The 56,218-nt window shown below is 56.6% G+C and carries 56 protein-coding genes and 1 tRNA gene (2 of these 57 running past the window's edge); 38 read left to right on the plus strand and 19 right to left on the minus strand.

Going from position 1 to position 56,218, the window contains the following annotated elements; all coding sequences use genetic code 11:
• Window positions 1-347 carry the 5' portion of an ABC transporter transmembrane domain-containing protein gene (locus AC5EFR_RS08850; RefSeq protein WP_493575486.1) on the minus strand. The gene continues 1,441 nt to the left of window position 1, outside the view, so 347 of the gene's 1,788 nt are visible here — the first part of the coding sequence; its start codon is at window positions 345-347; the stop codon falls past the left edge of the window.
• A gap of 335 nt (window positions 348-682) precedes the next feature.
• Here AC5EFR_RS08850 and AC5EFR_RS08855 point away from each other — a divergent pair, with 335 nt between their 5' ends.
• On the plus strand, window positions 683-1,774 hold the full coding sequence (locus AC5EFR_RS08855; protein WP_493575487.1) for an alpha/beta hydrolase: 1,092 nt from the start codon (window positions 683-685) through the stop codon (window positions 1,772-1,774).
• Between the two features lie 192 nt (window positions 1,775-1,966).
• On the opposite strand, the gene AC5EFR_RS08860 is transcribed toward AC5EFR_RS08855, so the two are convergent.
• A complete protein-coding gene (locus AC5EFR_RS08860) occupies window positions 1,967-2,545 on the minus strand; it encodes a flavodoxin family protein (RefSeq protein ID WP_493575488.1) in 579 nt (192 codons plus the stop codon).
• 50 nt (window positions 2,546-2,595) lie between these two features.
• Between AC5EFR_RS08860 and AC5EFR_RS08865 the strand changes: the two genes are divergently transcribed.
• From AC5EFR_RS08865 to AC5EFR_RS08875, 3 genes are all read left to right on the plus strand, one after another.
• Complete coding sequence (locus tag AC5EFR_RS08865) at window positions 2,596-3,798, plus strand: class I SAM-dependent methyltransferase (protein WP_493575489.1); 1,203 nt, start codon at window positions 2,596-2,598, stop codon at window positions 3,796-3,798.
• Window positions 3,799-3,802: 4 nt separating this feature from the next.
• Window positions 3,803-4,468: an SOS response-associated peptidase gene (locus AC5EFR_RS08870; RefSeq protein ID WP_299936630.1), complete on the plus strand. Its 666-nt coding sequence runs from the start codon at window positions 3,803-3,805 to the stop codon at window positions 4,466-4,468.
• 43 nt (window positions 4,469-4,511) lie between these two features.
• Window positions 4,512-4,585, plus strand: a tRNA-Gly gene (locus tag AC5EFR_RS08875).
• A 145-nt stretch (window positions 4,586-4,730) separates the two neighbouring features.
• Here AC5EFR_RS08875 and tcuB read toward each other — a convergent pair.
• Window positions 4,731-5,801 (minus strand): tricarballylate utilization 4Fe-4S protein TcuB, encoded by a 1,071-nt coding sequence (gene tcuB, locus AC5EFR_RS08880; protein WP_493575490.1) that lies wholly within the window; start codon window positions 5,799-5,801, stop codon window positions 4,731-4,733.
• The gene (tcuA, locus tag AC5EFR_RS08885; protein WP_493575491.1) at window positions 5,791-7,173 is read right to left on the minus strand and encodes an FAD-dependent tricarballylate dehydrogenase TcuA; all 1,383 of its coding nucleotides are present in this window, start codon (window positions 7,171-7,173) and stop codon (window positions 5,791-5,793) included. Before tcuA ends, tcuB begins: the two co-directional genes overlap by 11 nt.
• An 81-nt stretch (window positions 7,174-7,254) precedes the next feature.
• On the opposite strand from tcuA, the gene AC5EFR_RS08890 reads away from it, so the two are divergent.
• A complete protein-coding gene (locus AC5EFR_RS08890; RefSeq protein ID WP_493575492.1) occupies window positions 7,255-8,142 on the plus strand; it encodes a LysR family transcriptional regulator in 888 nt (295 codons plus the stop codon).
• Here AC5EFR_RS08890 and AC5EFR_RS08895 read toward each other — a convergent pair whose 3' ends face one another.
• From AC5EFR_RS08895 to AC5EFR_RS08915, 5 genes are all read right to left on the minus strand, one after another.
• Window positions 8,143-9,123, minus strand: coding sequence for a D-2-hydroxyacid dehydrogenase family protein (locus AC5EFR_RS08895; protein ID WP_493575493.1), 981 nt, complete (start codon window positions 9,121-9,123; stop codon window positions 8,143-8,145).
• Window positions 9,124-9,147: 24 nt separating this feature from the next.
• Window positions 9,148-9,969, minus strand: coding sequence for a universal stress protein (locus AC5EFR_RS08900; protein ID WP_493575494.1), 822 nt, complete (start codon window positions 9,967-9,969; stop codon window positions 9,148-9,150).
• A complete protein-coding gene (locus AC5EFR_RS08905) occupies window positions 9,966-11,090 on the minus strand; it encodes a 4-oxalomesaconate tautomerase (RefSeq protein WP_493575495.1) in 1,125 nt (374 codons plus the stop codon). Before AC5EFR_RS08905 ends, AC5EFR_RS08900 begins: the two co-directional genes overlap by 4 nt.
• Window positions 11,087-13,117, minus strand: coding sequence for a tripartite tricarboxylate transporter permease (locus tag AC5EFR_RS08910; protein WP_493575496.1), 2,031 nt, complete (start codon window positions 13,115-13,117; stop codon window positions 11,087-11,089). Before AC5EFR_RS08910 ends, AC5EFR_RS08905 begins: the two co-directional genes overlap by 4 nt.
• Before the next feature lie 78 nt (window positions 13,118-13,195).
• Complete coding sequence (locus AC5EFR_RS08915) at window positions 13,196-14,284, minus strand: tricarboxylate transporter (RefSeq protein WP_493575497.1); 1,089 nt, start codon at window positions 14,282-14,284, stop codon at window positions 13,196-13,198.
• A 148-nt stretch (window positions 14,285-14,432) separates the two neighbouring features.
• On the opposite strand from AC5EFR_RS08915, the gene AC5EFR_RS08920 reads away from it, so the two are divergent.
• Together AC5EFR_RS08920 and AC5EFR_RS08925 are read left to right on the plus strand one after the other, a co-directional pair.
• On the plus strand, window positions 14,433-15,101 hold the full coding sequence (locus AC5EFR_RS08920) for a response regulator transcription factor (RefSeq protein ID WP_493575498.1): 669 nt from the start codon (window positions 14,433-14,435) through the stop codon (window positions 15,099-15,101).
• Entirely contained in the window at window positions 15,101-16,492 is a 1,392-nt protein-coding gene (locus AC5EFR_RS08925; protein WP_493575499.1) for a sensor histidine kinase, read from the plus strand. Before AC5EFR_RS08920 ends, AC5EFR_RS08925 begins: the two co-directional genes overlap by 1 nt.
• Window positions 16,493-16,768: 276 nt before the next feature.
• Here AC5EFR_RS08925 and AC5EFR_RS08930 read toward each other — a convergent pair whose 3' ends face one another.
• On the minus strand, window positions 16,769-17,224 hold the full coding sequence (locus AC5EFR_RS08930) for a methylated-DNA--[protein]-cysteine S-methyltransferase (RefSeq protein ID WP_493575500.1): 456 nt from the start codon (window positions 17,222-17,224) through the stop codon (window positions 16,769-16,771).
• A 107-nt stretch (window positions 17,225-17,331) separates the two neighbouring features.
• Here AC5EFR_RS08930 and AC5EFR_RS08935 point away from each other — a divergent pair, with 107 nt between their 5' ends.
• From AC5EFR_RS08935 to AC5EFR_RS08945, 3 genes are all read left to right on the plus strand, one after another.
• Window positions 17,332-18,276 (plus strand): NAD(P)-dependent oxidoreductase, encoded by a 945-nt coding sequence (locus tag AC5EFR_RS08935; RefSeq protein WP_493575501.1) that lies wholly within the window; start codon window positions 17,332-17,334, stop codon window positions 18,274-18,276.
• 70 nt (window positions 18,277-18,346) lie between these two features.
• Entirely contained in the window at window positions 18,347-19,591 is a 1,245-nt protein-coding gene (locus tag AC5EFR_RS08940) for a cytochrome P450 (protein ID WP_493575502.1), read from the plus strand.
• A 72-nt stretch (window positions 19,592-19,663) separates the two neighbouring features.
• Entirely contained in the window at window positions 19,664-20,140 is a 477-nt protein-coding gene (locus AC5EFR_RS08945; protein ID WP_493575503.1) for a hypothetical protein, read from the plus strand.
• Between the two features lie 84 nt (window positions 20,141-20,224).
• Here AC5EFR_RS08945 and AC5EFR_RS08950 read toward each other — a convergent pair whose 3' ends face one another.
• Genes AC5EFR_RS08950 through AC5EFR_RS08960 form a run of 3 tightly spaced genes read right to left on the minus strand, consistent with a single transcriptional unit; the run spans window position 20,225 to window position 22,972 of the window.
• Window positions 20,225-20,779 (minus strand): TadE/TadG family type IV pilus assembly protein, encoded by a 555-nt coding sequence (locus AC5EFR_RS08950; RefSeq protein WP_493575504.1) that lies wholly within the window; start codon window positions 20,777-20,779, stop codon window positions 20,225-20,227.
• 13 nt (window positions 20,780-20,792) lie between these two features.
• Complete coding sequence (locus AC5EFR_RS08955; protein WP_493575505.1) at window positions 20,793-21,323, minus strand: TadE/TadG family type IV pilus assembly protein; 531 nt, start codon at window positions 21,321-21,323, stop codon at window positions 20,793-20,795.
• Window positions 21,320-22,972, minus strand: a complete 1,653-nt coding sequence (locus tag AC5EFR_RS08960; RefSeq protein ID WP_493575506.1) for a pilus assembly protein TadG-related protein — start codon at window positions 22,970-22,972, stop codon at window positions 21,320-21,322. Before AC5EFR_RS08960 ends, AC5EFR_RS08955 begins: the two co-directional genes overlap by 4 nt.
• A 230-nt stretch (window positions 22,973-23,202) precedes the next feature.
• Between AC5EFR_RS08960 and AC5EFR_RS08965 the strand changes: the two genes are divergently transcribed.
• The 20 genes from AC5EFR_RS08965 (at window position 23,203) to ribD (ending at window position 43,219) form a co-directional block, all read left to right on the plus strand.
• Window positions 23,203-23,334, plus strand: a complete 132-nt coding sequence (locus tag AC5EFR_RS08965) for a hypothetical protein (RefSeq protein WP_493575556.1) — start codon at window positions 23,203-23,205, stop codon at window positions 23,332-23,334.
• Complete coding sequence (locus tag AC5EFR_RS08970; protein WP_493575507.1) at window positions 23,312-24,748, plus strand: Glu/Leu/Phe/Val family dehydrogenase; 1,437 nt, start codon at window positions 23,312-23,314, stop codon at window positions 24,746-24,748. Before AC5EFR_RS08965 ends, AC5EFR_RS08970 begins: the two co-directional genes overlap by 23 nt.
• A 722-nt stretch (window positions 24,749-25,470) precedes the next feature.
• Window positions 25,471-27,072, plus strand: a complete 1,602-nt coding sequence (locus AC5EFR_RS08975) for a pilus assembly protein TadG-related protein (protein WP_493575508.1) — start codon at window positions 25,471-25,473, stop codon at window positions 27,070-27,072.
• Window positions 27,069-27,608 (plus strand): TadE/TadG family type IV pilus assembly protein, encoded by a 540-nt coding sequence (locus AC5EFR_RS08980; RefSeq protein ID WP_493575509.1) that lies wholly within the window; start codon window positions 27,069-27,071, stop codon window positions 27,606-27,608. Before AC5EFR_RS08975 ends, AC5EFR_RS08980 begins: the two co-directional genes overlap by 4 nt.
• A gap of 5 nt (window positions 27,609-27,613) precedes the next feature.
• A complete protein-coding gene (locus tag AC5EFR_RS08985) occupies window positions 27,614-28,171 on the plus strand; it encodes a TadE/TadG family type IV pilus assembly protein (protein WP_493575510.1) in 558 nt (185 codons plus the stop codon).
• 105 nt (window positions 28,172-28,276) lie between these two features.
• Window positions 28,277-29,530 carry a sarcosine oxidase subunit beta family protein gene (locus AC5EFR_RS08990; RefSeq protein ID WP_493575511.1) on the plus strand — a complete coding sequence of 418 codons (1,254 nt, stop codon included), beginning with the start codon at window positions 28,277-28,279 and terminating at the stop codon, window positions 29,528-29,530.
• A gap of 13 nt (window positions 29,531-29,543) precedes the next feature.
• On the plus strand, window positions 29,544-30,050 hold the full coding sequence (locus AC5EFR_RS08995) for a hypothetical protein (protein WP_493575512.1): 507 nt from the start codon (window positions 29,544-29,546) through the stop codon (window positions 30,048-30,050).
• Window positions 30,051-30,056: 6 nt separating this feature from the next.
• Complete coding sequence (locus AC5EFR_RS09000; RefSeq protein WP_493575513.1) at window positions 30,057-30,323, plus strand: sarcosine oxidase subunit delta; 267 nt, start codon at window positions 30,057-30,059, stop codon at window positions 30,321-30,323.
• Window positions 30,313-33,249, plus strand: a complete 2,937-nt coding sequence (locus AC5EFR_RS09005) for a sarcosine oxidase subunit alpha family protein (RefSeq protein ID WP_493575514.1) — start codon at window positions 30,313-30,315, stop codon at window positions 33,247-33,249. The genes AC5EFR_RS09000 and AC5EFR_RS09005 overlap by 11 nt, the downstream gene beginning before the upstream one ends.
• A complete protein-coding gene (locus tag AC5EFR_RS09010) occupies window positions 33,242-33,796 on the plus strand; it encodes a sarcosine oxidase subunit gamma (RefSeq protein WP_493575515.1) in 555 nt (184 codons plus the stop codon). Before AC5EFR_RS09005 ends, AC5EFR_RS09010 begins: the two co-directional genes overlap by 8 nt.
• A 47-nt stretch (window positions 33,797-33,843) precedes the next feature.
• On the plus strand, window positions 33,844-34,119 hold the full coding sequence (locus AC5EFR_RS09015; RefSeq protein WP_493575516.1) for a hypothetical protein: 276 nt from the start codon (window positions 33,844-33,846) through the stop codon (window positions 34,117-34,119).
• A 152-nt stretch (window positions 34,120-34,271) separates the two neighbouring features.
• Complete coding sequence (dnaG, locus tag AC5EFR_RS09020) at window positions 34,272-36,248, plus strand: DNA primase (RefSeq protein WP_493575517.1); 1,977 nt, start codon at window positions 34,272-34,274, stop codon at window positions 36,246-36,248.
• A 116-nt stretch (window positions 36,249-36,364) separates the two neighbouring features.
• The gene (rpoD, locus tag AC5EFR_RS09025) at window positions 36,365-38,353 is read left to right on the plus strand and encodes an RNA polymerase sigma factor RpoD (RefSeq protein ID WP_493575518.1); all 1,989 of its coding nucleotides are present in this window, start codon (window positions 36,365-36,367) and stop codon (window positions 38,351-38,353) included.
• A 3-nt stretch (window positions 38,354-38,356) separates the two neighbouring features.
• The gene (locus AC5EFR_RS09030; protein ID WP_493575519.1) at window positions 38,357-38,635 is read left to right on the plus strand and encodes an HlyU family transcriptional regulator; all 279 of its coding nucleotides are present in this window, start codon (window positions 38,357-38,359) and stop codon (window positions 38,633-38,635) included.
• Between the two features lie 64 nt (window positions 38,636-38,699).
• Window positions 38,700-39,119, plus strand: coding sequence for a DUF3592 domain-containing protein (locus tag AC5EFR_RS09035; RefSeq protein ID WP_493575520.1), 420 nt, complete (start codon window positions 38,700-38,702; stop codon window positions 39,117-39,119).
• 194 nt (window positions 39,120-39,313) lie between these two features.
• Complete coding sequence (locus AC5EFR_RS09040) at window positions 39,314-39,511, plus strand: hypothetical protein (protein WP_493575521.1); 198 nt, start codon at window positions 39,314-39,316, stop codon at window positions 39,509-39,511.
• A 57-nt stretch (window positions 39,512-39,568) separates the two neighbouring features.
• A complete protein-coding gene (locus tag AC5EFR_RS09045; RefSeq protein ID WP_493575522.1) occupies window positions 39,569-39,973 on the plus strand; it encodes a secondary thiamine-phosphate synthase enzyme YjbQ in 405 nt (134 codons plus the stop codon).
• 77 nt (window positions 39,974-40,050) lie between these two features.
• Window positions 40,051-41,397: a M16 family metallopeptidase gene (locus AC5EFR_RS09050; protein ID WP_493575523.1), complete on the plus strand. Its 1,347-nt coding sequence runs from the start codon at window positions 40,051-40,053 to the stop codon at window positions 41,395-41,397.
• Between the two features lie 254 nt (window positions 41,398-41,651).
• A complete protein-coding gene (gene nrdR / locus AC5EFR_RS09055; RefSeq protein WP_493575524.1) occupies window positions 41,652-42,119 on the plus strand; it encodes a transcriptional regulator NrdR in 468 nt (155 codons plus the stop codon).
• Complete coding sequence (gene ribD, locus AC5EFR_RS09060; RefSeq protein ID WP_493575525.1) at window positions 42,116-43,219, plus strand: bifunctional diaminohydroxyphosphoribosylaminopyrimidine deaminase/5-amino-6-(5-phosphoribosylamino)uracil reductase RibD; 1,104 nt, start codon at window positions 42,116-42,118, stop codon at window positions 43,217-43,219. Before nrdR ends, ribD begins: the two co-directional genes overlap by 4 nt.
• A 127-nt stretch (window positions 43,220-43,346) precedes the next feature.
• Here the strand turns inward: ribD and AC5EFR_RS09065 are convergent, their stop codons facing one another.
• From AC5EFR_RS09065 to AC5EFR_RS09075, 3 genes are all read right to left on the minus strand, one after another.
• The gene (locus tag AC5EFR_RS09065; protein ID WP_493575526.1) at window positions 43,347-45,377 is read right to left on the minus strand and encodes a capsule polysaccharide biogenesis protein; all 2,031 of its coding nucleotides are present in this window, start codon (window positions 45,375-45,377) and stop codon (window positions 43,347-43,349) included.
• Between the two features lie 5 nt (window positions 45,378-45,382).
• On the minus strand, window positions 45,383-46,540 hold the full coding sequence (locus AC5EFR_RS09070) for a polysaccharide biosynthesis/export family protein (protein WP_493575527.1): 1,158 nt from the start codon (window positions 46,538-46,540) through the stop codon (window positions 45,383-45,385).
• A gap of 95 nt (window positions 46,541-46,635) precedes the next feature.
• Window positions 46,636-47,928 carry a capsule polysaccharide biogenesis protein gene (locus tag AC5EFR_RS09075; RefSeq protein ID WP_493575528.1) on the minus strand — a complete coding sequence of 431 codons (1,293 nt, stop codon included), beginning with the start codon at window positions 47,926-47,928 and terminating at the stop codon, window positions 46,636-46,638.
• 112 nt (window positions 47,929-48,040) lie between these two features.
• Here AC5EFR_RS09075 and AC5EFR_RS09080 point away from each other — a divergent pair, with 112 nt between their 5' ends.
• Complete coding sequence (locus AC5EFR_RS09080; RefSeq protein WP_493575529.1) at window positions 48,041-48,628, plus strand: riboflavin synthase; 588 nt, start codon at window positions 48,041-48,043, stop codon at window positions 48,626-48,628.
• 88 nt (window positions 48,629-48,716) lie between these two features.
• Here the strand turns inward: AC5EFR_RS09080 and AC5EFR_RS09085 are convergent, their stop codons facing one another.
• The 3 genes from AC5EFR_RS09085 to AC5EFR_RS09095 form a co-directional block, all read right to left on the minus strand.
• A complete protein-coding gene (locus tag AC5EFR_RS09085) occupies window positions 48,717-49,778 on the minus strand; it encodes a YeeE/YedE family protein (protein ID WP_493575530.1) in 1,062 nt (353 codons plus the stop codon).
• 90 nt (window positions 49,779-49,868) lie between these two features.
• Window positions 49,869-50,207: an ArsR/SmtB family transcription factor gene (locus AC5EFR_RS09090; RefSeq protein ID WP_493575531.1), complete on the minus strand. Its 339-nt coding sequence runs from the start codon at window positions 50,205-50,207 to the stop codon at window positions 49,869-49,871.
• 14 nt (window positions 50,208-50,221) lie between these two features.
• Window positions 50,222-50,584, minus strand: coding sequence for a thioredoxin fold domain-containing protein (locus tag AC5EFR_RS09095; RefSeq protein WP_493575554.1), 363 nt, complete (start codon window positions 50,582-50,584; stop codon window positions 50,222-50,224).
• A 92-nt stretch (window positions 50,585-50,676) separates the two neighbouring features.
• On the opposite strand from AC5EFR_RS09095, the gene AC5EFR_RS09100 reads away from it, so the two are divergent.
• From AC5EFR_RS09100 to soxB, 7 genes are all read left to right on the plus strand, one after another.
• The gene (locus AC5EFR_RS09100; protein ID WP_493575532.1) at window positions 50,677-51,405 is read left to right on the plus strand and encodes a cytochrome c biogenesis CcdA family protein; all 729 of its coding nucleotides are present in this window, start codon (window positions 50,677-50,679) and stop codon (window positions 51,403-51,405) included.
• A 28-nt stretch (window positions 51,406-51,433) separates the two neighbouring features.
• On the plus strand, window positions 51,434-52,009 hold the full coding sequence (locus AC5EFR_RS09105; protein WP_493575533.1) for a thioredoxin family protein: 576 nt from the start codon (window positions 51,434-51,436) through the stop codon (window positions 52,007-52,009).
• Window positions 52,010-52,174: 165 nt separating this feature from the next.
• Window positions 52,175-52,651 carry a sulfur oxidation c-type cytochrome SoxX gene (gene soxX / locus AC5EFR_RS09110; protein ID WP_299936575.1) on the plus strand — a complete coding sequence of 159 codons (477 nt, stop codon included), beginning with the start codon at window positions 52,175-52,177 and terminating at the stop codon, window positions 52,649-52,651.
• Window positions 52,652-52,673: 22 nt separating this feature from the next.
• Window positions 52,674-53,093: a thiosulfate oxidation carrier protein SoxY gene (soxY, locus tag AC5EFR_RS09115; protein WP_299928915.1), complete on the plus strand. Its 420-nt coding sequence runs from the start codon at window positions 52,674-52,676 to the stop codon at window positions 53,091-53,093.
• 81 nt (window positions 53,094-53,174) lie between these two features.
• Window positions 53,175-53,504, plus strand: a complete 330-nt coding sequence (gene soxZ, locus AC5EFR_RS09120; RefSeq protein WP_493575534.1) for a thiosulfate oxidation carrier complex protein SoxZ — start codon at window positions 53,175-53,177, stop codon at window positions 53,502-53,504.
• Window positions 53,505-53,581: 77 nt separating this feature from the next.
• Window positions 53,582-54,439, plus strand: coding sequence for a sulfur oxidation c-type cytochrome SoxA (gene soxA / locus AC5EFR_RS09125; RefSeq protein ID WP_493575535.1), 858 nt, complete (start codon window positions 53,582-53,584; stop codon window positions 54,437-54,439).
• 105 nt (window positions 54,440-54,544) lie between these two features.
• Window positions 54,545-56,218, plus strand: the 5' portion of a protein-coding gene (soxB, locus tag AC5EFR_RS09130) for a thiosulfohydrolase SoxB (protein WP_299928906.1). Its footprint extends 24 nt past the window's final position; the window shows 1,674 of its 1,698 coding nt (coding positions 1-1,674); its start codon is at window positions 54,545-54,547; its stop codon lies beyond the right edge, outside the window.

Below are 56,218 nucleotides of genomic sequence, written 5' to 3' on the forward strand. Positions count from 1 at the left end.
CGGTCAAAAACCGCCTTGCGGATGTCGGCGACAACCCGTTCGCCAAAGCGCGTGACAAGGGCGTAGCGCAATGCGGTCCCCACAGCCAAAGCCGCGGCAATCGCCAGAGCTGCGCCAAAGTAGCGATCCAACAAGGCCCCGTCTTCGACGCTGAAATTGTCGACCACCCGGCGCACCGCCATGGGCAAGATCAACGACAGGGTCGCCGTGGTGATCAACGCCAGCAACGCGGCGAACATCTGACCCCGGTAAGGGCGCATAAACGGCCACAGCGCGCGCAGCGACCCAAGGCTTTTGGACTTTTCGCGATCAGCTTCGGCTGAGGTCATGGTGGTGCCACGGGCCATGGGTTTTCCTTTGCATATTCGTCCAGCGGTTTTGCCATGTGGCGCGCGCGGGTCAAGCGTTGAGTTGACGCGGGTGGGGACATTCCTGACCAATCATGGCCAATGGGCACCGACGCAATGGGTTTTGGTTGCATGTGAGATCGCCGGGGATCGGCGTGGATGATCGTGCGGGCGGAAAAACCGGGCAAGGTGGCTTTGCTTCGTGAACAGGGAGTGCCATTGTCGTCTTGGCGAGGGGCGTTGTGACGGATCATTGCTCCTCACAAGGTATGGGACCACAGGGCAGGGGCCAAATGAGTGTTGACTGGATTCAGAGCAGGGGTTTCACACGGATCGTGGCCCGCCTCGCTATTGTGATGCTGGCGCTGCTTGTTGGTTGTGGCCGTGCGCCTGATCTGATCGGAATCGACAACCCCGATATCCCCGTGGCGTCGGTCACGGACGCTAGGTTGCAAAAGGTCTTCTTGGCCACCACACGCCAACCGACCGAGGTCACCGGGGCGTTCTTCTCTGAAAAACGGGCCCCGGATTTGGGCTTGGCCTCGGTGCAAGTCTCGGTGCCACCCAACCGGATGCCCGGTGAATTACCCCGCCCCAAGGTGCTCCCCCCAGATCCAAACCGGGAATACGCGGTGATTGATCCGGTGCGGTATGATACCGAAGCGGCCTTTGTCAGATCCCTGAACGCCGAATTGGCCAAACGCCCGCCCGGCAAACGCGACATTCTGTTTTTTGTTCATGGCTACAACAACACCACAAGCGATGCGGTACTGCGCTTGGCGCAATTTGTTCAAGATAGCGAATTCGAAGGGGTGCCGGTGCTGTTTGATTGGGCCTCGGCTGCAAGCCTGCTCCGGTATGTGTATGACCTCAATAGCGCCCTGATCGCGCGTCCACAGGTGCGGGAACTGGCGCGTATTCTCGATAAAACCAACGCCGAACGCTATGATGTGTTTGCTCATTCCATGGGGGCGTTTTTGACGATGGAGGCGATGGTCGATCAGGTGCAGCGCGGTCAGTTGAACAAGTCCAACCGACTGCGCAGCATTATCTTGGCATCACCCGATATCGACATGGACCTGTTTCGCAGCCATCTTGCCGAAATTGGACCAGAAGCCAAACGTGTCTTTGTGCTTATGTCACAAGACGATGGTGCCCTTGGATTTTCGCGCCGCATAGCCGGTGGCGTGCCTCGGGTCGGGGCTTCGGATGCCCAAGAGCTTGCGGACCTCGGAGTGGTTGCCATTGATCTGTCCAAAATCGAGGATTCCGCCTCGGGCAATCATTCCAAATTCGCAGGTTCGCCTGAGGTGGTCAAAATCCTTGGTCGCGGCTTGAACCGCTCCCGTAGCTTTGATCGCGCCGAACGCCCAGCGGATCTTGAGGAAAGGCTGCGCGGAATACCGATCACCATTGTGTTTCGATAGTTCGCAAAGACCCGTTCGACCCCGCAAAGACCGGGCGCGGGTGCGCGCCTCCTCTGACCTTTGGATTGTGTTTGAGCGGTGAGACAGGCGCGCGGCGCATAGCCTCACTGTCGGGCGGCTCTATGTTGGGAAAGCACCAATCGGTGCGCCTTCATGCCCATAAACACCGCGCCTAGACACTGGCTTGTTGCATCAAGCGCCGGATTGACCTGCCCCGTTGTGCCAACGGGTTGCGGCACCGGCAAGGCGGGCTCCAAACAGGCGTGCGGTTTGAGAATCCTCTGCGCTGATCGGGGTTTCAGAGTCACCGCCTCCCGTCGCCATAAGGCCAAGCCAACTGCCATCGCGGTTTAGCCCAACGGCCTCGGGAAAGACCGGCGCACCGATGGTGTTTTGCCCGACCCAGATCATCCCCATTTGCGCCGCAAAGACCGACAGACGCATCAGAGCCGACAATTTATCGCCCGAGGGATGCACCGCAACGGTAAACCCGGCGGCCATCTTGTCGCCCCACCCCTGATGCTGCCAACGCTCGGCGGCCTCTTCGATGAACATGTCAAACCGTGCGGCGGTTGACCCCATATAGGTCGGCGTGCCCATGGCAATTAGCGTCGCGGCATCAAGCGCCTCCCAATCCGCGTCCACCATCGCCGTCACATCGACCAACCGGGCACCGCCTGCGCCTTCGGCAATCAAACCGGCCAAAGCGGCGGTATGCCCATCGGCGGAAAAGTAAGGAATACAGATCAGAGGGATATCAGCTTGCGTCATGGGCGCAGGTTGGGCGATTGTCGCGCCAGTCACAAGAGCGAAAGAGCCCCATGGTCTCGGTAAAAGAACAATACGAAGCCTACCCTTATCCTGAACGTGATCCGGCCGATGAGGCCAAACGGATGATCACCGGCTCCCCCTCACATCCGCTTGAAATGGATCACTATTTGTTTGGCGGTACCCGCGACTGGTCCAAACCTTTGCGGGTTCTGGTGGCGGGGGGGGGCACCGGCGACGGGCTGATTCAGCTTGCCCAAACCATGACAAGCGCCAACGCGCCTTATGAGATCACCTATGTCGATCTTTCAACCGCCTCGCGTGGTGTGGCCGAGGCGCGGGTCAAGGCGCGCGGCTTGACCGGCATCCGCTTTGAAACCGGAAGCCTTCTCGACGCGCCCGATTTCGGCGAATTCGACTATATCGACAGTTGCGGCGTGCTTCACCATCTGCCCGATCCGACGGCGGGCTTTGCCGCCCTGCGCGCCGCGCTTGCGCCCGGCGGTGGATTTGGCTTTATGGTCTACGCCCCCTATGGCCGCTCCGGCGTCTACCCCTTGCAAGAGGGGTTTGGGGCCTTGCTAGACGGGCTTTCCCCCCAAGACCGGCTAGAGGCGGCGCAAAAGATTGTTGCCAATCTGCCTGATGGCCACCCATTCAAAACCAACCCAAACCTAAGCGATCATCACGCCAGCGATGCGGGGTTTTACGACCTGCTGCTGCATGGTCAGGACCGTGCCTATCGCGTGCCCGAACTGGTACAAGAGCTAACCGACACCGGTTGGCGGCTGCAAAGCTTTTGCACCCCGGCGCTCTATGATCTGACCCGGATCGCACCACGCCCCGACGGTATGGATGACACCACCGCCATGGGGGTGGCGGAAAAACTCACCGGCACGATCCGCCTGCATGTGGGGTATGCGGTGGCGGCGGATGATCCGCGCAAAATCGCCAAAGGCAGCAACCGCAAACTGGTGCCGCATCTGCGTGGGGTGTCCCCCCAAGCGCTTGCCCAAGCGGTGGCCAAGGGCCGCGCCATCCCAGTAAGCGCCGATGGCCTGCGCGCCAAACTGACCCTGCCCAAATCCGCCGCGCCTCTGATCGCTGGGATCAATGGCAAACGTAGCCTCTCCGAAATCGCCCAAGGCGCGCGCATGGATGCGCTGGGCTTTGGCATGGCTTGGACCCCGGTGGAAAAGGCCCTGTGTGATTGGGGCTTGATGCTCTATTCTGGTTTGCAAAACCACAAAGGGTAACAAAATGTGCGGGCGCTTTGCCGTGACATTGCCAAACGAAGCCATGGCCCAGCTGTTCAACGCTGCGCCTGCCAATGACCTTCCCGACGTGCCCAATTTCAACACCTGCCCCACCACGCAAATTCATGTGGTGGAACCGGGTGCGCGGCGCTTGCTGCGTCCGATGCGCTGGGGCTTTATTCCACAGTGGTATGACAAGCCCAATGGTGGCCCGCTTTTGATCAACGCCCGCGCCGAAACCATCGCCGAAAAACCCGCCTTTCGCGCCGCCTGTCGCGCGCGGCGCTGTTTGATCCCTTGCAACGGGTTTTATGAATGGACCAAGGACCCGGACGGCAATCGGTTGCCGTGGTACATCACCCGGCGCGACGGTGCGATGATGGTCTTTGCCGGGGTGTGGCAGGATTGGGGACCCGATGACAACCGCTTGCGGACCTGCGCCATGGTCACGATCGGGGCCAACACCCCGATGCGCCAAATCCACCACCGTATGCCGGTCATTCTCGAACCGGAAAACTGGGGCAAATGGCTTGGCGAAGAGGGGCATGGCGCGGCCAGTTTGATGCGCCCTTCATCGGATGATGTCTTGCAATTTCATCGGGTCGGCACCTCGGTCAATTCCAACCGCGCTCAAGGTCCCGACCTTATCCAAGAAATTCCCGCAGGTTGAGTGTTGACGCCGCCCCAAGGCTGGCCTAAACCCTGTCTTCGCTGCGGGTATGGTGAAATGGTATCATAAGAGCCTTCCAAGCTTAAGGTGCGGGTTCGATTCCCGCTACCCGCTCCAAAATCTCCCACTATGTCGATGGCGACGCCTATGTGGCTTGTGCTCGTGCCCATTGGGGTTTCGGGTGGCTGGCACTGGACCGAAACTTGGGCCGAAACCGAGCGCAGCCAGGACCGCATTAGGTTGGGTTTAAGGTCATCGTTTCTTATTGTGCCAATCGCTTGCGCTGGGCGTCTTTGATCAGGGCGGCCAAGCGAAAGAACCCATGCGTCATTTTGGTGTAAGGGGTCAGCAAGAAGAAGGCGAGCACAGCCCCAAGATGGAGTGCCAGCATGCTCGGCATAAAAGGCGTGGCCCCAAGCGCGTATAGAACCAAGCCGCTAAACCCGACAAATCCGAGCAACAAAATGAACCCGAAATCGCCCCCCCAAGCCTGAGCATCCCCCAGGGCGCGATCGGATTTGCGCTTGAGAACCACCATGCCCGCGCAGCCCAACGTCAGAAGAGCACCACCCACAAGACCTAAGATTTTTGGGAGCGAAAACAAAGGGTAGGGGGCAGGTAGGTCAAATATATAATGCATCACGGTTGCGACGCTTGTGGCGGCGAAACACAATAAAAACCCATACATGATCGCCTGATGCATATGGCGGCGACCTTGGCTAAAGCGGTCTTCGTCCTCAAAATTGCAGCCCTCACCATGCCCGGCGGCAAGGTCTGTCATGCGCGCGGCGCGGGTCAAGGCATGTCGTATATCGGCCAATGTCACGCGCTCTCCGCCGACGTCGTGCCAATAGCGCCGCACTCCAATCGCAATGCAGATCAGCGGCACGAGGAACGCCGGGGCAAAAATCGCCACCATCGCTGTGTGAGACAACGCGGCATAGAATCCATCGCCCCCCGTCGAACCCATCGCCCGGATCAGCCAAAACACCACCGCAAGCCCAATCAGCAAAGCCAAGGCAATCGCACCGCCATGGGTGTGGAACCGTCGGGCCACCGGTTGCGGCCACGCGTAGGTTTCCCAACTGTCGCGTCGAACCTCTGCCAAGGCCGCCGGAAGGTTCAAATCAAACTCATGCGGCGCAGTGTATTGGCAGGCATAGAAACAGCCCCGGCAGTTGTGGCACAAATTGGCCAATTGGGTGATGTCGCCGTCGCTCAGGGCGCGATTGGCATGCAGCGATGGAAACACTGAACAATAGCCTTCGCAATAGCGGCAGGCGTTACAAATGTCCGCTTGGCGGCGGGCCTCTTGAAGGAGATCATCTTGCATAAGTGGCGGCCTCCCGGCCCGCGATACGTCCAAAGACGGTTCCAATGGTCATGCCGTATCCGGCAAGATAGCCTTGTCCCAAAATGGATCCGGCCATGGTTTCCCCTGCGGCCCAAAGGTTTTTGATCGGGCCGGTGGCGGTGCTGCATTGGGCGTTTTCGTCGACCTTCAATCCAAGGTAGGTAAAGGTCACACCCGTGCGCAGCGAATAGCCGTAATAGGGGGGGGTGTTGATCGGCCGGGCCCAATTGGTTTTGGCCGGCGATATGCCCTTTGTGGCCACGCCATCTAACTCGGTTGGGTGAAACCCCGCCCCATCCCCACACCCGGCGTTAAAGTCTTTGACCGTCGCGCAAAGTTTGCCGCCGTCTATGCCCATCAACTCCGCCAAACCTTCCAACGTGTCGGACTTGAGCGGCGGGAACACCGATGGCATGAACAGGTCGATTGACGTGCTGTCGATCACCACATGCCCGACCTGATCGGGCTGGGCCGCAACAAGGCGGCCCCAAATCGCATAGCGTTTGGGCCAGACATCTTCGCCCTCATCATAAAACCGCACGGCGTTTTTATTCACGACAATCGAAAACGGCACACAATCCAAACGGGTGACAATCCCGCCGTCAAACTTTGGGGCGCGGCCATCAATCGCCACCGCGTGGCATTGGTCGGCGTCGCCAACCTGACACACGCCTTGATCCAACAAATCCGCCAAGACAACGCCGCGATTAAAGGGCGTGCCACGGATCAAAAAGTTCTTGGCCGCCGGTCCCCATGCCCGCGTTAACCAATCCGTATCGGCTTGAAACCCGCCCGAGGCGACAACAACCGCCTTTGGTGAGATGCGATGCGATTGGCCCTCGTGGGTGTAATCCACCCATGCAATGTGATCCCCGTCTCGCTCAAGATGGGTCACCGCCGCTTCGTATAATACATCAACCCCTAGCCTGGCTGCGGTGCGGTAATAGGCGTTCACAAGGCTCTTGCCGCCGCCCATGAAAAACGCATTGGTCCGCGCCAAGGACAAGGTCCCGGATAGGGACGGCTGAAACCGTACCCCATGGTCCTGCATCCAAGGCAAGCAGTCCTGAGAGGCTCTGATCGCCAATCGCGCCAACGTCTCATCGGTCTTGCCCTTGGTGACTTTCATCAGGTCTTCAAAATACTCCTCTTCGGAATAGGTTTCGACCAAAGGGCCCAATGGGCCGCTGTGCATACAGCGAAAGTTGCGCGTGTGGCGTGAATTTCCGCCGCGATAGGCTTTGGGCGCGGTTTCTAAAATCAGAACTTTGGCACCGGCTTCTGCGGCCGTCATAGCGGCACAAAGCGCGGCGTTTCCGCCTCCGATCACGGCAATATCGTATGGGGTCATGGCTGTTTTCCTTGGCTTGCCTCCACTTAACGTGGCCCGCTTTAATTTGACAAATGACGAGTTGTGCAAGATTAATGCGTTATGAGCATTAATTACGATTTTGGAGACCTCGAGGCCTTTCTCGCGGTCAAGGAAACCGGGTCTTTTCACGGCGCAGCCGAGCGCTTGAACCTGTCGCAATCGGCGGTAACGCGGCGGGTGCGCAAGCTCGAGCTGGCCTTGGGAAGCGCCTTGTTTGAACGCACAACCCGCGCGGTCAAGCCGACATTGGCGGCCAAGCGCTTGCAATCACGGGCAGAAGCCATGGTGAGTGATGCGCATGAAACGGCCCGCGCCATGCAGGATGCCAGCGTCGCCTTCGCCCATCAGCGCGACACCTTGGTGACGATTGCCACTGTGCCGACAGTCTTGAAACATTTGCTTATCCCGGCAATCAAGGCCTGCCAAAACGTCGGTTTGCGGGTGCGGATTTTGGATGGGTCTGCAAATGAGGTGGCCGAAGCCGTGGCCCAGGGCGAGGCTGATTTTGGCCTCTGCTCTATCCCAATGCTTGAACCAAGTACCGAGTTTGAGCCGCTGTTCGATGACCCGATTGTTGCGGCTGTTGGTGTGGGCAACCCTCTGAATGGCAAGGAAAACCTACCGTTTCATTCTCTAACTCAAGGGCCGGTGATCCTCCCGGTCAAAGGCACGGGAAATCGGCTTTTGATTGACGAAGCCTTGGCCAAGGCCCGTGTGCAATTGCGGTGGGATTTTGAGGTTGGGCGTACCACCACGGCGCTTGATTTTGTCGCCGAGGGGATGGGCGTGGCCTTGGTGCCGCGCTCGGCGATTGATCCGGCGCGAGTGGGGTTTGCCACGCTGAAACCTCCGGGCATTTCGCGCATGGTCGGGCTATTGTCGCGTCTGGGGCAGGTCGATGCCCCGATGGTCAAGACCCTGAAATCCGCCATATGCGCCGCGGTGTAGTTACGGCTGAAGCCAGACCTCAGCATTGATCATATGGCTGGGGTTGCCCGCAGCGAAATCATTGATTTGGTCATATATATCAGAGAATTGTTTGTCGAATTCATCCTCGGTGACAAATCCGATATGCGGTGTCGCAATGAGGTTTGGATGGGCCAAAAGCGGATCGGTCGGGTCGGTCAACGGTTCAGTGTCAAAGACATCAATCGCGGCTTTGCCCGGATGTCCGGCATCGAGGGCGCGCACAAGGGCACCATCCGCGATGAGCCCAGCGCGGGAGGTGTTGACCAAAAGCGCGTCTTTGCGCATCTCGGCAAGGTCTTGCGCGGTGATCATCCCTCGGGTCTCAGGCGTGAGCCGCAGGTGAAGTGAGACAACATCACATTGTGCAAAAAACGCCGCGCGCGAGGGGGCGACCTTGGCTCCATCGGCCGCGGCACGGGCGCGACCCTCCTCTGAGGCCCACCACAGCACCGGCATGCCAAAGGCTTCTGCATAGCCTGCAACGGTGCGCGCGATCCGACCATAGCCCAAAAGGCCAAGTGTCCGACCCCGAAGGGTTTTTCCAACCCCTGCCTGCCAAGTGCCCGCCTTGACCGAAGCCATTTGCGTCGGCAAATCGCGCATGCCGGCAAGGATCAACGCCCATGTTAGCTCGGCCGCTGCATAATTTGTACCGCCGCCCTTGGCGGGTTTGGAACACAGCAAGACGTTGCAGTCCGAACAGGCGGCCACATCCACATGCGGAGTGGCCCCGCGCTGGCTGATCAGTGTGAGATTGGGCAGCCGCTCCAACAGATCCCGCGTCACCGCCGTGCGCTCGCGAAAGAGCACCAAGACCTCGGCGTCTTGCAACCGTTCGGCCAAAACCGCCACATCCTCGACGTGATCGGTCCAAACGGTGACGTCATGGCCGCTGAGCTTGGCAAAGGTCGGCAACCCCTGCAGGGTGTCAAACCAATCATCAAGGATATGTATCTTCATCGCCGCCTTCTCCGGGTGGTGAGGTTAATGTGACAACAAAACCGGAATCGGGGTGTGTTTTAAAACCCGCGTTGTCATCCCGCCAAGAAAATCCTCGCGGAACTTCGAATGCTCATAGGCCCCCATGATCAACAAACAGGGGTCGGTGTCGCGGCAATAGGCAAGCAAGGCCCGCGCGGGCCCCGGTGTCGCCGGAATCTTTTTGCGATCCGCCATGATCCCGTGCCGCTCCAGATGGGTCACTAGCTCCTCCGAGGGGCGCGGGCTGTCGGTTTCGCCGACGCTCAGCACCGTCACCCGACCCTGATCCTCCAAAAGCTCAAGCGCATCCGACAAGGCCCGCGCCGCGGCGCGCCCGCCATCCCATGCCAACACCGCGTGGGAATGGGTCGCCTTGGCATCATGCCCCTGCGGCACAATCAAAACCGGCCGCCCGCTCACTAGTGCAATCCGGTCCGGGTGCAAATAAAAATGCTCCCCCACCTCTTCGCTCGGAAGGTCCTGCCCGATCACCACCAGATCAAAGGCCCGTGCCGTTTCCGAAATCACGCTATCGACCCGGCCTGCCTCGCGGCGGAAATGCAACCGATCCCCAAGGGCCAATTCGGCGCGCATGTCTTCAAACCGGGCTTCAATCCCGTTGATAACTTCGGTGTTGGCGTGCTCGATGATGTCCCGCGCGCTGCTCGGGACCCACATCCCGCGTGAGTTCAAAACATCATGGCTGGAATGGGCCAGAAGCACCGTGACATGTGTGGTCTCAGAGGCCAGAGCCGCAGCGTATTTCACCGCCGAGATTGAGCCTTCGGACCCGTTATAAGCAACCAGAATATTCTTAAGGCTCATTGCATTTCCTCTCTGGGCATGGGGGTCGCATGGGCTTGTCCCGCCCAAATGCTACGGGGCACATAGACATGCCCATCGGCCAATTTGCGCGCCGTCCGCATCAATCCCGCCGCATTAAGATCAAAGCCGTTGTTCGCGGTGAAATCCACCAGAACCTCAAGCGTGCCCGAGGGGTGTTCCAACACCACATTGGCCGGGCTTTCGTTGGGACGATCCAAAAGCCCGTCTGATACCGATCCCGGCGTCAAGGCACAGGAGGCAATACATTGCGCCCCGGTGACGGCCATGCTCGGATGGGTGTTCCACGGCATGAAATATCGGGCCGCAATGGTGCCACCGTCCTGTGCCGGAGCTATGAGGGCAAACTTGGGTGTGACTGATTTTGACACATCCCCCATGCCCATCGCCGCCCCGGCCTGTTGGCGAATGGTCTCCATGCGCTCAAAGACCTCGCGATTGGCGTCGATCTCTGCTGCGCTCTCATGACCGGTTAGGCCAAAATCTCCCGCCCTTGCGATCACCACCGGCATCGCCACATCCATACATGTCACCTCGATACCCTCAAACCTGTCGCGCAACCGACCAGTGGGGAGAAAGGCGCCCGTCGCCGAGCCAACAACCCCCATGAATTTCAACTGCACCGGGGCGGCGGTTCCGGGTACACCGGCGATGGCCGTATCCCCCGCGTAGGCCAGCGCGCCGCCGGGCGTTGACACATTGGCCACAACCTGTGCCCCGGTGTTCACGGCCCGGATTTTGATGTCGGTGCTATCCGCGGTTGGCGTCACCAGTCCCATTTCGATCGCCGCTGGGCCAACACCCGACAGGATATTGCCGCAGGTTGGCTTGAAATCGACCAAGCGGTCTTCGACAGACACCTGCGCAAAGAAGTAGTCGACATCGGCCCAGTCATCATCGGACTGGCTGAGCATGGCCACCTTGGTTGTGACGGCCGCGCCGCCGCCTATTCCGTCGATATTCATCGCATGGCCCGATCCGACCGCCGCGATCAACACCTCCGCCAAGGTCTCAAGATCTTCGGGGAGGTCGCCGCGATGAAAATATGGCCCCCGCGAGGTTCCCCCCCGCATGAACACAAATGGAATGCCTGTCTGGGTCATTTGAGCGGCCATGGCAGGTCAACTGCCTCCTGTAGTAATCCGGGTGGGAAATCGCGGTTCAAGGCCCCCGCCATCACGCACATAAAGGCGATACCGGCGGCGGATAGGACAAGCGTCTTGGGCCAGCTGGCTCCGGCGCGGATACGCAAGAAGGACAGCAAGAACCCAATCAGCGCGAGGATGAACCCGACAAAAAACGTGCCGACAATCAGGCTGGCGAACCAGGCGAGTGTTGACCAAAGCCCATAGGGCGCGTCGGCCTCATCTCCGGCGACTTCTTTGTCGGCGAAAATAGCGTCCCCTTCGGGGCGCATCATCATCTGAACCAAAAGGATCAGACAACAAATCAACGCAAATCCCCCCACAACCAATGGGATAACCTTGTCCGTCATATTGTAGTCGGGGATCATGTTGGCGTTGATCAAAGCCATCACCAAATAGCCGGCAATCACCAGCAAAAAGATCACCGGTGCGCGTTTGTTTCCGGCCTGAACGTCACCTTCGGCCATGATTGATTTGGCCTGACGGATGCCAAAAAACACCGACAATACCGTGATCACGATCAACACGATCACAATCGGGCTAAAGACATAGTCGATGCCCTCTTCAAAGCTTTTGCGAAAGCGGAAGGAGGCGATTTGAAACGCCTGATTGGTGAACTTTTCCACGGGGTTGGATAGAACAAAGCCAATGAGGAAGGCGGGGCGCGACCAATCGAAACGGCGCAGAAAAATGCCGATCATACCGATCACAAACAGCGCCAGAAGGTCTTCGAAGTTTTGGCCAGACTGGAAGGCTGCAAAGCTGATCAGCATAAAGAGGAAGGGCGCGAGATAGGTGAAACGGATCGTGGTCAGCTTGGCAATCCCGCCCGAGGCGGCGATGCACAGCACGGTGCCGACAACATTGGCAAGCGCCAAAAGCCAGACGATCGAATAGGTGATATCAAGATTGTCTTTGAGCATGCCGGGGCCGACTTCGATTGAGCCGGATCCCAAAAGGGCCACCGCGCCAATGAAGATCGCCATCGACCCTGATCCGGGGATTCCGAACAATAGGGTCGGGACAAGCCCGCCGCCTTCTTTGGCGTTGTTGGAGCTTTCCGGCCCGATGACGCCGCGCACTTCGCCTTTGCCAAAGTTGGACTTGTCTTTGGTGGTTTGAACGGCGTGGCCATAGGCGATCCAATCCACAACCGACCCACCAAGGCCGGGGATCACACCGACGACAACACCGATGACGGAACACCGCACCGAAAGCCAGATATTGGCAAACCAATCGCGCACCCCGTCAAGCCATCCGCCGCCAAGCTGTGCGCCTTTGGCGATGGACCGATCTTGGCGCAAAAGCGAGATGATTTCCGGCACCGCAAAGATGCCAAGCCCGACAATGACCAATTTCAGACCGTCGGTGAGATAGGGGGTGTCATAGCTCGCCATGCGAAGGCTGCCGCCCGCGTCGGCCTCGCCTATGGTGCCGATCATCAGACCAAGCCCAGCTGCGGCCAGTCCCTTAAGCGCATAGCGCCCGGCCAGAACCGCCACCATGGAAAGACCAAGGATGGTGATCATCAACATCTCGGGAAGGCCAAAGGCCAAAACGATCGGCCGCGCGACAAGGATGAAAAGCGTGAGAAAACTGGCCCCCACAAGGCCGCCGAAAAGCGAACTGGCAAAAGCCGCCGACAACGCGCGGGCGGCTTCGCCTTTTTTGGCCATCGGAAAACCGTCAAGCACCGTGGCCTGAGAGGCCGATGATCCGGGTATCCCCATCAAGACCGAGGCAAAGGTGTCCGATGTTGGCACCACCGCAACCATGCCAATCATCAAAGCAAGGCCAAGGATCGGGTCCATGCCAAACATGAAAGGCAGCAGCAGCGAGAGACCCGCAATGCCGCCCAAACCGGGAAAGACCCCAACCGCAAGGCCCATGACGACCCCAAGCACCAGATAGCCAAGAACAACAGGTTGTAAGATCAGGGCCCACGCTTCTCCAAGCGCAGGAAGAGCTGTGGCGAAAGCCTCCATAGGAGCCGCCTTTCATTTCGAAATCAAATATGTGGGATGGGGTGGCGAGGCTTGGACGGCCCCGCCGGGGTTTTGCGCTTACTTCAGCACAACACCGTAAGACTCGCTGAGCCAGTTTGTGACAAAGGTCTTGGCCGAATCCGGCACATTGGTTGCGGTGCCAAGCGCCGTTTGCGCACCCTCACCGGTAAAGACCGAATATTTCCCAACTCGCTTGGACGAAATTTCTGGGAAATCGGCGCGGGCAACCACGGCCTCAAAGGCGGCTGTGTAGGTGTCGACCACATCTTGCGGGGTGCCCGCAGGCAAGAACGCCAGCTTTTGAACCGGGAACCCTGCGACAAAGAACGCCTTCCAAGCATCCCATTTTTCGCCGGAGGTTTCACAGCCATCCGTGGCTTCGCATACCTCTTTAAAGGTTGGAATGTCTGGGAAGGTCGGGTCGCGTACGATGTTGCCATCAGCATCCAAAGACCCCCAGGTCATCATCGCCACAGCCGAGCCCGCCGCCACCATTTCGGCCGATCCCTTAAGATAGCCCGAGGAGGTTTGATAGTCGATATTGGCCTCGCCGCGTTCAAACATCAAACGGCCATCGCCCCGGCCTTTGATGCCAAACACCGGTTCAACATTCATGCCAAGCATTTCCCAAGCCAACAATGGAACAAGGTCAAGCCGTGTCGCCCCCTGCGACCCATAAATGAAATCCACATCCTTGAGCATATTGGCCGAGCCATCAAATTTGGCCCCATCTTCGGCGTCTAGATAGGCGACACCACCGGTGCCCGACGCCATAACCGGCGTCCAATCCTTGTATTCATAACGCACGCGTGGATCACCAAGCAGATAGGGGAATTGTGTTGACCCTGAGGTGCCAAACAAGAGCGTGCCATCGTCATGCTCTTCCTCTTGGAACCAATTCGCGCCCTTGGTTGACCCGGCACCGGGCATGAACTTCACGACAACGGTCGGAGCACCCGGAAGGGCTTCGGACAACAGCGGCGCAAAGAAGTTTGCCCATTTGGCCGACCCACCTGTTTCAGAAAAAGGGATGACCCATTCCACGGTCTTGCCGGAAAGATCGACCTCAGCGGCGGCTGGCAAAGCCAGACCCGCAGCGGCAATAACGCCGACGACAGCCCGACGGGTAAAGATTGAATTGGTCATTGGTTCCTCCCTGTTGACCAGACAAACACGACGACGTCCTCCCGTCATCATGATTGTTCGCAAAATCGGGGATTGATTCCCCCTCCGATCTGCCGATCATGGAAGGCCAACCTTGCGCCAACCTTGCGCTTTGCTTGTGGGGCCCCAAATGCGTATCGCCATTATCGAAGATAACGAAGCCTTGGCCAATGCCATCGCCTACCGGTTGCGCGACCATGGTCATGCGGCGGATGTGCTGCATGACGGCGATGAGGCCGATCAGTTTTTGGCCCAAGACGGTGCCGATTTGGTGGTGCTCGACATCAATCTGCCGGGCCGTTCGGGATTTCAGGTTTTGGCCGATATGCGCGCCCGCAACGACAGCACGCCCGTGATCCTTTTGACGGCACGGTCCGAAACCGCTGACCGGGTGGCCGGGCTTGACATGGGGGCGGATGATTACCTCGTCAAACCCTTTGAAATGGACGAACTCGAAGCGCGCATTCGCGCCTTGTCCCGGCGCAAAGATCTCGACTACGGTGCCCAGGAAACCATAGGTAAGCTCAGTTTCGACCGTGGCACGCGTCGCGTCTCCACTGATGGTCAACCTATTGATATTCCTAGAAAAGAACTCGCCGTTCTTGAGTGCCTGATCGAACGGCGTGGGCGCATCGTCTCCAAGACCCAGCTCATTGATTTTGTCTATGGCGTCGGGGCCGACGTCGACGATAGCGCCATCGAACCCCATGTGTCACGGCTTCGCAAACGGCTCGTGGCCCATGGTGTTGGGATCAAAACCGCGCGTGGCTTAGGGTACATGCTCGAGGTTTCGGATTGATGCGTCACGCCTCATTGCGAGTCCGGCTTTTTGGGGTCATTCTCACGCCCTTGATGGTTATGGCGATCCTGCTGGGCTATTGGCGCTTTACCGTCGCCGAGCAAACCGCCGAAGACCTGTTTGATCGTTCGCTGTTGTCGACGGCTCTGGCGATTTCGCGGGATGTGGCGGTGTCGGGGGGCGATTTGTTGTCGCCGTCAACACGCGGCCTGATTAGCGATGTTGCGGGAGGCGAGGTTTTTTATCACGCCACCGGTCCCGGCGGCAGCTATGTCACTGGCTATGCCTATCCGCCGACAAGCCTGAAACCTTTGGCGGTTGAACGCAACAAGCCCAACGTCTTCGAAGCCGTCTATCGGGGCGAAGGTGTGCGGGTTCTCAAGGTCACCGAACAAGTGACCATCGACACGTTGACCGGCGATACAACGGTCACCGTCTGGCAAAGGCTCAGCGATCGCAACCGTTTTGTCCAAGAACTGGCGGTCCGGGCGGCGGCGCTTATTGGGGCGCTCGTCGCAACTGTGGCCCTCGTTGTTTGGTTCGGCGTGTCGATTGGTCTGCGCCCGCTTTTGAACCTTCAAGAAGCCATCGCCATGCGCTCTCCCGATGATCTAAGCCAAATCAAACGCGCCGTTCCCATCGAGACTCGTGGCATCGTGGAAACGCTCAATCGGTTGTTCGTCAAGGTCGACGCAAGCATGGATGCCCAGCAAAATTTTATTTCTGATGCGGCCCACCAATTGCGCAATCCCGCGGCGGCGGTGCAGTCTATGGCCGAAAGCCTGCGCGACGCCCCAACCGAGGCCGACCGAGAGCATCGCATGACCGAATTGGTCACGGCGGCGCGGGCTTCAACACGGGTCACCGAGCAACTGTTGTCTTTGGAACGCCTCGACCAACCCTTGGGCGCGGATCATTTTCAGAGCGCTGACATGACCGATCTCGTGCGTGAGGTCTGTACCGATTTGGCCCCGGCTATCTTGTCGGGTGGGGTCGAATTTTCCGTCGATTTACCGGAGACAATCATCCCATGTTTTTGCGATCCGGTGTTCATGCGCGAGGCGGTCAAAAACCTGATCGACAATGCGTTGAAACACGGCGGTGAAGGATTAACCACAATTTCAGTCGCCTTGTCGCTGTCCAACACGGGCACGGCCTCGGGCGAAAATGGCGTGATTGATTTGACCATCGCCGACGATGGCAAAGGTCTGGCACCCGAACAGGGCAAAGCCGCCTTTGGACGGTTTTCTCAGGTCGAAACCTCCGAAGGCTCTGGGCTTGGTTTGGCGATTGTCTCATCCGTCGCCGAGCGGCACCACGGTTCAATTGTCATCAATCCCTTCGAAAAAGGCGCAAGCCTAACCCTGCGAATTAGACAGCGTCCAATTTGAGTTCGGGAAGAGCGTTTGGCGGGCAGTTTAACGGTTCTGAACCAAAATTTACCAAATGGGTGGTGTGACGGTCATCGCTTCTGAGCTGGGTTTGGCAATCTCTCCCAAACATCCGTCGAATCGGACAGATTGGCGACCCATGTCTTGATCTGGGACCCCTGATACCGGGGGCAATCTCCCCCAAACTTGGTGGGATTTGTACCCTTTGCCCCGTTGCCGGTTCGGCGAACGGCGCATTACCTACAGCGGACGATGCGTTAATCTTGCCGCCAAGGCTCAGATCAACAGGCTTGCCGCACCTTCGTGTTTTAGCAAGGCGACCTTGGTTTCGACCCCGTGACTGCCGGAAAATCCGCCCAAACCGGTCGCTGCCAAAACCCGGTGACAGGGGATGATCAATGGGATCGGGTTGCCACCACATCCGCCACCCACCGCTTGGGCAGAGGCTTGTAATTCCTGAGCAATTTCACCGTATTGCCGGGTTTCGCCAAAGGGGATAGCCAGCATTGCGTCGCAAACCCGGCGCTGGAATTGCGACCCTTGCACCTCTAGCGGCAGGTCAAATTCAAGCAAGTCATGGGCAAAATAGGCCGCGATCTGTTCTTTGGCGGCGCGCAAAATCTCTGTTTCATCACCCGTTTCACCACGGGCCCAAGCCACCCGCGTTACCGCATCACCCACCTGTGTCACGGTCATGTAACCCGTTGGAGTATCAAAAGAAATTTGAACCATGCGCCAAGGCTACGCAGCTTGTCTCGTTTTGACAAACCTTTTGTCGCAAACAGACCCGACAGCCGCTCTCGCCCAAACGCAAAGTGGTTTGAAATCAGGAGACAAGCATGACGACAGGGTTCATTGGACTAGGGGCCGTCGGCGGCAAGCTGGCTGGGAATTTATTGAACAACGGCGTGGGTTTGACCGTGTACGATCTCGACGCCGCAAGGGTCGCTGAGTTTGTCGCCAAAGGGGCCATTGCGGGGGGATCAGCCGCGCAGATAATGCGCGATTGCGATGTTGTCATCACGTCGCTGCCAAGCCCTGCGGCCTCTCAAGCGGTGCTTGCGGAATTGCTGCCAGAAATGCGTTCTGGCAAGACTTGGGTCGAGATGTCGACCACCGATCCAGCCTTGATTGTTGAACAATCAGAACGGGTTGCGAAAACTGGTGCCACCTGTGTCGAGGCACCGGTGTCTGGCGGATGCCACCGCGCGGCGACCGGGAATATCTCGATCTTTGCGGGCGGGGAGCGTGCCGGGTTTGAAACCGTTTTGCCCTTGCTGACCATTCTGGGGCGCAATGTCTTGCACACAGGCGAGATTGGCAGCGCGTCTAAGCTCAAGGTCATGACCAATTATTTGGCCACCGCCAATCTTCTCACCCTATGCGAAGCTCTGACAACAATGAAAGCCGCTGGGTTGGACATGGCAACCACCTACGAAGCGATCCGGATCAGCTCTGGCAACAGCTTTGTGCATGAGACCGAAAGTCAGTTGATCCTTTCCGGCTCACGCGATGTCGATTTCGCCATGGACCTTGTTCAAAAAGACATTGGCCTGTTTCAAGAATTGGCCGAAACCAACAACGTTCCTTTGGAAATATCACCGCAAATCATAGCCTTAATCAAAGATGGGCAGGACCGATATGGCCAGAGCGCACAATCGGATCGCATGATTGAACGGTTGGAAGAGGCAACCGGTCTCAGCGTTCGGGCAGACGGATTTCCGACGGAGTTGGTCGACGATGAACCACCTGCACGAGGCGCGGAAGTGGTTATCAAACGCTAGATTGGGGCTTGAGGGGCAAGGCCACTTCTCCGTAAGGTCGCCATCTTGAAGCCAAGCAAGGGGCCTTGCCATGACACAGGTAGATTCACAGCAAGATTTCGTTTTCGATCCGCTTTCAGCGGCGTTTGCCGACGATCCCTATGCAATCTATCGCACCATGCGCCAGATGGATGCCCCTTATTTTTATGAGGACGTCGACAGTTGGATGTTGACCAAAATGACCGATGTCGAGGCTGTGGCCTCGGATCGGGCCATGGTGCGAAGCCTTGATGATGTGATGAGCGAGGACGAGCGCAAAGAGGCGCAGCGCAAAATCAACTGGCATGACATGCCGCATCACGAACGCTTTGTTCAAACCAACCTTCTGGAAAGCGAAGGCGCGGTGCATCATCGCCTGCGGACATTGGTGTTCCGGGAATTCACCCGCGGCATGATCGCCCGCCAACGCGACGCGATCCAAACCTTTGTTGATGGTAAACTGGATGCTTTGTCTGATCGGCAAGAGTTTGATTTCATAGAGGATTTCGCTGCGCATGTGCCGGGTCATATCATCGGACGTTTGCTTGGCGTACCGGATGAGCATTGCCCACAATTGCGGATTTGGTCCGAGAATGTGGTTCGGTTTTTCGACGTAGGTCGGGACGATAACGACAAGGCGATAGCCGAACAGGCGACCAAGGAATTCTATCTGTTTTTGCTGGATTTGGTCGCCGAACGCCGTAAAGCCCCGCAAGAGGATTTACTCACCCAATTGATGACCCATCATGATGCGGGACGGTTATCAGAAGATGAGCTGATCGCCACGGCGATGCTGATTTTGATGGCGGGGCATGGCTCGACGATTGATGTTTTAGGGTCAGGGATGCACGCGCTGTTGAAATACCCGGATCAGCGCCAAAAGCTACGTGACACCCCGGAATTGATCGGCACCGCAGTGCAGGAAATGTTCCGATTTGATGCGCCTCTGCCCTATTTCCATCGTATCGCGACCCACGATTGCACGGTCGGCGGTCAGGAGTTTGAGGCGGGCACGCGGTTCGGGTTGCTGTATGGGGCGGCAAACCGCGACCCGGCGCGCTTTGACGATCCGGATCAATTTGACATCACACGGGCCCCCAACCGGCACATCGCCTTTGGACGCGGCGCGCATTTGTGCCTTGGCAACCATCTGGCGGCGTTGGACATGGATGTTATTTTTTCGACGTTAAACCGGCGCTTTAGCAAGATTGAGCTGGCAGCGGATCAGGTCGACTACAAACGCGGGCTGTCGGTTCGCGGGCCTAAATCGCTCCGGATCGCGGTGACAGCGGCCTAAGCGCGCCGCAAACCGGGCTTTTCCCTGCGGCGTTTTGCGCGTATTGGCGAGACTAGAGAACAGGGGACAGACATGAGCGACACGGAATTGGCACGTATCAAAGCGTCGGCGTCACGACGGGTGATCGGAGCAGGGGCCATGATCGGGCTAGGGGCGTTGATGTTGTATCTTGCCTTTGCCGCTCCGCCAGAAAACCCACTTTGGCTGATCTTTTTGATCGGTTGTGGTCTCTTTGCGCTGTGGGTGTCCCAGATGCTCTGGCAAGCAACGTCGCGCGAAATCATTCTAACCGAAGACGAGCTGATCGACAGCGAAGGTGACGTTCTTGCCCGGATTGATCAGATCGCCAAAGTCGATCGCGGTGCTTTTGCAATGAAACCCTCAAACGGTTTTATCATCTTTCTCAAAGAGCCGATGCCGCGCGCTTGGCATCCCGGCCTGTGGTGGCGTTTGGGCAAACGGGTTGCGATTGGCGGTGTGACCTCGGGGGCGGAAACAAAACCCGTTGCCGACATTATCACAATGCGCATCACCAAGCTTGACCAATAAACGCAAGTTGGCCACGCCCGTTTAAAGGCGCGGCCTAAGGTCGGGATCCCGCTGGGGGGCTAAGGAATCCCAATCTGTTGTGGGTTAGCTGTTTGAGAACACAACCTGTGGCGCGTAACGCGGGCGGGTAAAGCTATAGGTGTGGATCTCAAAATCGCTCAGACCGACGTCAAAGATTGGTTCGTGCAGGTCCCAAGTTTCAACCATAATCAACTGATCGCCACCGCTTGCAACAGGCAGTTTGTCGGCATAGGCGGTCAGGCTCCCGTTGTTCAGAACCGATTGGTTGCCACGCTTTTTCGACCAAACAACGCTCCAAGACGCGGCATTTGCATCATATTGAACCACTGTCACACGCAGGTCGCTTTCGTTGCCCGACCCTTTGGTCAGCTCGTGCAGCAGCTTGCGGGCGTTGGTGACATATGTCCCGCTAATCGGATCGGTCTCGCGTGAGATCATGTCGCCGATAACATAGTTGGCTTTTTGGCTGACGCTTTGTTGGCGGAAGGCGTCAAAATAGACCCAACCAGCGCCGAACAACCAAAGCAGAACCGGGAGAACGATCATCGCTTCGATGGTGATGTAGCCTTGGGTGTCATCGGAAAAGCTGCGGAAGCGGGATTTGAACGATGTAAACATAACGGTCCCTTCCTTATGATGGTTCGTGAACAAAGGCCGAGCTGACAACCAGGGCGGTAAACCCTTCGGCGTCTTTGGCAAGGCTGGAACTGATCGTACCGGCAGGCGTGATCGGTTGGTATTTGAAGCAAGCGCGCAGCAGCATCATCTCGTTCGAACTGCCGTTGGTGAATGACCGGTTCGGTGTCACAGCGGCGGTGGTGTCGACGCAGTCGGCGGCATTGATGACACCGCTCCAGTCGCGCATATCAAGGGAGACCATCTCAAGATGAAGCCTATCCATGCAGCTTGGAAGCACGGCCGCCCCGTTGCAAATTGATTGCTTGATGGCGGCATGATCGCTGACGGAACCGAGACGAATGTCACGGACGGTGTCATCAAGCGACCGTTCCAGCGCGGTTTGGCGAATGGTCACGGTGCCAAGTTCGATGGACGACAGGATCAAGATGAGAAACAGCGGGGTCCACAGGGCGAAGGGAACAACAACACTGCCCTCTTCTTGGGTGCGGAACCGGGTCAGGTGGGAACGAAGGGTACTGATCATTGGGTCAACCTCAGCATCTGGAGGGAACGGGCAATCGAGGAAAAGGTGTCATTCAGGTCGTCGCCGGAAACGTCAAAGTAGTGGGCAACCGATGAGGCGCAATCCTGCATGGCATTGAGACCGGCCTGAGGCGCTTCGACCCCGATGGCATAGACAACGACACCGTTATTGCGCGCCGATTGGCAGACGGTGGATAGGTTTGTGTCGGCCTGAGATCCGTTAACCGTCGCCTGATAGGCATAGTAGTTATCGGCATAGGTGTTGTAGCTCAGATAGCCGTCTGCGTAGGGGCGGTAGAAGAACTGGGATGCAACCGCAGCGGTGCTAAAGCGCGAATACAATTCGGCATTTGTCATCTGGTGTGGTGCATTTGGGCTACCGGAGTTGGGCCCATCGGCCTTGTTATGGTATCGCGCGCCGGTGGGTTGGTTTCTCATGCGCAACCAATAGAAGGTATCGTTGTTGTCGCCAGGATTGTCGACCACACGGAGCGAGTAACGGTCATCACTCGGGTCATCGGTTCCGCGGGTATCGACCCAAGACTCGGACATGCCGAATTTGAGATCAGATTTGAGATCATACTGGGTGGTGTTTTGACCATCGGTCATAACGACAACAAACTTTAGTGTCTCGTTGTCCGCGTAGGCGGCTGGGCGGCTGGAATGCTCTGGAGAGACGTGACCGGCCACCGAAAGCGCCTGTACCGCAGGGCGGGCCGCCGGGTCCAGCAAAGCCGCGCCCCATTTCATGCCTAGGTCAATCGCGGTGTTGCCGCCTGCGTTCAACGTGTCGATATGCGCCTTGAGCACATCTGGATCAGAACTATGGGCGATAACCGCGCTGGTTTGACCCGTCGCACACCAAGGGCTGGTAATCTCGCCCCCATTGGTCGAAGAATTGTAGGGATCAAAGTGAGCCAGCCGGCCCAACTCGGTTGATGGGTCTACCGCAGTGTTGGTGAAGTCAGCCGTCTCAAAGGTCGCACAGCTGGAATAGTCATGCACATCATCCAAGTTGAAATACTGGGATACGGTGTTACCAAGGTTCACGGTCGCGTTATAAGGAATGACCGAAATCGACACCATGTCAGAGCCATCCGCCGGCAGCATCAGGTCAACAAACCCCTTTGCGGCGTTACGCAATTGAACGATCTTGTTGCCCCCCATCGAGCCGGACACGTCAAGAACCAAGGAGATTTCGATTTTGGTTAGACCATGCTCTGCGGTTGCGAGGCCAGAGGCTTGTAACGTGTCAACTCCGAGCAGGCTCATGAAGTTGGAGGGCATGGTCGCGTTGCCATCCGCCGTTACCCGCTTGTAGTTCAGGCTTTGATCAACCGAAACACCGTTGAGCGCGTCGGACATGTTCATGGCGCGGAAGTATTCCTGCACGACAAACTCGGGGTCCATGGTGTTATCCATGTTGGCGGCGGCCAAGACGGCGCGATCCAACGTGTTTTGAACCTTGTTGCGCTTAAGTTCGGCATGAATCATATCAATCCCAATGCCGCCAAAGACCATCATTATTAGGGCACCGGTTACGGCGACATAGGACATGGCACCTTCTTGATCACGTTGAAAACGGCCAAAAAGGTTGCTGGTCGACGACTTAAGAGCGCCGGGCGTTTTTATCTTCGAAATAATACGCATCCTGTACCTTCCTTCCGGGACCTCCCGGGATATCACTCATGCTGTACGCGTTGGTTGCCTAAGGTATGGTTGAGTATGATGGCCAAATTGGGGCGTTTTTATCGGCAATTTCGAAGATTTTTATATATAATTCAGGACATTAACCGTAATTTCCCTAGTTTTGTTTCCAGTGTTTGAACAATGCAGTGCCCCCTGAGGGAAAAACACGCCGCAAATCTGGCGAAAAAACGATGTCAAAAAAACTTTGTGGCGTTAACGTGATTCTCATTGACCTGTTTTTAGGGTTGCACGAACTGGCCCGTGCCGCGGCCTATGTGCATTTTATTTGGGAGGGCTCCTATGTCCGCTGCACCTATAAATGAACCGTCGTTTCGGGAATCTGTTGACCTCATGTATAATCGGGCTGTGTCCTTGATGGACTTGCCGCCCGGGCTTGAGGAAAAAATCCGGGTATGTAACGCGACCTATATGGTGCGTTTTGGCGTGCGATTGCGTGGCCAAATCCAGACATTTGTTGGGTATCGGTCGGTTCATTCGGAACATATGGAGCCGGTCAAAGGCGGAATTCGCTTTGCATCGGCGGTCGATCAGGATGAGGTCGAAGCGCTTGCAGCGCTGATGACCTATAAATGTGCCCTGGTCGAAGCCCCCTTTGGTGGATCAAAAGGCGGGCTGTGTCTGGACCCGCGCCAATATGACGTTCATGAATTGGAACAGATTACCCGCCGGTTTGCCTATGAGCTGGCGAAACGCGACTTGATCAACCCTTCGCAAAACGTACCGGCTCCGGACATGGGAACCGGTGAGCGTGAGATGGCCTGGATCGCGGATCAATATGCGCGGATGAACACAACCGACATCAACGCGCGGGCCTGTGTAACGGGCAAGCCGCTAAATGCCGGTGGCATTTCTGGCCGGGTCGAGGCGACAGGCCGTGGTGTTCAATACGCATTGCGTGAGTTCTTTCGCCATGAGGAGGACAAAGCAAAAGCGGGGTTGTCCGGAACCTTAGAAGGTAAGCGCGTCATCGTTCAGGGACTTGGGAATGTGGGTTATCACGCCGCAAAGTTTCTACATGAAGAAGACGGGTCACGCATCACTGGGATCATTGAGCATGATGGCGCTTTGTTTAGCTCAGATGGGTTGGATGTCGAAAAGGTCCGTGACTGGATCATCAAACATGGTGGGGTGACGGGGTATCCCGACGCCAATCACACAGCAGAAGGTGCCGCCGTGATGGAAGAGGATTGCGACATCCTAATCCCAGCTGCGCTAGAAGGGGTGATCAATCTGTCCAACGCCGACCGGATCAAGGCAAATCTGATCATCGAAGCCGCCAATGGCCCAGTGACCGCTGGGGCGGATGACATTTTGCGCGACAAGGGGGTTGTGATCATCCCGGATATGTACGCCAATGCTGGCGGTGTGACCGTATCCTATTTTGAATGGGTCAAAAACTTGAGCCATATTCGGTTTGGTCGTATGCAACGCCGTCAGGAAGAGGCGCGCCATCAATTGGTGATTGATGAGCTTGCCCGACTTGACGATGCCATGGGGGACGCGTGGTCGCTCAATCCCAAGTTCAAGGAAAAGTACCTGCAAGGGGCGGATGAGCTTGAGTTAGTTCGGTCAGGCCTGGATGACACGATGCGGATTGCCTACCAATCAATGCGTGAGGTTTGGCATGGCCGCGAGGATGTGACTGACCTGCGCACCGCGGCCTATATCGTCGCTATTCAGAAAGTTGCGAAAAGCTATCAAGCCAAAGGCCTGTGATATTCAAATAGCCAAGGGGGTGTTTTCGCCCCTTTGGTTTACAAAGTGTTTTTATCCAATTGTGGATACAGGCCCCTTTTTTGCCACATTTCGATCTGCTTTGTAACCGAATGACTAATTATTCCTAACTCCTGAAACCGCATGCCGCCCCAAGGTTTGCGGAACAAGGGAATAGGACCATGCCACGCGAAAGTCATAGGACGCAGGTTTTCCATGGGGGGGAAGATCGCGGTGCTCAGACTTTTCCAGTATCCGCGAACATGTCTAGCTGTGAGGCCAGCTTAGACACATTTGGTTTCGTTCGCGCGCTCAAGTCACCACAAAGACCCATGCGGGGGGGCTCCCTCCGTCCGGCGTTTTATAAGCATCAAGAACATGGGCTGGCTGGGCATCTGTCACAGCGCCCCAACCTTGTGGCGTCAGAGCACAATAGTTTGCGGCGGTTTTTTCACGACGCGGGACCGACCTGGTTTAGCTCAGTCACGTCATTGGCTGTCACCAAGTTTACGCGGCTTGATCTCGCGTCACGTGAAAATACCCTTAATCCGGTAATTTCACCGCCAAAAGTCGCCAAACAAGGCAATTCCCTGCAATTACTTGAGGTTTTCACCTCCAAATGGTGCTGCTTTGGACAGGAACACGCCCCAATTCTGTCCCAAATCGCCGTTAACAATTTGTTTAGACCTCGGAAGAACTCCGGGGAGAGTGAAGGAGAGAACGCCATGTCTAGCACAAGCGCGATCATAAAAAGCTTCTCTAAGCAAGAAGATGGCAACGTGACCATTTTCTCTGTGTTCATGCTGGTGCTGATCCTCACGATCACGGGCGCCTCGGTGGACATCATGCGGTTTGAAGCAACCCGTGCCAAAATGCAGGGTACACTCGACCGAGCCGTGCTTGCCGCGGCCGATCTAGATCAAGAACAAGACCCTGTTGCAGTTGTTAATGATTACATGGCCAAAGCCGGTCTCGAAGACGTCCTTTCGGATGTTCAGGTCGACCAAGGCATGAATTACAGAACAGTGACCGCCACCGGTAGTGTCGATCTGGATACGATCTTTTTGCACATGTCGGGGTTTGATACCCTAACTGCGCCGGGCCACGCCGTTGCCGAGGAAAAAATTTCGAACGTCGAAATCTCGATGGTATTGGATATTTCCGGATCCATGGGGGGAAGCCGCATTGAAAACATGCGCGCCGCCGCTAAGGAATTTGTGGATACCGTTATTCAGGAGAACTCGGACAGCGGTCTGACCACTGTTTCGCTTGTCCCCTATAACGCGACTGTTAACCTTGGTAGCACCTTGGCGAATTATTGGACCTTGTCCGGTCTGCACTCGTATTCGAATTGTGGTACCTTTTCGGCCTCCGCCTTTGACACCACCGCAATTGACCCATCCGCTGAGATCGAACGTTTGGGCCATTTCGACCGCTATTCGACCAACGAAAACAGCAGTTCGATTTACAGCCCATGGTGTAAGACCGGTGATCAAGGTGCGATGATGGTGCATAGCTCCAACAAGACAACACTTAAATCACATATCGACAGCCTTAACGCCGGAGGAAACACCGCAATTGATCTAGGCATGAAATGGGGTGTGGCGTTGTTGGATCCTGCTACACAGCCCGCTGTTGCGGCCATGGCCATTGATGATCTGGTTGTTGATGAAGCCGCCGATCGCCCAGCGTTCTTTGATGATCCAGAAGCCATCAAGTTTGTCGTCGTTATGACGGACGGTGAAAACACAACCCAGTATGACCTGAAATCTCATCGTAAATATGGCTTGTCGGACATTTGGATTGATGACCGTGGAACGTCGAGCACCAGTGATGACCGGTTCTCACTTCGTGTTCAGGACCATTCGGGAACCAATAATGACGTCTATTTCTGGCACCGTGAAAGCAACTCCAGCTGGAACAACCGCTATCGCAGCACCCCAGATGGCGGCTCAAACGCCCGTCAGATGACAAATGTTGAGCTGTTCGCCCGGTTTGGGACGAAAGCGGTCGCCAGAAAGATGTACACCAAACCATATTATGACGGCTGGGTTTCGCAGAACACCTACTACGATGTTTACTATGCGTCCGAAGCCATCGTGAACGGATCCGCCGCCGATGAACGTCTGGCAGACATCTGCCACGCGGCCAAAGAAGAGGGCATCGTTGTCTTTGCCATTGGTTTTGAAGCCCCCCAGGGTGGCCAAACAGCCATGAAAAACTGCGCGTCCTCTCTGTCTCACTACTTTGACGTTGAAGGTGTCGAAATCACAGAGACCTTCCACGCCATTGCCCGTCAAATCAATAGCCTGAGGTTGATCCAATGATGTCACAAATCACTCAGTTCACCCGGCGCTTCCAGAAGGAAGAAGACGGTAACGCAACGGTCGAATTTGCGGTCTACTTCACCGTATTCTTCCTGATCCTCGCCGCCTCTGTCGAGATTGCGTATATCAACCTTCGGCATGCCATGCTGGAACGAGGTGTTGATCTCGCGACCCGCGAGATTCGCCTGAGCACCGGCCATATCCCAAGCTACGAAGAGGTGCGGACCAAGATTTGCGAAGAGGCAACCATTTTGGATGCGTGTTCTTCAAACCTGCGTCTGGAAATGGTTTCGGTTGATCCGCGTGCCTTTAACGCCGCCGCGCCAACCGACACCGATTGTCAGAACGCCGTCGAAGATCCTCGCCCAGTGCGCAGCTTTGAACACGGTCAGGACAACCAGCTGATGCTGATCCGCGCCTGCCTGAAGTACAAGCCGATGATGCCGACAACCGCCATTGGTAAAGAACTCAATTTGGATGAATACGGCTATGCGCAGTTGATTGTGACATCGTCCTTTGTCCAGGAACCGAGGTAACCGCCATGTTGAATTCGATCCTGACCCGCTTCAAGGCGTTTGCCCAAGACGAACAAGGCAACGTTGCGATTGAAACCGTGTTGTTCGTTCCCTTGATGCTCACCATTTTGGCTGCGACCTTTTCGTTCCACGACGCATTCCGCTACAAAAGCCTGAACGTCAAAGCCGCCTATACCATTTCGGATGCGATCTCTCGTGAGACGGATCCAATCGACAATGACTATCTGGATGGGATGGTTGAGCTTCTTGAGTATCTGACCCGCTCCGAAGGTCCTTATTCGTTGCGCGTCACTTTGGTGCGCTACAACGCGAAAAAGAACAAATACATCTCGGAATGGTCCAAGACTCGTGGTGACTTTGACCGCTTGAAAACATGGCAATTGCGTTCGATGGAAGAACGTCTTCCGACCCTATTGCACAATGAACGTGTGATCCTTGTGGAAACGGCAACCGACTATGTGCCCCCCTTTGAAGTTCCGGGCCTGAATGAAGAAGGCTTGTTCTACAATTACGGGTTCACGCGGCCACGATTTGCCCCGAAAATTGTCTGGAGCAACGGCTAATCGCGACGCGCTGTGTCGCATTAAGGCAAGGCGCAGACGATATACCGCATTGATACTGTTTCGCAGGGCTGGTTCACTGGCCCTGCTTTTACGTGGGGTAGGGCGATGCGCTTTTCAGGGCTGCGGATTTTGAAAGAGGGGCTGACCGGCAACAAAGGCTGGTCACCACATTGGCGTAATCCCGACCCCAAGACAGAATATGACATCGTGATTATCGGTGGCGGTGGGCACGGTTTATCGACGGCCTATTACCTTGCCAAGGAACACGGGCTTTCCAATGTCGCGGTTCTGGAACGCGGGTATTTAGGTGGCGGCAATATAGGCCGCAATACAACGATTGTACGTGCCAACTATTATCTGCCCGGCAATTCCGAGTTTTACAGCCATTCGCTGAAACTTTGGGAAGGGCTTGAGCAAGAGCTTAACTACAACGTCATGCATTCGCAGCGTGGCATCATCAATTTGTTCCATTCTGATGGTCAACGTGATGCCGCCGTGCGGCGCGGAAATGCGATGCGAAATCAAGGGGATGATGCGCATCTCTTGGGTCGGGATGAATTGCGCAAAATGCTGCCCTTTTTGAATTTCGACACGGCACGTTTTCCGATTTATGGGGGCTTGTATCATCCGCGCGGGGGCACGGCCCGCCACGATGCCGTCGCATGGGGCTATGCGCGCGGGGCCGACCAACGCGGCGTTGATTTGATCCAAAACTGCGAGGTCACCGGCATCAATACGACAAACGGTCAGGTCACCGGGGTGCAAACCACGCGCGGGCCGATCCGCGCCAAAAAGGTGGCGATGGTTGCGGCAGGGCGATCTTCGCAGGTGGCGCAAATGGCCGGGCTGCGGCTCCCGATCGAAAGCCATATTCTTCAGGCCTATGTCACCGAAGGGCTCAAGCCAACCATCGACAATGTCGTGACCTTTGGCATGAGCCATTTCTATATTTCGCAATCCGACAAGGGCGGTTTGGTCTTTGGTGGTGATCTGGATTTCTATGCTTCTTATGCGGCGCGGGGCAACTTGCCGGGCAAGGAACAGGTGATGGAAGCGGCCATGACCCTGATGCCAGCCATTGGCAAGGCGCGGGTGCTGCGCAGCTGGGGCGGGATTATGGATATGTCGCCTGATGGCTCGCCGATCATTGATCACACGCCAATCGGCGGCCTCTATCTCAACACAGGCTGGTGTTATGGCGGCTTCAAGGCGGTGCCTGCGTCGGGGTTTGCCCTTGCGCATTTGATCGCCACGGATCGCCCCCATGCAAGTGCGGAAAAATTACGACTGGACCGGTTCGAAACCGGCATCGGTTTGATGGACGAAGAAGGAACGGGCGCGCAACACAACCTCCACTAGGGAAGGAAAAACTATGCGTAACTTTTCAAAGCTTATGTCGACGGCCTTGGCCGGGGCGCTCGCCATGTTCGCAGGAACGGCGCAGGCCAACGAAATTCGGCCCGGTTGTTATGAGCGGTTTTATTCATCGGGCCATTTGGCAACCCATCCAGATCAGCATGTGGCGGCGGTACGGATGAAGGTGGGCGAATGGGCCACCAATGTTTCGCGTGCGACGTCGATCGAAGTGGTCTTGGCCAATCAAGGGCGCGTCTCGGGAAGTCGATACGCCGGGCGCACCCTGTCTCAGTTTATGTTTTGTGGGACGGAAAGCCGCTGGGACACATGCGTTGTGGAATGTGACGGCGGGTCGCTACAGGTGACCAAGCAAACGAACAGCACCATGACCTTTCGCACGAAATACCTTTTGGTGGGCGAGGTCGCAGATTGTGGCGGGGCCGTGGATTTGGCTGAGATTCCGGGCCGTTGGGTGAGCTACAAGCTTAACCGCGTGTCGGATGCCGCCTGCAACGGAATGTGAGGTCACATGAGACTAACCTGTCCGAATTGCGGGGATCGCGATAGTCGCGAGTTCACTTATCAAGGGGCCGCGTCGATGTTGGATCGCCCGGCACCGGATGCTGGGGCCGCGATCTGGCACGCTTATTTGCACCTTCGCGACAATTCCGCCGGACAGGTTGAGGACCTTTGGTATCATGGCGGCGGGTGTGGCGCTTGGCTCATCGTGACCCGCGATACCACCACGCATGACATTCAGGCCGTGCAACTGGCGGGGGCGCGAAATGCGGGTTAATGGCAAGGGCCGGATAGATCGTAACAGCCCAATATCGTTTCGGTTTGATGGTCATGCCCATGTTGGGTTTGCGGGCGATACCCTTGCCTCGGCCTTGATGGGCGACGGTGTTCGGTTGCTGGGACGTAGTTTCAAGTACCACCGCCCTCGTGGAGTTATGACCGCCGGATCCGAAGAACCCAATGCGCTTGTCACGATGCGAAGTGGCGCGCGGCGTGACCCCAATATCCGGGCAACGGTGCAAGAGCTTTATGACGGATTGGACGCCCAGAGCCAGAACCGTTGGCCGTCTTTGGGATTTGATGTTCTGGGCCTAAATGACTTTGCCGCGCCGTTTTTCGGAGCGGGTTTTTACTATAAGACCTTTATGTGGCCCAAGGCGTTTTGGGAGAAGCTTTACGAACCGCTCATCCGCCGCGCCGCTGGCCTTGGGGCGCTATCCGGCGAGCCACCGGTTGAAGCGTACGAAAAGGCCTTTGCCTTTTGTGATGTTCTGATCGTCGGCGGTGGGCCTGCGGGCCTTATGGCGGCGTTGACCGCTGGCCGCAGTGGCGCGCGGGTCATTCTTTGCGAAGAAGATCGCGAATTTGGCGGGCGGCTTTTGTCTGAGGTCGAAGAGATCGACGGACAACCCGCCGAGGATTGGGCGGCCGGGGCGGTGGCCGAGTTGCGCACGATGGACAACGTGCGTCTTATGTCGCGATGCACGGTGACCGGCGCCTATGATCAAGGGACCTATGGTGCGCTTGAGCGGGTCGCGCATCATGTCGGTGATCCCAAAGGGGCCCCGATAGAATGCTTTTGGCGCATCCATGCCAAGCGGGCTATTCTTTGTGCCGGGGCGTTGGAACGTCATGTCGGTTTTCAAGACAATGACAAACCCGGCATCATGATGGCCGGGGCGATGCGAAGCTATCTTAACCGGTGGGGCGTTGTGCCGGGCAAGGCCTTGGCCGTGTTCGGCAATAACGATGACGCCCATCGGACCGCACGCGATTTGACCAAGGCCGGTCTGCATGTGGCGGCTCTTGTCGATAGCCGCGCGGATGCGCCGAACTTGGCCGGGGATGTGCCCTATTTTCCGGGGGCGCAGGTGTCGCGCGCCTATGGGCGTTTGGGGCTGGAAGCCATTCAAATTCGCCGCCCCGACGGATCGCAGTTTCGCATGCAGGTTCAGGGGTTGGCGGTTTCGGGCGGGTGGAACCCGTCGTTGCACCTAAGCTGTCACATGAACACGCGGCCGATTTGGAATGACACAATAGCGAGCTTTGTTCCCACCAATGACGCGGTGCCCGGCATGTCCGTGGCGGGGGCGGCCAAAGGAACGTTTTCGACCGCGGGGTGTTTGGCGGACGGGGTGCAGGCCGGGCTGGAGGCTCTCTGCGATCTTGGGTTTTCGGCGCATCGTCCTGAGGTCCCTGAGGCCGAAGATGCACCGTATCGCATTCGTCGGTTCTGGACGGTGCCCGGCAAAGGGCGTGCGTGGCTCGATTTTCAGAACGATGTGACAGTTAAGGATGTCAAACAGGCAGCCCAAGAGAACTTTCGCTCTGTTGAACATATGAAGCGTTACACGACCCAAGGTATGGCCCCGGATCAGGGCAAAAGTTCAAATGTTTTGGCCTTGGCCGTTTTGGCCGATGCCACCGGGCGTGATATTCCGGACACCGGAACCACAACCTTTCGCCCGCCCTTTACGCCGGTTTCGATTGCCGCGATTGGGGCGGGATCACAGGGCAAAGGATACGCACCTGAACGGTTCACAACCTCGCATCAAGCCAGCGAAGTGGCGGGCGCGCCGATGATTGAGGCCGGGCTTTGGTATCGCCCGAGCTACGTGCCGGTTGAGGGTGAAAAGACATGGCGACAAAGCTGTGATCGCGAAGTGCGAATGGTCCGCAAGCATGTCGGTGTTTGCGATGTCTCGACCCTTGGCAAGATTGAGTTTCAGGGGCCAGATGTCGGGCAATTCCTTGATTTTGTGTATGCAAACACCTTTAGCACGCTCAAATCGGGGCGGGTGCGCTATGGTTTGATGCTACGCGAAGATGGGTTTGTTTTGGATGACGGCACCTGTGCGCGGCTTGACACCAACCGCTGGCTGATGACGACAACAACCGCGGCGGCGGGACAGGTGATGCAACATCTTGATTGGGTGCATCAGGCGTTTTGCTCCGGTTTGAAAATGCGCTTTGCTTCGGTGACCGAGCAATGGGCGCAGTTCGCGGTGGCAGGACCAAAGTCACGGGAGCTTTTGAACGGGGTGTTGGATGCGCCCATTGATGATGCGCAAAGCGGGTATATGCACTGTGTGCCGGTGGCGGTGGGCGGGGTAAACGCGCGGCTGTTTCGGATCTCGTTCTCCGGTGAACACGCCTATGAAATCGCCGTGCCTGCCCGTTTTGGGACCAGCTTGTTTGAAGAGCTTGTTGCGCGCGCCAAGGCGCTGGGCGGTGGGGCCTATGGTATGGAAGCCTTGAATGTTCTGCGGATCGAAAAGGGGTTTGTCACCCACGCGGAAATCAACGGCACGGCCACGGCGGATGATTTAGGATACGGGCGTATGGTGTCGGCCAAAAAGGACTGTATTGGCAAGGCCATGTCACGCCGTCCGGGGCTAAGCGGGCCGGAACGAGCGCAATTGGTTGGCTTGCGGCCAACCGGGGCAATCAAAGAGATGCCAGCCGGTGCGCATTTGTTTGAAGCGAAGAGCACCGCCACGCGGGAGAATGATTTGGGCTATGTCACATCATCCTGTTTTTCGCCAACCTTGGGCGAGGTTCGGGCCTTGGCCTTGGTGCAAAATGGCCGGGCGCGCCATGGCGAGGTGATCAAATTGGTCGATCATTTGCGCGGGGTTGAGACCCTATGCGAGGTCACCGATCCGGTTGCGTTTGATCCTGAGGGAGGGCGGCTTCGTGGTTGAGCTGCGCGCGATATCACCGTTGCAGGGGCAGGACGCGGTTGAGATGTCGGGGGTGACGATTTGTGAAGTGCCGACGCGCATGATCACCTTGATTGCCCCCTTTGCAGGACAGGAGGTAGCACTTGCGGAGGCAATGGAGGCGCAGTTTGGTTTTGGGTTTCCCCAGCCGGGGCAAATTTTGGGCAAGGATACATTGCAATGCCGTTGGTTTGGGCATCGGCAGGCGATTTTGATCGGGGCGACGGTGCCCGAGTCGATGCAGGAGGTTGCTTTGATCACCGATCAAAGTGACGGATGGGTGGCTTGGCAGGTAAGCGGGGTAGGCGCGGAGCAGGTTCTGGCACGAGTGATCCCGGTTGACTTGGCGGAAGCTTCGTTTCCAAAGGGATCAACGGCGCGGACGGTTTGCGGTCATATGATGATTTCTGTGACGCGGGTGGGTGAAGATCGCTTTGAAATCATGGGGTTTCGGTCAATGGCGCAGAGCCTTGTGCATGAGATCGTGCAGGCGGCGGGCTTGGTTGCTGCGCGAGCTAGACTGCCTTAAGTTAGGCTGACAACATCACCATGGATTCACAAAGGCGAGGAATGAGAATGCGTGTTTTGCTGGCGGCGCTGATATGCGCGGCACCGATGGTTTCGGCAGAAGAAGCTGTAAAGCCCGATTGCGACGCGCAAGCCGCCTTGGTGATGGACGTCGTAAACGGGCGAATAGACGGGGTGCGCAAAGGCAAAGCGCGCCGTGTTTTGCGCGCGGGGTTGGACCGGACGGCGGCGGATATGTTGGCGGAATGGGTGTATGAGCTTCCCCAAGATCAATTGACCGACGAGATTGGCACCGCATGGAAAGCGCGGTGCGAGACCCTTTAGGCAAAACGCTGTTACATTATGCGCCTTGCGGCGCGCATGAGACCTCACCGCCCGGCAATGCCGGGCGTTTCGAGTTGGTGCCTGTGGCGGTCTAGCGCCAAAGGCGTCTGCTAGCCCTTGAGGCACCCAATGGAATCGAGATACTAAACCACATGAGTCTGCCCCCTGGATTTTTGGATGAACTGCGCAATCGCACCAGCTTGGCCCAAGTGGCCGGGCGGAAATTGATGTGGGATGCGCGCAAGTCCAATCAGGGTAAGGGTGATTTATGGGCACCGTGCCCGTTTCATCATGAAAAGACTGCATCCTTTCATGTCGATGATCGCAAAGGATATTATTACTGCTTTGGATGTCACGCCAAGGGGGATGCGATCTCGTTTGTGCGCGAGACTGAGAATGTGTCGTTTATGGAAGCCATTGAGATTTTGGCGACTGAGGCCGGTTTGGACATGCCCAAGGCCGATCCGAAGGCCAAGGAAAAAGCCGACCGGCGCACCATCCTGAGCGATGTGATGGAGCAAGCGGTGCAATTCTTCCGACTTCAGCTTAAGGCCGGGGCAGGGGGGGAAGCGCGGGCTTACCTCGATAAACGGGGTCTAAGCCTTGAGACCCGCGATCGGTTTGAGATTGGCTTTGCCCCTGCGGGTTGGGAAAACCTGCGCGAACATCTTAAGGCAAAGGGAATTGCTCCGGACCTGATGTTGGCCTGTGGGTTGGTTAAGAAGTCCGACAAGGGGCGCGAGCCCTATGATGTGTTTCGCAACCGGATTATGTTTCCGATCCGCGATGCACGGGGCAAGGCGATTGCCTTTGGCGGCCGGGCGATGGACCCGAATGACAATGCCAAATATCTGAACAGCCCGGAAACGGAACTGTTTGATAAGTCACGCAACCTCTACAATATGCGCCCGGCGCGCGAGGCGTCTGGACGCGGACAGCCTTTGGTGGTTGCCGAAGGGTATATGGACGTGATTGCCCTATCCGAGGCCGGATTCGGGGCCTGTGTTGCGCCCCTGGGGACGGCGGTGACCGAGCCGCAAATGCAGCTGATGTGGCGTATGTCGCCTGAGCCGCTGATTGCGTTGGACGGGGACAAGGCCGGGCTGCGTGCCGCCTATCGGGTGATCGATCTGGCTTTGCCCTTGCTTGAAGCGGGCAAAGGTCTGCGCTTTGCGATCATGCCCGAGGGCAAAGACCCCGATGACCTTGTGCGGTCGGGTGGCCCGGAGGCGGTGCAAAAGGTGCTGGATGAGGCCATGCCGATGGTGCGTCTGCTGTGGCAGAATGAGACCGAGGGCAAGGTGTTTGACAGCCCCGAGCGCAAGGCCGCGCTCGACAAACAATTGCGCGCGCGGATTGCCAAAATTACGGACCCGCATTTGCGTCGCCACTATGGCGATGAAATCAAAGAGTTGCGGTTTCAATTGTTCCGCGCTGGGCGGTCGTCCGGGGGTGGTGGAAATCGCCCGCAGGGGCAGGGGAAAACCAACTGGTCGCCGCGCCGCGATTGGAAAGCGCCGCCACCGCCAACCATTGGCGCCAAGAATTCGCTCTTGGTGGCGGCCGGCGACAATGCCGAGGCATCGCTCAGAGAGACGGTCATTTTGGCGGCTATTCTGATGACGCCGGATTTGGCGTTGGAGTTTGAAACCCAACTGGAAATGATGCCCTGTCATGATCCGGATCACGCGTTGCTGCGAGATGTGATTTTGCGCAACATTGGCCATGAAAACGACATGCGACTGCGCGCAGAAGAGGCAATTGGCACCGAGACCCTTGAAACCATGCTTGCGGCGCGCCATGTGGCGGTTGTGCCCTGCATTCGCACCCCCGGCAACTCCGATATGGCCCGCATGACCGTGGCCGAAGAATTGGCCAAGATGGACGCGTTGCATGGATGGCATGCCGAACTGGCCGAAGCGCAAGAAGACCTAGAAGATCAAGCGGACGAAGCGCTAACGTGGCGTTTGGCTGAGGCCGCAAAAGTGCGCGCGCAAGCCGGGCGCCAAAGTGATGAAGAGAGTGCCGAATATGACGTTGGCCCGAACGGAGCCCCGATAGATCGAGAGGAACGCAGTGCTTTTGATTCGCTGCTTTCAACAATTCGATTCGACAAGGGCCGCGGTTAATGTCTTTTTGGTGAGGAAACGGTAAAGAAATAGGGGTAGACGGGTGTGCGAATCGCTTTATCGCGCTATTGATTCGCTTTAAACGAATCGCCCGCCTTTCCGATCAGGAGACTTTCATGGCCGCCAAGGACAACGATGACGCCAAATCTGAGCGCAATGAAGAGGACGCAAGCCTCGACATGAGCCAGGCTGCGGTCAAGAAAATGATCGCCGAAGCGCGTGAGCGTGGCTACATTACATACGACCAGCTTAACCAAGTTTTGCCACCTGATCAGGTCAGTTCCGATCAGATCGAAGATGTGATGTCGATGCTCTCTGAAATGGGCATTCAGATCACCGAAGACGACGAAGAGCCGGAAGAAGAAGACAAGGGCGCAACCGATCTGGTTGAGACCAAAAAACCCGGTGAAGTGACACTGGCGGCTGGCTCGGCTGAAAAACTTGATCGCACCGATGATCCGGTTCGGATGTACTTGCGCGAAATGGGCTCGGTTGAGCTTTTGTCGCGCGAAGGTGAGATCGCGATTGCGAAACGCATCGAGGCCGGTCGTAACACGATGATTGCCGGGCTTTGCGAAAGTCCGCTGACCTTCCAAGCGATCACCATCTGGCGCGAGGAACTTCTGTCCGAAGACATTCTTCTGCGCGATGTGATTGATCTCGAAACCACCTTTTCAGGTCAAATGAACGAAGATGGTGAAGTCGAAGAGCCGGTTGTTGCACCCGCAGCGGGCGGTGAGGCGATCAAACCGAAGGAAGAGACCCAAGAACTCGACGCCGATGGCAATCCGATTGCCAAAGATGACGACGATGATGACGATGACGAACAGGCCAACATGTCTTTGGCTGCGATGGAAACCGCGCTTAAGCCGAGCGTGCTTGAGACGCTTGATCGCATCGCGCAGGACTATGAAGAGCTTGCCGAGATGCAGGACAGCCGGATTTCGGCAACGCTGAACGAAGACAACAGCTTTGGGGTCGCCGACGAAGAGCGCTACCAAAAATTGCGCGCTGAAATCGTCTTGCTGGTCAACGAATTGCACCTGCATAACAACCGGATCGAAGCGTTGATCGACCAGCTTTACGGCATCAACAAACGCATCATGTCCATCGACAGCGCCATGGTGAAGCTTGCCGACCAAGCCCGCATCAATCGCCGCGAATTTGTCGAAGAATATCGCAACCATGAGCTTGATCCAAATTGGCTTGAGCGGATGGGTGAAAAATCTGGCCGTGGTTGGCAGATGTTCATCGAACGCTCGACCGAAAAAGTCGAAGGTCTGCGCTCTGATATGGCGCAGGTTGGGCAATACGTTGGTCTCGATATTTCTGAATTCCGCCGCATCGTGCAGCAGGTTCAGAAAGGTGAGAAAGAGGCGCGTCAGGCCAAGAAAGAAATGGTCGAGGCGAACCTCCGTCTCGTTATTTCGATCGCCAAGAAATACACCAACCGTGGCCTGCAATTCCTGGACCTGATTCAGGAAGGGAACATTGGTCTGATGAAAGCGGTTGATAAGTTTGAATATCGCCGTGGTTACAAATTCTCGACCTATGCGACCTGGTGGATCCGTCAGGCGATCACCCGCTCGATCGCCGACCAAGCCCGCACCATCCGTATTCCGGTCCATATGATCGAAACGATCAACAAGTTGGTCCGGACCGGTCGTCAGATGTTGCACGAAATCGGTCGTGAGCCGACCCCAGAGGAATTGGCAGAAAAACTGCAAATGCCTTTGGAAAAGGTCCGCAAGGTGATGAAGATCGCCAAGGAGCCAATTTCGCTTGAGACGCCCATTGGCGACGAAGAAGACAGCCAGCTTGGTGATTTCATCGAGGATAAGAATGCCGTTCTGCCATTGGACAGCGCCATTCAGGAGAACCTCAAAGAAACCACAACGCGGGTTCTGTCTTCGCTCACACCGCGCGAAGAACGTGTTTTGCGGATGCGGTTTGGCATCGGTATGAACACCGATCACACGCTCGAAGAGGTTGGTCAGCAGTTTAGCGTGACCCGTGAACGTATTCGTCAGATCGAAGCCAAAGCCCTGCGCAAACTGAAACACCCAAGCCGGTCGCGCAAATTGCGTAGCTTCTTGGATCAGTAAGCCATGTCTTGGTTGTCAAAGATTTTCGGCGGCGGCGCATCCTCGGATGTTGCCGCCGAAGTTATTGAATACAATGGGTTTCGCATCACCCCGACTCCGGTAAATGACGGTGGCCAATACCGTATTGGGGCCCGGATTGAACGTGATATGGATGGTGAGACTAAAACCCACGATCTGATCCGCGCGGATTTGATCCGTGATTTGGACGAGTGCAAAGACGCCTCCATCCGCAAAGCCAAGCAAATGATCGACCAAATGGGTGATCGTCTCTTTCGCGGATAACCCTCTAGATGACTAAATCGTGTTGCTCAACGCGACGCGACGCGCAGCAGGATCAGGAGGCGACATGAAACGTCTGGGTTGGCTGCTTGCCGGACTGGGCTTGGTATCGGTTCCAATCGTTGTTTTGGGGGTGTGGCTTTGGGATTGGCCGTCGTCCTGGCTTGGGGGGCCTGTTTTGGCTCTTGGATCGCTCAAAACCATCTCAGCAATAAACGTGAGGTTGAATTGGATGCAGGTCCCTGCACGGGTCACATCTTCTGAACGCCAGCGATCCAGTGGGACTATTCAACTTGGGTTCGTCTATGTCGTCTCAGGCGTTGAGTATACAGGCGAATGCCCGGGCCGTTTGTCGGTCAGAACAGGGGACACCGTGTCGGTGTTTGTGAACCCGACCGATCCGGCGGATTACAAAACCCGTCTCTTAACAGACGGCATTCTCGGCACGTTTATTGCCCTTGTCGGTTTGGTCCAACTGTTCTGGTGACACGGAAATCGCTGGTTCTTCAATGATATGGTTGGCCTTGCCTCTCATTCACTTCCGTTGCCAAAGGAAACGGGACCTCACAAGAGGGGCGCAAACAGGTCACCGATATTTGAGCGCACATCACCTCTGCGCGTGCGCGCATTGCGATTTGCGTTGCGGCTCCCATCTCTGAGATACAAACCCGGAGCCTTCCAATGAAACACATCCTCCTCCTCGGCCTTTTGGCCTCTGCCCCTTTTGCGGCCCAAGCCCACCATGGTCCTGACCTGACAATTGCACAGCTACAAGGCGGAACAGCCGTGTCTATCGCAATCAGCCAGCCCTATTTTGCACCAGCGTTGAGCCAGGCACCCACAGTTTCGCCTTCGACTGTTGTTGCAACCGGCAGCTAATGCTTGCGCAGCGTGATGTCGCAAGCCAGTTTGGTACGCAAATCAAGGAGCGTGCCATTGCAAACCCGTTTTACGGTCACCACTCACGGACCAGGCCTTTATGAGTTCACCGATCAGGTGGCAGCTTGGACGTCCGGAACGGGTTTGCTCACTCTGTTTGTTCGGCACACGTCTGCAAGCCTGTTGATCCAGGAGAATGCCGACCCAGAAGTTCAAACCGACCTTCAGAACTTCTTTCACCGGTTGGTGCCCCCGACCACAGACCCATCCATGTCTTACCTGACCCACACATATGAAGGGCCAGACGATATGCCAGCCCACATAAAGGCGGCAATGATGCCGGTCACGTTGAGCATTCCGGTGACGAACGGCGAAATGGCTCTTGGAACGTGGCAGGGGATTTACCTTTTTGAGCATCGTACCGCACCGCACCACCGCGAAATCATAGCGCATCTTGCCTAGGCAGGTTGTCGCTAGACGCTATTTCACGTCAGTTCCATTGAACCGCCACATTGTTACCGACTTCTCAGGGCAACTCTGTGAGCAGATTAGTTCAAGAGGTCATGTCTGTGAAACCCATTCGTACTCAGTCCATTTTAGACAACGGCATTATCGTCGCGACCGACTACGCGCCGCACTTCAATTCAGTCAAAATAGAGATGAATTTCCGCATCGGATCAATGCATGAACCGGATGAAAAGTCCGGGTTGGCGCATTTGCTGGAACATATGCTTTTTCGAGGATCACGCACCCGCAGTAGCGAAGTCATCCAAAAGGCGTTTTCAGGGTCAGGTGGTTGGGTGAATGGCACCACGCGCAAAGACAGCACGTCTTATCATGCACTGGTTCTTAAGCGCGATATTGAACAAGCTGTTGATGTTCTCGCAGACATCGTAACGTCACCGTTGTTGGACAAAGAGCATTTGGCGCTGGAAAAAGATATTATCGAGCAAGAAGGATGCCGCGGTTGTTTCAATTGCAACATGGATGCCGCCTTTTTGGACATTGCTTACCCAGAGCAATCAGTCAGGCTCCCGGTGATTGGGTATCAAGACACGGTTGAAAGCATTTCGGTCGAAGATTTGCGCCATTTCCACACGTTGGCCTATGTCGGTCGCAATCTTAGCGTCCTTTTTGCCGGTGATATTCAGCATGAGGATGCTGTGAAACTTGTTAAAACGTATCTTGGGGCTTTGCCTGCGGGAACCGCTGCGGGATACCCTGAGTTGGATTTTCAGGTCGGCGATGCGATCATGAACAATAGTTCGGAACAAAGTGCGGTGCGCTTTGGCTATCCAGTTCCAAAGGATTTGACCAAGAAAGAACAGGAGGCATTGTACCTTGCCGTTTGTCTGCTTGGGGTGTCGCCGCGTTCGCTTTTGGTGACAGAGCTGCGTGAAAAACGGGGGCTTGTTTATAGTGTGAACGCCTTGATCGAAGACTTTGCTGGTAACAAATATGTTGAGATCGAATTGCACGGAGATGCCGCCAAGTTCCGCGACATCATCACTCTGACGGCGCAGGCGATCCGAAACGTTTGTGGTGACGCTATAACATCGGATGAATGCGGGTCGATCAAACGCGAAGTGGAAGGGTGGAACTTGATGTGGCTGGACGATGTCAGTCACCGGCCCGAGCCAATGCGCGAGCAAATCATTGCAGACGGGACTTTGGCAGACTGGGAAGAGGTCGAGGCAATTAATGCTGAGTTGACCAAGGACGATCTGCGTGCCGTTGCGAAAAAGGTGTTTGAGCAAGAGCCGACACTTGTCGGGGTCGGGCCTGTGCGCCACATGCTTAAGGCAGAGGAAATGCGATCTATTCTTCGGGGGGAGGCAACCAAAGAAAAGGCCAAGTCAAAGTCGATGTTTAAGCTAGTGGGCTAGTCCGTTTCACATTTTCTGTTCTGTTGCATAGTTGGGGGGCTTTCCGCCGTGAATTTGCTTCATCTAGCGGCTGCATTTCCCCTCTACCCAAATTGTGGCGGCTGGCCTATAGTGGCTGTGGATAAGTAGGGACAAACCCTACAGCCAAAGCGCGGTGTAGCAATTTCGCGGCTTTTTCGGCCGAGCGCGCGACATAAAAATACAAAGGGGGTGCAAAGCGCCCCGAGGCAGAGAAGAAAACGAGGGGGACGGCCATGCGCTGCCCATTTTGTGGAAATATAGACACCCAGGTTAAAGATTCCCGGCCTGCTGAGGATCATGTTTCGATCCGCCGGCGCCGGTTTTGCCCCGCATGTGGCGGGCGATTTACCACTTATGAACGTGTGCAATTGCGCGATTTGGTGGTGATCAAATCCAACGGACGTCGCGAAGATTTTGATCGCGACAAGTTGGAACGATCTATCCGTATTGCGCTACAAAAGCGCCCGATAGACCCGGATCGTATTGATCAAATGATCTCTGGAATCGTGCGTCGACTGGAAAGTATGGGTGAAACCGACATTGCATCGACCCAAATTGGGGAGATCGTGATGGAAACGCTGGCGCGGATTGATACCGTGGCTTATGTGCGTTTTGCGAGTGTTTACAAGAACTTCCAAGCCGCAGACGATTTTGACAAATTTGTCAGCGAGCTGCGACCAGAGGTTCCAGACACCAAGTGAGCGATCAAGATCAGCGTCATATGGCCCATGCCTTAGGCTTGGGCCGTCGCGGGATGGGCAAGTGTTGGCCCAACCCGGCGGTGGGCTGTGTGATCGTCAAGGACGGTCGCGTCGTTGGGCGCGGTTGGACCCAAGAGGGGGGGCGACCCCATGCGGAACCCCAAGCGCTTGCTATGGCGGGGGATGCGGCGCAAGGGGCGACCGCCTATGTGACGCTGGAACCTTGTTCCCATCATGGAAAAACGCCACCCTGTTGTGACGCTTTGATTGCGGCGGGCATTTCCCGAGTTGTCGCGGCGGTGTCCGATAGCGACCCGAGGGTGAGCGGGCAAGGGTTTGAAAAACTTCGCAAACACGGCGTTCAGGTCACAACTGGTGTCTTGGCGCATCAGGCGTTGCATGATCATGCCGGGTTCTTTTTGACGGTTGAACAGGGGCGGCCGTGGGTGACGCTGAAGCTCGCCATGAGTTTGGACGGACGTATCGCAACCGCTACCGGCGAAAGCCAGTGGATCACAGGCCCTGCGGCGCGTCGGGCTGTACACGCCCTGCGCGCGACGCATGATGCGGTGATGGTTGGCGGCGGAACGGCTCGTGTGGACAACCCGTCCTTAACTGTCCGGGGTCTGGGAAGCGTGCGGCAACCGGTGCGTGTGGTCGTGTCCCGCAATCTTGACGTGCCCCTGTTGTCCGACTTGGCGCAAACCGCGAGCAAAATTCCGGTTTGGCTCTGCCATGGTCCTGATGTGCGCCCCGAGTTGAAATCAGCTTGGGAGGGGATCGGGGCCAAGCTTCTGCCTTGCCATCTTGGCGAGGGGCGTGTTGATCCGCGATCGGTTTTACAATCGCTTGGCGCGGCGGGTTTGACACGGGTTTTTTGTGAGGGCGGCGGCCAGTTAGCGGCCTCTCTTCTTGCGCAGGACCTTGTCGATGAGCTTCAAGTTTTTTCTGCAGGTCTTGCATTGGGGGCCGAAGGTCAGCCCGGATTGGGCGCTTTGGGTGTCGATCGACTCGCCGAAGCACCGCGGTTTGAGCTTGTGGATGTCACGGTGGATGGTGCAGACATTCGGCACATCTGGCGCCGCAGCGCAGCAAGCTAAAAAGATGTATATTTCCGTAGGGTTAACTTGCCTTTTTTGAGCGGTCGCTCAGGGTTACTGTACCCTGTGGACAACTCAGAAAATAGTTGCACCGCTGGGGTATAGCCGCAGAAGCTTTAACAAAACCTTAACGACGCCAAAGATGGGACTGGCTGGCCAATGCTCCTTGGAGCTTGGACAAGCTCCGGTTGAAGGCTCCCGGCGCCGGAAGGTTTCCGGTTTCGAGGCGTTCAAGAACGGTTTCAATCGGACAGGGGAGCTTGCTCACAGGGTCAAAGTAGCGCGGATAGGCGACCAGCACGGCGTACATAAGGGCGTTTAAATCCGGACGTGGACCTTGTAAGCGCCGGGCCGGGACCCGCCCCAAATCTCGGGTAAGTCCCCAGCCCGCGTAAAAGGGGGCTCCAAACGTTGTAACGCGACACCTGCGGATCATCGCCTCAAAGCCAGTCAGAGACGTCATGGTCCAAACCTCGTCGACCTGTTTTAAAACCTCGGAAATGTTACAATTTTCCAACGTTTTATCGGCCCATTCTTCGGGGGTGTCCACCTGACCTTTGCGCAGGCCCGCTACAACATCTGGATGCGGTTTCCACAAGATGACTGCGTTGGGATTGGCCTCCCGCGTCTTGCGCAAAAGCTCGATGTTGCATTGAAAGTCCGGGCTGCCTGTGAGGATCGACGCATCGTCTTCGACTTGACCGGGGACCAGAATGCGATGCCCAGCGGGCAGTGTGGGTAATTCTCCGGAGAGATTGTATTTGGACAAATCAGAACGCAATAACCGGTCTCGGATTCGCTCGATACGTTCGATTTGGTCCGGTCTTAATCCTTTGGCAACATTTTGAATCAGCCCCTCCAACCGCGACGGAGAGGTCGGGTCATAGTAAATTCCAAGGTCATCCAGAACCAAGGACAAGGGGGGGGTTAATTCGGCCCCAAGACCGCGAGATCGTACAAACCCATCTTCGACTCGGACAACGTTGCCCTGCGCTTTGCTGGCCCAGGCCATCCGGCGACGATCTGTTTTTTCCGATATTTCGCGGACCTTTGCGGGCGTGTCTTCATAGCAAACTGGCCGATGTGAGCCGAAAAATGCCTGAAGCGGGGCGCGTTTCCAAAGCCGCATGCCGCTTGCAACCCATCCCTTGCGATCATCGGTCCAGGCCCTCAGCTGGGCTTCCATCGCGCCAAGCGCGTCTTCGAAGGTTCCGGTTTTACCAGAATAGGGATCAAACCAGCGCGGATATAGGATCATTGCGGCGGCAAACATCTGTGCACGCGACAATGGGCGGCGGCGGCGGGCAAAGACATCTTCGTCGTCCGTAAGCCCCCAACCCGCATAAAACGGGCCGCCGAAAACACGCGGTTTATGCCCAGCAAGAATGGCTTCGAAGCCCATCTGCGAGCTCAGGGTGTAAACCTTGGTTGCCCCCTCCAAAAGCCGCCAAGGCGAAATGGGCGCATCAAAAAACGCGATATTGCCGGTGGCGTCTTCGCTTCGGTAATGACCGGCGCGATACCCTACTGCGGTTTCGGGGTGGGTTTTGATGACGATACGGGCGCGGGGGTTTTCCTCTTGCGCAACAAAGAGCATTTCCAAAAACCGGCTGCGATCGCCTTTGCTTGCGCGAACCGAGGCGTCGTTTTGGGTTTGGTCCACAACCAACACATAGCCCGGGTCGGGGGCGGGAACCTCGGGGTCACTGGCGCAATATTTTGACAACTGTGCTTCCTGCATGCGCGCCATACCGGCCCGTGCCCGCGCCATAAGGGCGCCGTCATCCAAAGGGTGGGTTTTGAGCAGCGTTTCCAGATCAGACGGTGCCGTTGGATCAAAGTGAAGCCCCGTTTCGTCGATCATCAGGCCAATCGGTGGTTCGCCAGAGCGGCCGGGATGGAGCGAACGTAAAAACGCATCTTCAATGCGCACGATTGGGGTTTTGTATTTTGAGGCAATAGCTTCGCCGCGATGAGACGTTGGCGACTGCCCCCAAACCCCCACGAGATCACCAGCTTTGGGACGGCCAAGCGAGACGCGAAAGCCAGCTTCGCGCAATAACAGTCGAACGCGTTTCTGAGTCAGAAAGCCAGCGTTATAGACGTAAAGACGCCGGGAAGTCTCCTCCCCGGCGCCGTGATCTTGATATTGCGGCAAAGGCGTTAACCCCCGCTGCCCACAGTGGTCAGCGCATCCGCAGTCGAGGTTAGCGTTCCAATAGCGCCAAGCGATCCGGTAAAGGCTGAAATCAGTTTGTTCCACTGCGTGAAGGGCGCTTCGGTAACGTAAAGCGTGTCTTGGTCACGAACAACGAAATCACGCGCCATGAACATTCCGTTTGGCTCGGTCAGGTTGAGAACATAGACCATACGCTGAGCGCCCACGAGATCATCGCGGCCTAGGACCTGGTTAGCGATCTCCGCCGGTTCGTTGCGGAAGATAAACACACCCGTCGGGTCAGCACCGGTCGCCAAAAGGCCGCCCACTTGGGCAATCGCCTCGACAGCACTCAGACTTTGGCTTTCGAAGGGGACGCGGGCTTGCGACCCGGTCGCGCCAAGGGCTGTAAAGGCGCGTGTGTCTTCTTCGACAAGGATGCGGTCCCCACCGCGCAGAGCGATGTCTACCTTTGGATTGCGATACAGATCTTGGAACCAGATTTTACCAGTTTCCCCACCGCGCAGAACCGTGACCTGAGCGATTTCAGGTTCGATTGTCACACCACCGGCACGGGCCAGCATCGCCGTCAAGGTTCGCGTTGGACGTTCGATAGCATAGACGCCTTGGCCACCAACGGCGCCCACAAGGCTAACGGTCGACCCGTCACCGGCAACGCGGCGCACTTCGACCTGTGGGTCAGGTGTCTGATCTTCGAGCTTGCGCGTGATGATCTGGCGAATGCGTTCCGGCGTGTTGCCAGCGGCTTTGATCCGCCCCGCGTAGGGCACAAAGATAAAGCCGGAGCCATCAACCTGAACCTCTTCGAGGATGGTGGAATTGGCGGCCTCGGGGGCCAGTAGACCATCGTCAACGTTTTCCCAGATCGTCAAACCGAGCGTATCACCGGGGCGGATGGTGTCCGACCCAAGGGTGCTGGCGTTTTTAAAACTTTCGGAAAAGCCAAGCGCGGGAACAACGGCGGTTGTCCGCGTCACGCGATCATTAATTGCAACGATAAAGGCGTCGCCTTCGCGTTGAACGGACCCGGCGTAGATTTCTCTTTTGTTGGGTCCCAAACGGGGGAGGCCGCAAGATGCCAGAATCGACACCGCGGCCAGTAGGGCGACCGTACGCGCCCACCTGGAAGTGGAGTGTTTCACTGCTCGGTCTCCTCGACCTTATTATTCTGCCTCAGTCTTTTTTTAGTAACGTACCGGGTTTGAATAAAAAACGCCAGTACTAGGGGTTGTGCTGCCTATTGCACAACCCGCAACTGTTGCCTCGGAGCCGCGGTGCCGCGAACAAGCGCCTGATAGGGATCATCAGGCGAGAGCATCATATCAACCACTTGACGCAACAATTGCCGACGCCCACGGGCCGAATAAAAGCCGCCGGGAACTTGCGATGTTTCAAGCAGGTAGCGGCGGTAATCTTTGAAAGCGCGGTTATCTGGGCGTGTCGGCATGGAAAAGAATTCGTCCAACGGTTGTTCGGACACAAATTCCGGTTTGGCATAGACCGCCGCGCCAAAAACCTTGAGCGGAATGCCGCGCCAGAGCACCTGTTGCCCGGCGGTGGAATTTACGGTGACAGCGCTTCGCGCGTCGTTCAAAAGCTGCGCAAGCTTGCCACCGCGCACATAATGGACGCGATCCGCGACACTGTATTTTTGCGCCAGTTTGCGCACGGCGCGGCGCATGTTGACGCGACCATCTTCGAGCGGATGGGCCTTGAAAACCAAGTGATGATGGCCGGGAGCCCCTTTTGCAAATCCGGCCATCACCTCTTCGAGGAAGTCCGGCATGGTGGCAAAGGGAGAATGTTTTTGAAAGCTGCTATCATGTTCAAGCTGCATCAGCGCCAGATGATAGGGAAACCCACCCAAGCGAATGCGCGCTGTCGATACCAACCGGTCAATCCATGTCGCCGGCATCAAAAGCAAGCGGCGCAGGTACAACCCAAATTCCTGAACAACGGTAAGCGAGCGATGCGGGCGAAAATTCCGGTAGTCACCGTTTCGAAACATCACAAACCAATGATAAAGCGCGCCATAAAACATGTGCTGACGCATGTCGCCCCAATGCCCGGGGGGGAGGGGGGCCTCCATATCCGATAGGGCCAGCGCCTTTTGCATGTCCTCGACAGAGGTTTGCATCAGGGTCGAATGCCCGTTCGAACCACCGCGTTCATAGGTCACCCAATAGGGGCGCATATAGCCTTCTTCAAAAACATGGATGCCAAGCCCGCGCTCTTGGGCGATCTCGACGGCTTTGGCATGAATCCCGCGCACATCGCCATAAAGCACAATGTCGGTGACGTGCTTTTCATCGAGTAACTCGGTGAACCGTTCTGGCCAGTCGTCCTGACATCCACGAAACGGGATGTAGCTTGTGGAATGGAACCAAAAGGCACGATCGCCGGCATTAAACCCCACCCGCCAGACATCTGCCCCCGTCTTGCGCAACATTGCGCCAAGGCGGTAAAAGAAGGGTCCATGTGGGCCCTGTAGAAACAGGAAGACCCGTTTTTGGCCGGTTGCGTTGCTCATGATGGCGTTTTATGTCCTTGTCCTAACGAAATCTTTAACCTCTGAACCCGGCGAAATTAAGGCCACATCGCGCCGCAGCCCAGAGGAGCCGCCACATGCGAAAGGACGCGAGATGTTCACAGGTATTATCACCGATCAGGGCCGTATCGTCGAGCTTGAGCAACGCGGCGATCTTCGGGCGCGGATTGCGACTTCGTATGACACCAATTCAATTGATATTGGTGCGTCAATTGCCTGTGATGGCGTGTGTCTGACGGTTGTGGCTTTGGGGGATGATTGGTTTGACATGGAGATCAGCGCCGAGACCGTGTCAAAGACCAATTTGGCCGATTGGACGGTGGATCGTGTTCTCAACCTAGAACGTGCGCTCAAAGTCGGTGATGAGCTTGGTGGGCATATCGTGTCTGGTCATGTGGATGGTGTCGCAAAGCTTGTTGATATGCGCGACGAAGGCGATAGCACGCGGCTGACCTTTGACGCGCCACGCGAGTTGGCCCGTTTTATCGCGCCCAAAGGTTCCGTTGCGTTGAATGGAACGTCGCTTACGGTCAATGAGGTGGATGACACGCGTTTTGGGATCAACATCATCCCACATACCCAAAAGGTCACTACTTGGGGTAACGCCAAGGTTGGCGATACAATCAACCTCGAGATCGACACGCTGGCCCGCTATGTCGCACGCCTTGGCGAAATGAGCTGATCCGCGCTTCTTCTTTCCCAAAATATCCCGGTAAGTCCCGAGCTTGCTCGGGGCGGGGCCGCGCCCCAACCTCGCGCAAGGCAATCCCCTATTCGGCAGGTTGAAACCCGACGATCAGCTGGCGCAACCCAATGGCCGCCCCGGCAAAAATCGCCAAGAAGGTGACCGGGGCCGACAAGGCCAGAACCGAAAACGCCGAAAGCCCTTGGCCGACGGAACATCCAAGGGCCAGAACTGCGCCCGCACCCATAAGGCCCGCGCCAAAAATCTGGCGCTTTAATTCGCGCGGGTCTTCGCAGGCTTCCCAGCGGAAATGCCCCTTGATCATTGACCCGACAAAGGCCCCAACCCAGATACCGGCAACTGAGCCGACCGCGAATGACAAGGGGCGCACCGAACCGGTCATGAACCAAAGGATGCTTTCCCCCATTGGGGCCGCAAAGCTGTGTGACACAATTGGTAGGGCCTCAAATCCGCTTTCGGCGACCCAGGCGGTTCCTGCCCAGCCGCTGACAATGGCAAAGCCAACCACAAAGGCCCAGACGACCTGCGCGGGCCTGTCCCAAATATCCTTGGACATCAGCGACCCAAGCAGGATGGCAGCCCCCATTATGCCTCCGATCAGGGGCACAGAGATGCCGGTCAACCTGCCAAGGTGATGGGCAATGCCGGGCGGTATTTCGGCGGTTGTGACATCGACTTGGGGAAATATCGCGTTGCGCATCGGGGCCAGAGGCCCGGACAGAACCACATAGGTCGACACCCCCATGACCAGCACAATCACAAAGCTGCGCAAATCGCCTCCGCCCAATCGGGCAACGGCCCCGTATCCGCAATTTCCCGACAGGGCCATGCCATAGCCAAAGACCAACCCACCGATCACCGACGCCATCGGCATCCAGCGGATCGACAAATAGTAGCTGCTGGCTCCGTCCAGATAGCCGGTTCCGATCAAGGCAAAGCTGCCAAGAATGGCAAAGCCAATGGCCACGCCCCACATGCGCATGCGCACCATGGACCCGCCATAAAGCGCATCTTCGATAGCCCCAAGGGTGCAAAACCGGCCCAATCGGGCCGCGAGACCCAACAAGATGCCTCCGACTAGGCCAATCAAGGCCACCATCTGATGGTCAGACAAGATATCACGCATGCAAAGGCCCTCCTCCGACCGTCGCCAGCTTCACTTGCTTTCAACTGTGACAAGGTTGCGCCGAGGCGGCCCCAAAATCAATCGCCGAAATCAATCGTCTTCGGCGCAGAATAGCTCGTAGACGCATTCCAGCATTTTGCGCGGACGGTCATCGGCTAGCCTGTAAAAGATCGCTTTGCCCTCGCGGCGGGGCACAACAAGCCCTTCAAGACGTAGGCGAGACAACTGTTGGGACACGGCCGCCTGACGGGCCGACAAGAGGTCTTCGAGCTCGGTCACCGACTTTTCGCCAGACACCAAATGGCACAGGATCATCAATCGGCCTTCGTGACTAATCGCCTTAAGGAAAGCCGACGCTGTGGTGGCTTTGTCGACGATGCGGTCCAGCTCGTCATCACTTAGGTCATTAGAAAGTACGGGAAGGGCCATGGGTCAGATCAGTCTCAGTTGGTCGCCGGATGGAACGCGGTGTGGTCCTGTAACAGTTTTGCCAAGATTGGCCAAAAGAAATCCTCTCCTGGATATCCTTCGATACGCGCAACCTCGTTGTTGCCTTCTAACAGAATAAAAGTAGGGGTAAAGTTCACCCTTCGTGCATATTTAATACCATCGGGTGGGCCAACATGCAGATCGACGCGCATCAGGGGCGCAAACTCTCCCTCTGATGTATTGGGATAGGCGGGGCCGATCTCATCGTCCCATGCGGCGCAATAGGCGCAGCCGGGCTGTTCCACCATCACAAGACGGACGTCTTGGGCGGGGTCTTTGGCCAAAGCCAGTCCAGCGCTGGCGATCACCGCCAGCATCGCATATGCAAATTGTCTCACCTGGGATCACCAATTGACCATTCGTTATCGAACAACATAATCTGAATATGTGAATTGATCAAGGAGCACCCATGTTCGACATCAGTTATGCCGGGGCTTTGCTTGCCGGGTTGGGTGCGTTCTTTACCCCGTGCATTTTGCCCATGGTGCCTTTTTACCTGTCCTATATGGCCGGGTTGTCGATGAGCGAGCTTCGTGACGAAGGCGGGATCGCGCCGGGGGCGCAGCGGCGCTTGGTCCTCTCTGCGATTATGTTCGCCCTTGGGGTCACAACGATCTTTATGTTGCTCGGGCTTGGGGCGACGGCACTTGGTCAGGCCTTTGCCGATTGGAAGGACGCGCTGTCCTATGTGGCGGCGGCAATTATCTTTGCGTTTGGCCTGCATTTTCTTGGGGTTATCAAGATCGGCTTTCTCTATCGCGAGGCGCGCATGGAAAGCAAAGCCGATCCGTCGACGGTTTTCGGGGCCTATGTCATGGGCTTGGCGTTTGGCTTTGGCTGGACGGCCTGTGTGGGGCCGATTTTGGCGACGATCCTTGCGATTGCGTCGGGTATGGGGGAGCTCTGGCACGGCGCGCTTTTGCTGGCGGTCTTTGGGATCGGCATGACCGCCCCCTTTGTTGTGGCGGCCGTTTTTGCCCAGCCGTTCCTGCGATGGCTGCAAAAACACCGTTCAAAAATGGTCCATGTTGAAAAAGCTATGGGCGTCATGCTGATTATATTTGCGATCCTGATTGCAACCGATACGGTGGGTTGGATCGCCGAACTCATGTTAAGGGCCTATCCGAACTGGGTCTGAGCCAAAGCGTGTCTGGGAGGAATTTGAAATGCGACATTGGATTATAGCGGCGGTGGCCGCGCTGATGGCTGTTCCTGCGATAGCGGAAATGGGCGACGACGGGCTGCACAAGCAGCCATGGATGCGCGACACGTTCAAAGACCTGCGCGAAGACCTTGACGAAGCCAATGCCGAGGGCAAGCGTTTGGTGCTGTTCTTTGAACAGCGGGGGTGCATCTATTGCGCCAAAATGCACGAAGAGGTTTTCTCGGATCAGGGCATCTCTGACTACATCGCCGAAAACTATTTTGTGGTGCAGATGAACCTCTATGGCGATGTCGAAGTCGTCGACTTTGACGGGGATTCGCGCAGTGAAAAAGACATGGCCCGCAAATGGCGCGTGATGTTCACACCCAACATCGTTTTTCTACCTGAAGAGGTGCCAGAAGGCGTAAATGCTATGGATGCGGCGGTTGCGGTGATGCCGGGGGCCTTTGGCAAAGGCACGACAAAAGATATGTTTACTTGGGTCGCGGAAAAGCGCTATGCATCTGAAAACGGTGAAGATTTTCAACGTTACCATGCGCGGATGATCCAAGAGCGCAGCAACGGAAGTTTCGACTGATAGCGCCTTGCCTGCGACAAGAAATTCACGTTTGCGAATTTGTTGTTGCGTTGAGCGGGGCCTGTGCCCTACGGTATACATCAGCGAGCAATGACGAGAGTAGAAAGCCCCAGCGCGACGGGGCCGCGAGCAAGGCCGAAAGGCCAGCAAGCCTAGGGAGGGAACATGAGGCTTACAACACTAACAACAGCACTGGTGCTGGCCGCGGGGATGGCCGCCGCCGAGACCGTGCTACCAGCCGATGTGGCATACGGTGAAGAGGGCGTTGTTGAAATGTCCCTAACCGGCAAGCCCGGTGATGCCGAAAATGGCCGCTCTGTTTTCGGATCTAAATCCAAAGGCAATTGTGTGTCCTGCCATGCGGTTGAGCAACTGGCCGATGTGCCATTCCACGGCGAAGTTGGACCAGACCTGTCCTATACAGGTGAGGCCCGCAGCGAAGCGGAACTGCGCGGCATCGTGGCCAACGCCAAGATGACCTTTGAAGGCACGGTGATGCCCGCCTTTTACAAAACCAAAGGCTACATTCGCCCCGGTGACGCCTACACGGGCAAAGCTGGCGCTGAACCTTTGCCGCCGCTTTTGTCGGCTCAAGATATCGAAGATGTGGTCGCATTCCTGCTGACGCTCAAGGAAAGCTGACCTTAAACTAAGGAGACAGACGATGGAATTCACACGTCGCGAAACATTGGCCATGGGTGCCGGTGCAGCGCTGATGACCGTCCTGCCGTTGCGTGCAAGCGCATCCGCGTCGGACGATCTGATTGCCGAGTTCACAGGCGGGGCCGATATGGCCGATACTGGCCTTGAGCTGACTGCGCCTGAAATTGCGGAAAACGGCAATACTGTTCCGATCGCGGTGTCCGCGCCCGGCGCAACCGCAATCATGGTTCTGGCCACAGGCAACCCGACGCCGCCGGTTGGTACATTCAACTTTGGCCCACTGGCCGCCAGCCAGTCCGCCTCGACCCGTATTCGCCTGGCCGGTACGCAAGATGTTGTTGCTGTTGCCAAAATGGCCGATGGCAGCTTTGCCCGCGCCTCCAAGACCGTCAAGGTCACCATCGGCGGCTGCGGCGGCTAAGCAGCGGAGCAATCCCAGCAAAAGTGGACTTCGGTTTTTTGCGGCTCGGGATTGCGACCAAAACGTTAGGAGAATTGAACAATGGCATCTGGTGTAAAACCCCGCGTCAAAGTCCCCAAAAAGGCCGCTGCTGGTGATGCAATCACCATCAAGACCCTGATTTCGCACAAAATGGAATCGGGTCAGCGCAAAGGCAAAGACGGCAACATCATTCCGCGCTCGATCATCCATCGCTTTACCTGCGATTTTAATGGTCAGAACGTCATTGATGTGACGCTTGAGCCTGCCATCTCGACCAACCCATATGTGGAATTCGAAGCCACCGTGCCCGAGGCCGGTGAATTCAAATTCACATGGTACGATGATGACGGCGACATCTATGAGACCGCCAAGAAAATCGCCATCGGCTAAACGCTGGCGCCTTGCGCCCCGGATCGCGAACGCATGAAAATGCTTCTGGGGCGCAGGTTCAAAGGGAGGGAAACTATATGAATTTCAAGGCACTGACGGCCCTAGCCCTAGTGGCAGGCCTTTCGGCACCTCTGGCCATAGCGGGCGGCGCAGACGATGACACAATGGTCATCAATGGCGACACCGAACTGGTCACCAAAACCGCCGCTCCGGCCCACCTTGATGGTGCGCTGGACGAGCTGATTTCGGGCTGGCACTTTCGCTCGGATGAAACACAATCTCTTCAGCTGGATGACTTCGACAATCCGGGCATGATCTTTGTGGATCAGGCGATGGATCAGTGGAACGCCGCTGAGGGCAGCGAAGGCAAAGCCTGCGCAGATTGTCACGATGATCCCGCCGACTCGATGGCAGGTGTCAAAGCGACTTACCCCAAGTGGAACGAAGAAGCTGGCGAAGTCCGCACTCTGCAGATGCAGATGAACGACTGCCGGGTGAACCAGATGGGGGCCGAGGCGTGGAAATACGACGCTGGTGCAGCCGTCAACATGGAAGCGATGCTGTCGTTCCATTCGCGTGGCATGCCAATGAATGTGGCCATTGATGGCCCTGCGGCCGATATGTGGGCGCAGGGCAAAGAACTGTACTACACACGTACCGGTCAGCTCGAGCTGAGCTGTGCCAATTGCCACGAAGATAACTATGGCAATTACATCCGTGCGGATCACCTGAGCCAAGGTCAGATCAACGGCTTCCCGGCCTATCGTCTGAAAAACGCCAAGCTGAACGGGGTGCATTCGCGCTTCAAAGGCTGTGTGCGTGATACGCGCGCCGAAACCTACAGCCCAGGTTCGGCCGAGTTTATCGCATTGGAGCTCTATGTCTCTTCGCGTGCGAATGGTTTGGCCGTCGAAGGCCCCTCCGTCCGTAACTAATATTTTGCCCCGCATCGGTTGCCCGGTGCGGGGTTTTCTTTCCCTACATCCATTCATTATCGTGAATACGTTTGCGGTAACACCCTGAGATAGAAAGCACTCCCCATGATCTCTCGTCGCGATTTTCTGCAGGTTTCCATGGCAGCTACGGCCATGATGGGCGCGTCTGGCTATGGCACTTGGGCGCGCGCAGCCGCGCAGCAAAGCCTGACTCAGGACCAGCTTTTGCAGTTCGACACCTTTGGCAATGTCTCACTTATCCACGTCACAGACATTCACGCCCAGCTGATGCCGATCTATTTCCGCGAACCGTCGGTTAATATCGGGGTTGGCGGCAACAAAGGGGCCGTGCCGCATTTGACCGGAGCGGATTTCCGCAAAGCCTATGGCATCGAAGATGGGTCTCCCTCCCACTACGCGCTGTCATCTGGTGACTTTGAAGCTCTGGCCAAAGGCTATGGAAAGGTTGGTGGCCTTGATCGTGTGTCGACTGTGGTGAACGCCATTCGCGCCGACCGCCCGGATGCGATTTTGCTGGATGGTGGGGATACATGGCACGGGTCCTACACCTGCTTTCACACCGAAGGGCAGGACATGGTGAATTCCATGAACGTCCTGAAGCCCGATGCGATGACATTCCACTGGGAATTTACCCTCGGTTCCGAGCGTGTGAATGAAATCGTCGAAGGGTTGCCCTTTGCCGCACTGGGTCAAAACATCTTTGACTCCGAGTGGGATGAACCGGCTGAACTGTTCAAACCCTACAAGTTCTTTGAGCGTGGCGGCGTTAAGGTTGCCGTGATCGGTCAGGCCTTCCCCTATATGCCGATCGCCAACCCGCGGTGGATGTTCCCGGAGTACAGCTTCGGTATTCGCGATGAAAACATGCAGGCCATGGTGGATGAAGTCCGCAGCATGGGCGCGGAATGCGTTGTGTGCCTGTCGCACAATGGCTTTGACGTTGACAAACAGATGGCAACCAAAGTCACCGGGATTGACGTGATCCTGTCGGGCCACACCCATGACGCGTTGCCAGAACCGGTGTTGGTCGGCGAAACCATCGTTGTGGCTTCTGGCTCAAACGGCAAATTCGTCAGCCGCGTCGATTTGGATATCCGCGATGGCCGGATGATGGGCTATCGCCACAAACTGATCCCGATTTTCTCGGATGTGATCACGCCTGATCCGGTGATGACCAAGGTTATCGAAGAGCAGCGCGCCCCGTACAAAGACCAGCTGAGCGAAGTCATCGGCCAGACCGATAGCACGCTCTATCGTCGTGGGAATTTCAACGGCTCTTGGGATGACTTGATTTGTAACGCGCTGATCGAAGAGCGTGAGGCCGACATTGCCATGTCGCCCGGCGTGCGCTGGGGGCCATCGTTGCTTCCTGGTGATGACATCACCCGCGAAGATATCTGGAACGTCACCTCGATGAGCTACGGCGAGGCCTATCGCTCTGAAATGACCGGGGAATTTATCAAGGTGATCCTTGAGGACGTGGCCGACAACATCTTTAACCCTGATCCTTATTACCAACAGGGTGGGGACATGGTGCGTATTGGTGGCATGGCCTACCGTTGTGACGTGACCAAGCCACAGGGCGAGCGGATTTCCGAAATGACCCTGTTGAAAACCGGCGAAGCCGTTGATCCGGCGAAAAACTACGTTGTTGCCGGCTGGGCAAGCGTCAACGAAGGCACCGAAGGGCCACAGATTTGGGACGTGGTCGAAAGCCACATCCGCAAACAGGGCACCATAAAACTTGATCCTAATAAC

It is taken from the genome of Pelagimonas sp., assembly GCF_058892305.1.

Excerpts from the sequence above, each read along its gene's own strand:
- AC5EFR_RS08860 (WP_493575488.1), bottom strand. The coding sequence starts at position 2,545 with ATGACGCAAGCTGATATCCCTCTGATCTGTATTCCTTACTTTTCCGCC.
- AC5EFR_RS08865 (WP_493575489.1), top strand. The coding sequence starts at position 2,596 with ATGGTCTCGGTAAAAGAACAATACGAAGCCTACCCTTATCCTGAACGT.
- AC5EFR_RS08870 (WP_299936630.1), top strand. The coding sequence starts at position 3,803 with ATGTGCGGGCGCTTTGCCGTGACATTGCCAAACGAAGCCATGGCCCAG.
- tcuB (WP_493575490.1), bottom strand. The coding sequence starts at position 5,801 with ATGCAAGATGATCTCCTTCAAGAGGCCCGCCGCCAAGCGGACATTTGT.
- tcuA (WP_493575491.1), bottom strand. The coding sequence starts at position 7,173 with ATGACCCCATACGATATTGCCGTGATCGGAGGCGGAAACGCCGCGCTT.
- AC5EFR_RS08890 (WP_493575492.1), top strand. The coding sequence starts at position 7,255 with ATGAGCATTAATTACGATTTTGGAGACCTCGAGGCCTTTCTCGCGGTC.
- AC5EFR_RS08895 (WP_493575493.1), bottom strand. The coding sequence starts at position 9,123 with ATGAAGATACATATCCTTGATGATTGGTTTGACACCCTGCAGGGGTTG.
- AC5EFR_RS08900 (WP_493575494.1), bottom strand. The coding sequence starts at position 9,969 with ATGAGCCTTAAGAATATTCTGGTTGCTTATAACGGGTCCGAAGGCTCA.
- AC5EFR_RS08905 (WP_493575495.1), bottom strand. The coding sequence starts at position 11,090 with ATGACCCAGACAGGCATTCCATTTGTGTTCATGCGGGGGGGAACCTCG.
- AC5EFR_RS08910 (WP_493575496.1), bottom strand. The coding sequence starts at position 13,117 with ATGGAGGCTTTCGCCACAGCTCTTCCTGCGCTTGGAGAAGCGTGGGCC.
- AC5EFR_RS08915 (WP_493575497.1), bottom strand. The coding sequence starts at position 14,284 with ATGACCAATTCAATCTTTACCCGTCGGGCTGTCGTCGGCGTTATTGCC.
- AC5EFR_RS08920 (WP_493575498.1), top strand. The coding sequence starts at position 14,433 with ATGCGTATCGCCATTATCGAAGATAACGAAGCCTTGGCCAATGCCATC.
- AC5EFR_RS08925 (WP_493575499.1), top strand. The coding sequence starts at position 15,101 with ATGCGTCACGCCTCATTGCGAGTCCGGCTTTTTGGGGTCATTCTCACG.
- AC5EFR_RS08930 (WP_493575500.1), bottom strand. The coding sequence starts at position 17,224 with ATGGTTCAAATTTCTTTTGATACTCCAACGGGTTACATGACCGTGACA.
- AC5EFR_RS08935 (WP_493575501.1), top strand. The coding sequence starts at position 17,332 with ATGACGACAGGGTTCATTGGACTAGGGGCCGTCGGCGGCAAGCTGGCT.
- AC5EFR_RS08940 (WP_493575502.1), top strand. The coding sequence starts at position 18,347 with ATGACACAGGTAGATTCACAGCAAGATTTCGTTTTCGATCCGCTTTCA.
- AC5EFR_RS08945 (WP_493575503.1), top strand. The coding sequence starts at position 19,664 with ATGAGCGACACGGAATTGGCACGTATCAAAGCGTCGGCGTCACGACGG.
- AC5EFR_RS08950 (WP_493575504.1), bottom strand. The coding sequence starts at position 20,779 with ATGTTTACATCGTTCAAATCCCGCTTCCGCAGCTTTTCCGATGACACC.
- AC5EFR_RS08955 (WP_493575505.1), bottom strand. The coding sequence starts at position 21,323 with ATGATCAGTACCCTTCGTTCCCACCTGACCCGGTTCCGCACCCAAGAA.
- AC5EFR_RS08960 (WP_493575506.1), bottom strand. The coding sequence starts at position 22,972 with ATGCGTATTATTTCGAAGATAAAAACGCCCGGCGCTCTTAAGTCGTCG.
- AC5EFR_RS08965 (WP_493575556.1), top strand. The coding sequence starts at position 23,203 with ATGTCAAAAAAACTTTGTGGCGTTAACGTGATTCTCATTGACCTGTTT.
- AC5EFR_RS08970 (WP_493575507.1), top strand. The coding sequence starts at position 23,312 with ATGTCCGCTGCACCTATAAATGAACCGTCGTTTCGGGAATCTGTTGAC.
- AC5EFR_RS08975 (WP_493575508.1), top strand. The coding sequence starts at position 25,471 with ATGTCTAGCACAAGCGCGATCATAAAAAGCTTCTCTAAGCAAGAAGAT.
- AC5EFR_RS08980 (WP_493575509.1), top strand. The coding sequence starts at position 27,069 with ATGATGTCACAAATCACTCAGTTCACCCGGCGCTTCCAGAAGGAAGAA.
- AC5EFR_RS08985 (WP_493575510.1), top strand. The coding sequence starts at position 27,614 with ATGTTGAATTCGATCCTGACCCGCTTCAAGGCGTTTGCCCAAGACGAA.
- AC5EFR_RS08990 (WP_493575511.1), top strand. The coding sequence starts at position 28,277 with ATGCGCTTTTCAGGGCTGCGGATTTTGAAAGAGGGGCTGACCGGCAAC.
- AC5EFR_RS08995 (WP_493575512.1), top strand. The coding sequence starts at position 29,544 with ATGCGTAACTTTTCAAAGCTTATGTCGACGGCCTTGGCCGGGGCGCTC.
- AC5EFR_RS09000 (WP_493575513.1), top strand. The coding sequence starts at position 30,057 with ATGAGACTAACCTGTCCGAATTGCGGGGATCGCGATAGTCGCGAGTTC.
- AC5EFR_RS09005 (WP_493575514.1), top strand. The coding sequence starts at position 30,313 with ATGCGGGTTAATGGCAAGGGCCGGATAGATCGTAACAGCCCAATATCG.
- AC5EFR_RS09015 (WP_493575516.1), top strand. The coding sequence starts at position 33,844 with ATGCGTGTTTTGCTGGCGGCGCTGATATGCGCGGCACCGATGGTTTCG.
- dnaG (WP_493575517.1), top strand. The coding sequence starts at position 34,272 with ATGAGTCTGCCCCCTGGATTTTTGGATGAACTGCGCAATCGCACCAGC.
- rpoD (WP_493575518.1), top strand. The coding sequence starts at position 36,365 with ATGGCCGCCAAGGACAACGATGACGCCAAATCTGAGCGCAATGAAGAG.
- AC5EFR_RS09030 (WP_493575519.1), top strand. The coding sequence starts at position 38,357 with ATGTCTTGGTTGTCAAAGATTTTCGGCGGCGGCGCATCCTCGGATGTT.
- AC5EFR_RS09035 (WP_493575520.1), top strand. The coding sequence starts at position 38,700 with ATGAAACGTCTGGGTTGGCTGCTTGCCGGACTGGGCTTGGTATCGGTT.
- AC5EFR_RS09040 (WP_493575521.1), top strand. The coding sequence starts at position 39,314 with ATGAAACACATCCTCCTCCTCGGCCTTTTGGCCTCTGCCCCTTTTGCG.
- nrdR (WP_493575524.1), top strand. The coding sequence starts at position 41,652 with ATGCGCTGCCCATTTTGTGGAAATATAGACACCCAGGTTAAAGATTCC.
- AC5EFR_RS09075 (WP_493575528.1), bottom strand. The coding sequence starts at position 47,928 with ATGAGCAACGCAACCGGCCAAAAACGGGTCTTCCTGTTTCTACAGGGC.
- AC5EFR_RS09080 (WP_493575529.1), top strand. The coding sequence starts at position 48,041 with ATGTTCACAGGTATTATCACCGATCAGGGCCGTATCGTCGAGCTTGAG.
- AC5EFR_RS09085 (WP_493575530.1), bottom strand. The coding sequence starts at position 49,778 with ATGCGTGATATCTTGTCTGACCATCAGATGGTGGCCTTGATTGGCCTA.
- AC5EFR_RS09090 (WP_493575531.1), bottom strand. The coding sequence starts at position 50,207 with ATGGCCCTTCCCGTACTTTCTAATGACCTAAGTGATGACGAGCTGGAC.
- AC5EFR_RS09095 (WP_493575554.1), bottom strand. The coding sequence starts at position 50,584 with ATGCTGGCGGTGATCGCCAGCGCTGGACTGGCTTTGGCCAAAGACCCC.
- AC5EFR_RS09100 (WP_493575532.1), top strand. The coding sequence starts at position 50,677 with ATGTTCGACATCAGTTATGCCGGGGCTTTGCTTGCCGGGTTGGGTGCG.
- AC5EFR_RS09105 (WP_493575533.1), top strand. The coding sequence starts at position 51,434 with ATGCGACATTGGATTATAGCGGCGGTGGCCGCGCTGATGGCTGTTCCT.
- soxX (WP_299936575.1), top strand. The coding sequence starts at position 52,175 with ATGAGGCTTACAACACTAACAACAGCACTGGTGCTGGCCGCGGGGATG.
- soxY (WP_299928915.1), top strand. The coding sequence starts at position 52,674 with ATGGAATTCACACGTCGCGAAACATTGGCCATGGGTGCCGGTGCAGCG.
- soxZ (WP_493575534.1), top strand. The coding sequence starts at position 53,175 with ATGGCATCTGGTGTAAAACCCCGCGTCAAAGTCCCCAAAAAGGCCGCT.
- soxA (WP_493575535.1), top strand. The coding sequence starts at position 53,582 with ATGAATTTCAAGGCACTGACGGCCCTAGCCCTAGTGGCAGGCCTTTCG.